General features: G+C 64.5%; 43 protein-coding genes and 2 pseudogenes (1 of these 45 cut by a window edge). 18 read left to right on the top strand and 27 right to left on the bottom strand.

Going from position 1 to position 57,671, the window contains the following annotated elements; genetic code table 11:
- Nucleotides 1–123 precede the first annotated feature (123 nt).
- Together MNAB215_RS18290 and MNAB215_RS30280 are read left to right on the top strand one after the other, a co-directional pair.
- A complete protein-coding gene (locus MNAB215_RS18290) occupies nt 124–1,278 on the top strand; it encodes a BTAD domain-containing putative transcriptional regulator (protein ID WP_077080074.1) in 1,155 nt (384 codons plus the stop codon).
- A 167-nt stretch (nt 1,279–1,445) separates the two neighbouring features.
- A pseudogene (locus tag MNAB215_RS30280) lies at nt 1,446–3,349 on the top strand (serine/threonine-protein kinase PknH/PknJ).
- A gap of 53 nt (nt 3,350–3,402) precedes the next feature.
- On the opposite strand, the gene MNAB215_RS18280 reads toward MNAB215_RS30280, so the two are convergent.
- Both MNAB215_RS18280 and MNAB215_RS18275 read right to left on the bottom strand, forming a co-directional pair.
- On the bottom strand, nt 3,403–3,981 hold the full coding sequence (locus MNAB215_RS18280) for a hypothetical protein (protein ID WP_077080073.1): 579 nt from the start codon (nt 3,979–3,981) through the stop codon (nt 3,403–3,405).
- A gap of 246 nt (nt 3,982–4,227) precedes the next feature.
- Nucleotides 4,228–5,358, bottom strand: coding sequence for an adenylate/guanylate cyclase domain-containing protein (locus MNAB215_RS18275; RefSeq protein WP_245830349.1), 1,131 nt, complete (start codon nt 5,356–5,358; stop codon nt 4,228–4,230).
- Between the two features lie 40 nt (nt 5,359–5,398).
- Between MNAB215_RS18275 and MNAB215_RS18270 the strand changes: the two genes are divergently transcribed.
- Nucleotides 5,399–5,893, top strand: a complete 495-nt coding sequence (locus MNAB215_RS18270; protein WP_077080072.1) for a DNA-deoxyinosine glycosylase — start codon at nt 5,399–5,401, stop codon at nt 5,891–5,893.
- On the opposite strand, the gene MNAB215_RS18265 is transcribed toward MNAB215_RS18270, so the two are convergent.
- Nucleotides 5,888–7,276 carry an amidase gene (locus MNAB215_RS18265; RefSeq protein ID WP_077080071.1) on the bottom strand — a complete coding sequence of 463 codons (1,389 nt, stop codon included), beginning with the start codon at nt 7,274–7,276 and terminating at the stop codon, nt 5,888–5,890. The genes MNAB215_RS18270 and MNAB215_RS18265 overlap by 6 nt on opposite strands.
- A 59-nt stretch (nt 7,277–7,335) precedes the next feature.
- Here MNAB215_RS18265 and MNAB215_RS18260 point away from each other — a divergent pair, with 59 nt between their 5' ends.
- The 3 genes from MNAB215_RS18260 to MNAB215_RS18250 all read left to right on the top strand — a co-directional run bounded on the left by MNAB215_RS18260 (nt 7,336) and on the right by MNAB215_RS18250 (nt 12,253).
- On the top strand, nt 7,336–7,764 hold the full coding sequence (locus MNAB215_RS18260; protein ID WP_077080070.1) for an HIT family protein: 429 nt from the start codon (nt 7,336–7,338) through the stop codon (nt 7,762–7,764).
- 10 nt (nt 7,765–7,774) lie between these two features.
- Complete coding sequence (locus tag MNAB215_RS18255) at nt 7,775–8,221, top strand: nitroreductase family deazaflavin-dependent oxidoreductase (protein ID WP_077080069.1); 447 nt, start codon at nt 7,775–7,777, stop codon at nt 8,219–8,221.
- A 111-nt stretch (nt 8,222–8,332) separates the two neighbouring features.
- Nucleotides 8,333–12,253: a bifunctional diguanylate cyclase/phosphodiesterase gene (locus tag MNAB215_RS18250; protein ID WP_077080068.1), complete on the top strand. Its 3,921-nt coding sequence runs from the start codon at nt 8,333–8,335 to the stop codon at nt 12,251–12,253.
- A gap of 26 nt (nt 12,254–12,279) precedes the next feature.
- Here the strand turns inward: MNAB215_RS18250 and MNAB215_RS18245 are convergent, their stop codons facing one another.
- Genes MNAB215_RS18245 through MNAB215_RS18235 form a run of 3 tightly spaced genes read right to left on the bottom strand, consistent with a single transcriptional unit; the run spans nt 12,280 to nt 15,326 of the window.
- The gene (locus MNAB215_RS18245) at nt 12,280–13,323 is read right to left on the bottom strand and encodes an LLM class flavin-dependent oxidoreductase (RefSeq protein ID WP_077080067.1); all 1,044 of its coding nucleotides are present in this window, start codon (nt 13,321–13,323) and stop codon (nt 12,280–12,282) included.
- Between the two features lie 45 nt (nt 13,324–13,368).
- Nucleotides 13,369–14,502 (bottom strand): FAD-binding protein, encoded by a 1,134-nt coding sequence (locus tag MNAB215_RS18240; RefSeq protein ID WP_077080066.1) that lies wholly within the window; start codon nt 14,500–14,502, stop codon nt 13,369–13,371.
- Nucleotides 14,499–15,326, bottom strand: a complete 828-nt coding sequence (locus MNAB215_RS18235) for a uracil-DNA glycosylase (RefSeq protein ID WP_077080065.1) — start codon at nt 15,324–15,326, stop codon at nt 14,499–14,501. The genes MNAB215_RS18240 and MNAB215_RS18235 overlap by 4 nt, the downstream gene beginning before the upstream one ends.
- A 72-nt stretch (nt 15,327–15,398) precedes the next feature.
- Here MNAB215_RS18235 and tap point away from each other — a divergent pair.
- Both tap and MNAB215_RS18225 read left to right on the top strand, forming a co-directional pair.
- A pseudogene (tap, locus tag MNAB215_RS18230) lies at nt 15,399–16,639 on the top strand (multidrug efflux MFS transporter Tap).
- Between the two features lie 68 nt (nt 16,640–16,707).
- Nucleotides 16,708–18,027 carry an FAD-binding oxidoreductase gene (locus MNAB215_RS18225; protein WP_108637785.1) on the top strand — a complete coding sequence of 440 codons (1,320 nt, stop codon included), beginning with the start codon at nt 16,708–16,710 and terminating at the stop codon, nt 18,025–18,027.
- On the opposite strand, the gene MNAB215_RS18220 is transcribed toward MNAB215_RS18225, so the two are convergent.
- A complete protein-coding gene (locus MNAB215_RS18220; protein WP_425436544.1) occupies nt 18,024–19,511 on the bottom strand; it encodes an adenylate/guanylate cyclase domain-containing protein in 1,488 nt (495 codons plus the stop codon). The genes MNAB215_RS18225 and MNAB215_RS18220 overlap by 4 nt on opposite strands.
- Before the next feature lie 886 nt (nt 19,512–20,397).
- On the opposite strand from MNAB215_RS18220, the gene MNAB215_RS18215 reads away from it, so the two are divergent.
- Nucleotides 20,398–21,207, top strand: a complete 810-nt coding sequence (locus tag MNAB215_RS18215) for a FadR/GntR family transcriptional regulator (protein WP_077082126.1) — start codon at nt 20,398–20,400, stop codon at nt 21,205–21,207.
- A 185-nt stretch (nt 21,208–21,392) separates the two neighbouring features.
- Complete coding sequence (locus MNAB215_RS18210; protein ID WP_077080064.1) at nt 21,393–21,935, top strand: Rv2253/PknI dimerization domain-containing protein; 543 nt, start codon at nt 21,393–21,395, stop codon at nt 21,933–21,935.
- Between the two features lie 42 nt (nt 21,936–21,977).
- Here MNAB215_RS18210 and MNAB215_RS18205 read toward each other — a convergent pair whose 3' ends face one another.
- Genes MNAB215_RS18205 through MNAB215_RS18180 form a run of 6 tightly spaced genes read right to left on the bottom strand, consistent with a single transcriptional unit; the run spans nt 21,978 to nt 29,664 of the window.
- A complete protein-coding gene (locus tag MNAB215_RS18205; protein WP_077080063.1) occupies nt 21,978–23,588 on the bottom strand; it encodes an MCE family protein in 1,611 nt (536 codons plus the stop codon).
- On the bottom strand, nt 23,589–24,869 hold the full coding sequence (locus tag MNAB215_RS18200; RefSeq protein ID WP_083746332.1) for an MCE family protein: 1,281 nt from the start codon (nt 24,867–24,869) through the stop codon (nt 23,589–23,591). It abuts the gene before it with no gap.
- 47 nt (nt 24,870–24,916) lie between these two features.
- Nucleotides 24,917–26,338 carry an MCE family protein gene (locus tag MNAB215_RS18195; RefSeq protein WP_077080062.1) on the bottom strand — a complete coding sequence of 474 codons (1,422 nt, stop codon included), beginning with the start codon at nt 26,336–26,338 and terminating at the stop codon, nt 24,917–24,919.
- The gene (locus MNAB215_RS18190) at nt 26,335–27,417 is read right to left on the bottom strand and encodes an MCE family protein (RefSeq protein WP_077080061.1); all 1,083 of its coding nucleotides are present in this window, start codon (nt 27,415–27,417) and stop codon (nt 26,335–26,337) included. Before MNAB215_RS18190 ends, MNAB215_RS18195 begins: the two co-directional genes overlap by 4 nt.
- Nucleotides 27,410–28,450, bottom strand: a complete 1,041-nt coding sequence (locus tag MNAB215_RS18185; protein ID WP_077080060.1) for an MCE family protein — start codon at nt 28,448–28,450, stop codon at nt 27,410–27,412. The genes MNAB215_RS18190 and MNAB215_RS18185 overlap by 8 nt, the downstream gene beginning before the upstream one ends.
- The gene (locus MNAB215_RS18180; RefSeq protein ID WP_083746169.1) at nt 28,447–29,664 is read right to left on the bottom strand and encodes an MCE family protein; all 1,218 of its coding nucleotides are present in this window, start codon (nt 29,662–29,664) and stop codon (nt 28,447–28,449) included. The genes MNAB215_RS18185 and MNAB215_RS18180 overlap by 4 nt, the downstream gene beginning before the upstream one ends.
- Nucleotides 29,665–30,353: 689 nt before the next feature.
- Between MNAB215_RS18180 and MNAB215_RS18175 the strand changes: the two genes are divergently transcribed.
- The 3 genes from MNAB215_RS18175 (at nt 30,354) to MNAB215_RS18165 (ending at nt 33,352) form a co-directional block, all read left to right on the top strand.
- The gene (locus tag MNAB215_RS18175) at nt 30,354–31,097 is read left to right on the top strand and encodes a TetR/AcrR family transcriptional regulator (RefSeq protein ID WP_342743230.1); all 744 of its coding nucleotides are present in this window, start codon (nt 30,354–30,356) and stop codon (nt 31,095–31,097) included.
- Between the two features lie 299 nt (nt 31,098–31,396).
- Nucleotides 31,397–32,032, top strand: a complete 636-nt coding sequence (locus MNAB215_RS18170; RefSeq protein WP_077080058.1) for a TetR/AcrR family transcriptional regulator — start codon at nt 31,397–31,399, stop codon at nt 32,030–32,032.
- 90 nt (nt 32,033–32,122) lie between these two features.
- Nucleotides 32,123–33,352 (top strand): amidohydrolase family protein, encoded by a 1,230-nt coding sequence (locus MNAB215_RS18165; RefSeq protein ID WP_077080057.1) that lies wholly within the window; start codon nt 32,123–32,125, stop codon nt 33,350–33,352.
- A gap of 52 nt (nt 33,353–33,404) precedes the next feature.
- Here the strand turns inward: MNAB215_RS18165 and MNAB215_RS18160 are convergent, their stop codons facing one another.
- The 5 genes from MNAB215_RS18160 to MNAB215_RS18140 form a co-directional block, all read right to left on the bottom strand.
- Nucleotides 33,405–33,860 (bottom strand): VOC family protein, encoded by a 456-nt coding sequence (locus tag MNAB215_RS18160; protein WP_077080056.1) that lies wholly within the window; start codon nt 33,858–33,860, stop codon nt 33,405–33,407.
- A 2-nt stretch (nt 33,861–33,862) separates the two neighbouring features.
- The gene (locus tag MNAB215_RS18155) at nt 33,863–34,981 is read right to left on the bottom strand and encodes a M24 family metallopeptidase (protein WP_077080055.1); all 1,119 of its coding nucleotides are present in this window, start codon (nt 34,979–34,981) and stop codon (nt 33,863–33,865) included.
- Between the two features lie 38 nt (nt 34,982–35,019).
- Nucleotides 35,020–36,177: a M24 family metallopeptidase gene (locus tag MNAB215_RS18150; RefSeq protein ID WP_083746166.1), complete on the bottom strand. Its 1,158-nt coding sequence runs from the start codon at nt 36,175–36,177 to the stop codon at nt 35,020–35,022.
- A 128-nt stretch (nt 36,178–36,305) separates the two neighbouring features.
- The gene (locus MNAB215_RS18145) at nt 36,306–38,360 is read right to left on the bottom strand and encodes a hydantoinase/oxoprolinase family protein (protein WP_077080053.1); all 2,055 of its coding nucleotides are present in this window, start codon (nt 38,358–38,360) and stop codon (nt 36,306–36,308) included.
- Nucleotides 38,357–40,108: a hydantoinase B/oxoprolinase family protein gene (locus MNAB215_RS18140; protein ID WP_077080052.1), complete on the bottom strand. Its 1,752-nt coding sequence runs from the start codon at nt 40,106–40,108 to the stop codon at nt 38,357–38,359. The genes MNAB215_RS18145 and MNAB215_RS18140 overlap by 4 nt, the downstream gene beginning before the upstream one ends.
- Nucleotides 40,109–40,668: 560 nt before the next feature.
- Between MNAB215_RS18140 and MNAB215_RS18135 the strand changes: the two genes are divergently transcribed.
- Both MNAB215_RS18135 and MNAB215_RS18130 read left to right on the top strand, forming a co-directional pair.
- Nucleotides 40,669–41,385 (top strand): SDR family oxidoreductase, encoded by a 717-nt coding sequence (locus MNAB215_RS18135; protein WP_077080051.1) that lies wholly within the window; start codon nt 40,669–40,671, stop codon nt 41,383–41,385.
- A gap of 84 nt (nt 41,386–41,469) precedes the next feature.
- Entirely contained in the window at nt 41,470–42,027 is a 558-nt protein-coding gene (locus MNAB215_RS18130; RefSeq protein WP_077080050.1) for a TetR/AcrR family transcriptional regulator, read from the top strand.
- A gap of 152 nt (nt 42,028–42,179) precedes the next feature.
- On the opposite strand, the gene MNAB215_RS18125 is transcribed toward MNAB215_RS18130, so the two are convergent.
- The 8 genes from MNAB215_RS18125 to MNAB215_RS18090 form a co-directional block, all read right to left on the bottom strand.
- Nucleotides 42,180–42,962 (bottom strand): enoyl-CoA hydratase/isomerase family protein, encoded by a 783-nt coding sequence (locus MNAB215_RS18125; RefSeq protein WP_077080049.1) that lies wholly within the window; start codon nt 42,960–42,962, stop codon nt 42,180–42,182.
- 111 nt (nt 42,963–43,073) lie between these two features.
- Nucleotides 43,074–44,543 (bottom strand): thiolase C-terminal domain-containing protein, encoded by a 1,470-nt coding sequence (locus MNAB215_RS18120; protein ID WP_077082123.1) that lies wholly within the window; start codon nt 44,541–44,543, stop codon nt 43,074–43,076.
- Nucleotides 44,543–45,364 carry an enoyl-CoA hydratase-related protein gene (locus MNAB215_RS18115; protein ID WP_077080048.1) on the bottom strand — a complete coding sequence of 274 codons (822 nt, stop codon included), beginning with the start codon at nt 45,362–45,364 and terminating at the stop codon, nt 44,543–44,545. Before MNAB215_RS18115 ends, MNAB215_RS18120 begins: the two co-directional genes overlap by 1 nt.
- Before the next feature lie 43 nt (nt 45,365–45,407).
- Nucleotides 45,408–47,126 (bottom strand): AMP-binding protein, encoded by a 1,719-nt coding sequence (locus MNAB215_RS18110; RefSeq protein WP_083746165.1) that lies wholly within the window; start codon nt 47,124–47,126, stop codon nt 45,408–45,410.
- On the bottom strand, nt 47,123–48,634 hold the full coding sequence (locus tag MNAB215_RS18105) for a class I adenylate-forming enzyme family protein (protein WP_077082121.1): 1,512 nt from the start codon (nt 48,632–48,634) through the stop codon (nt 47,123–47,125). Before MNAB215_RS18105 ends, MNAB215_RS18110 begins: the two co-directional genes overlap by 4 nt.
- Nucleotides 48,635–48,682: 48 nt before the next feature.
- On the bottom strand, nt 48,683–50,848 hold the full coding sequence (locus tag MNAB215_RS18100; RefSeq protein ID WP_077080047.1) for an acyl-CoA dehydrogenase family protein: 2,166 nt from the start codon (nt 50,846–50,848) through the stop codon (nt 48,683–48,685).
- Nucleotides 50,849–50,864: 16 nt separating this feature from the next.
- Nucleotides 50,865–52,394 (bottom strand): aldehyde dehydrogenase, encoded by a 1,530-nt coding sequence (locus MNAB215_RS18095; protein ID WP_077082120.1) that lies wholly within the window; start codon nt 52,392–52,394, stop codon nt 50,865–50,867.
- Nucleotides 52,394–53,386: a Rieske 2Fe-2S domain-containing protein gene (locus tag MNAB215_RS18090; protein ID WP_077080046.1), complete on the bottom strand. Its 993-nt coding sequence runs from the start codon at nt 53,384–53,386 to the stop codon at nt 52,394–52,396. Before MNAB215_RS18090 ends, MNAB215_RS18095 begins: the two co-directional genes overlap by 1 nt.
- 327 nt (nt 53,387–53,713) lie before the next feature.
- Between MNAB215_RS18090 and MNAB215_RS18085 the strand changes: the two genes are divergently transcribed.
- The 3 genes from MNAB215_RS18085 to MNAB215_RS18075 all read left to right on the top strand — a co-directional run bounded on the left by MNAB215_RS18085 (nt 53,714) and on the right by MNAB215_RS18075 (nt 57,074).
- Complete coding sequence (locus tag MNAB215_RS18085) at nt 53,714–55,006, top strand: amidohydrolase family protein (RefSeq protein WP_077080045.1); 1,293 nt, start codon at nt 53,714–53,716, stop codon at nt 55,004–55,006.
- A 243-nt stretch (nt 55,007–55,249) separates the two neighbouring features.
- The gene (locus tag MNAB215_RS18080) at nt 55,250–55,978 is read left to right on the top strand and encodes a TetR family transcriptional regulator (protein WP_077080044.1); all 729 of its coding nucleotides are present in this window, start codon (nt 55,250–55,252) and stop codon (nt 55,976–55,978) included.
- Between the two features lie 46 nt (nt 55,979–56,024).
- Nucleotides 56,025–57,074 (top strand): NAD(P)H-dependent amine dehydrogenase family protein, encoded by a 1,050-nt coding sequence (locus MNAB215_RS18075; protein WP_077080043.1) that lies wholly within the window; start codon nt 56,025–56,027, stop codon nt 57,072–57,074.
- 211 nt (nt 57,075–57,285) lie between these two features.
- On the opposite strand, the gene MNAB215_RS18070 is transcribed toward MNAB215_RS18075, so the two are convergent.
- Nucleotides 57,286–57,671, bottom strand: the 3' end of a protein-coding gene (locus tag MNAB215_RS18070; protein WP_083746331.1) for an SAM-dependent methyltransferase. It continues 562 nt past the right edge of the window; 386 of the gene's 948 nt are visible here — the last part of the coding sequence; its start codon lies beyond the right edge, outside the window — the gene reads right to left on this strand; the stop codon is at nt 57,286–57,288.

Below are 57,671 nucleotides of genomic sequence, written 5' to 3'. Positions count from 1 at the left end.
CAGGTTTGCATCGAATCCGCCGGATTCGTACCACAATGACAACCGGCGACAATGACAACCGGCGACACCCGAAATTGGCAGAGCAGGGGCCGTCGGCAGATCCGGAAGGGGTGATAAGCGGCCATGGCAGACAAACGTCTCGAACTCGGTCTGCTCGGACCGTTGGAGATGAGTGTCGACGACACCCTGGTGCCGTTGGGCACCCCCAAACAACGGGCGGTGCTGGCCATGCTGCTGATGAACCGCAACAGTCCGGTCGGCGTCGACAGGCTCATCACCGCCGTCTGGGAAGGCTGGCCGCCGTCAGGGGCCAGGGCGAGCATTCACTCCTACGTGTCGAACCTGCGCAAGCTCCTCAGTGGCGCGGGCATCGATCCACGAACCGTGTTAGTCGCGGCGCCCCCGGGCTACCGGCTCAACCTCGCCGAAAATGCTTGCGATCTAGGGCGTTTCATCGCCGAGAAGACCGCGGGCGTGCACATGGCCGCTTCCGGCCGGTTCGAGGACGCCAGCAGGCACCTGTCGGCCGCGCTGGCCCAGTGGCGCGGGCCGGTGCTGGAGGACTTGCGTGACTTCGCGTTCGTCGACACCTTCGCCACGTCGCTTGTCGAGGACAAAATCGTCGTGCACACGGCCAAGGCAGAAGCCGAAATCGCTTGCGGGCGTGCGTCGGGCGTCATCACCGAACTTGAATCCCTGACCGTCGAGCACCCTTATCGCGAACCGTTGTGGGCGCAGTTGATCACGGCGTATTACCTCGCCGACCGTCAGTCCGACGCGTTGGCCGCCTACCGTCGCGTGAAGACAACGCTCGCCGATGATCTCGGCATCGACCCCGGCCCGACCCTGCGCTCGCTCAACGAGCGGATCCTTCGCCAGGAACCGCTCGACGCGCAGACATCGGCCAAGACCACTGCGGCTCATTCCATGACCGTGCTGGACCAGCGCAGCAAGATCACCGACCGGTCGGCGGTGGCATATCTGCAGGAAGCGTCGGGTCGCCGCTACCCGCTGGAAGCGACGGCCACCCGCATCGGGCGGCTCAGCGACAACGACATCGTGCTCGATAGCGCCAATGTCAGCCGCCATCACGCCGTCATCATCGACACCGGCACCAACTACATCATCAACGACCTGCGGTCGTCGAATGGCGTGCACGTGCGCAAGGAGCGGATCCGCTCGGCGGCCACGCTGAACGACGGCGACGGAATCCGGATTTGCGACCATGAGTTCACTTTCCGGATCGTCGCCGACGAGAACGCGCCAACGGTGCACTAGGCGGTCGCCACTCGCCCCTACCGCACGCGGCACATGTTTGCCGTTATCGTGTGGGCACGCCGGTGGGCACATAGCGTCAAGAATGCTCACCATGGGTCTCAGCCACGAGGTCTGGCTGGAAAATGTTGATATGGTCGGCGGGTCTCGGGTTGGTTTGGAGGATCGGCATGAGCGATGAGCAAGCCTCACGCACGGGGTCGATGTTTGGCCCCTACCACCTGAAACGGCTACTGGGCCGCGGCGGGATGGGTGAGGTCTACGAGGCCGAGCACACCGTCAAAGAGTGGACGGTCGCGGTCAAGCTCATGTCGGACCAGTTCAGCCAGGACCCGGTGTTTCGCGAGCGGATGAAGCGTGAAGCGCGCATCGCGGGCGGTTTGCAGGAACCCCATGTGGTGCCCATCCACGAGTACGGCGAAATCGACGGCAAGATGTTCATGGAGATGCGCCTCGTCGAGGGCACCGACTTGGAGAGCTTGCTCAAAAGGTTCGGCCCGCTGACTCCGCCACGCGCAGTCGCCATCATCAGCCAGATCGCCTCGGCTCTCGACGCCGCCCACGCCGCCGGGGTGATGCACCGCGACGTCAAGCCGCCCAACATTCTGGTCACCCGAGACGATTTCGCCTATCTGGTCGACTTCGGTATCGCCAGTGCCACCACCGACGAGAAACTCACCCAACTGGGAACCGCGGTCGGCACCTGGAAATACATGGCCCCGGAGCGATTCACCGGCGAAGAAGTGACCTACCGCGCCGACATCTACGCGCTGGCCTGCGTGCTGTACGAATGTTTGACCGGTTCACCGCCGTATCGCGCCGACAGCGCCGGCGTATTGGTCAGCGCGCACATGACGGGACCGATCCCGCAGCCCAGCACGACGCGCTCGGGCGTTCCCAAAGCCTTCGACTCGGTGATTGCGCGTGGCATGGCCAAAAAGCCCGGCGACCGCTTTGCCAGTGCGGGGGATCTGGCCGTCGCCGCGCACGAAGCGCTCAGCGACCCCGACCAAGACCACGCCGACAACATCCTGCGCCGCAGCCAGGAAGCGACCACGCTGGGGACGGCGGAGATCCCGCCCGGGGCCACGGTCGTCTTTTTGTGCGGGGCGCCGGCCCCCACGCAGATCTCACCTCTCCCCTTCTCCGCCGGCGCCGGATGTGTATAAGAGGCAGAAGCGGGCCGACGCCGTATCCGCCCACCGGCCCTACGCCTGCGCCCGCGCAGCCCGGCCAGCCATGGGCACCCGCCAGCGGGCCGGTCCCGACGCCGCAATACCAGGCCGGTGGCAGCAACTGGGGCGGACCACCGAGTGGGCCTGTGCCACAACAGTTTTCCGGGGCCGTGCCGTGGAATCAGGGTCCCCCGGCCAAGCGTAAACGCAACCCGTGGCCGATCATCGCGGCCGTGGGTATCGTGTTCGTTCTCGTCGTCGGCGTCGCGGGCCTCTGGTTTGCCACCCGGCCCGCTCCAGCACCGCCTCCGGCCAACCCGGTACCGCCGGATCGCCTGAGCGCCCTGCTGCTCAATGGGCCGGATATCAACTCCGTCATGGGTTCTACGACCATGGAGGCGGGCAAACCGATCCTGTCGATGGACGACTCCCCGGTGACGCTCTCCGTGCCGGGCTGCCAGGGGGCCCTCTATACCAGCCAGGACCCGGTGTATTCGGGCAGCGGCTACACGGGGGTGAGCGGACTGGTGTCCTCGGAGCCGGGTGACAACTACGACCATTGGGTCAACCAGGCCGTGGTGCTCTTCCCGTCGGCCGATAAAGCCAAATCGTTCCTGCAATCATCGGCCGACAAGTGGAAGAACTGCGCCGGCAAGACGGTGACGGTCACCAACAAAAGCAAGAACAAGACCTACCGGTGGACATTTGCCCAAGTCAACGGGGCTCCGCCGAAGATCACCGTGTTGGACACCCAGGAGGGCGCCGACGGCTGGGAGTGCCAGCGTGCGATGGGCGTGGCCAACAATGTGGTGGTCGACATCAACGCGTGCGGCTATCACATCACCAACCAGGCCGACGACATCACCGACAAGATCATCGCCAAGATCGACGCCGAGTAGCCGACCCTGCTACACCGCCGTGGTCGATGCCCAAGTGGCACAGCATTATTGGATTACTGCGGTAGATCCGGCCCTTGCGCCCGCAGGTCGTCGACCGCCGACATCGCGTCGCGCAGCTTGGCCAGCCATTCCTCGGTGTGCTCACCGACCAGCTTGACCGACCACGCGAGGGCGTCGGCGCGCGACCGGGCCACGCCGGCGTCGACCAGCGTGTCGAGCACCTGGCGCTCGGGTTGCTTCAACCGGGTCATCACAGGTACCGCGATGTGCGTGAACAGGATTCGTTCGGCGCCGTCCTTGGCGCCGATCTCCACGCCCCAGGAAACCTTGCGGCCGTAGCGATCTTCGGCTTCGTCGGCGATATGCATTCGCTCCGAACGGGTTTCCTCGCGAAAGCGTGAGACCCTGCCCGCCGCACGGGCTTCGCTCTCGTCTTGTCCGGTGGCATGTGGTTCGGCGAGCTTGCCAATGACCGTGATCTCTTCGCGGTCGACGATGACCGTGGGATCGCCGTCGAACCAGGCTTCGGGCAGGCGTCCGGCAAACCATTCCGCGGCGCCGCTGGCGTCGGGTTGGGCGGCTTGCTGCCAGCCGCCGGGGCGGCCACGCCGGTTGGTGTGATGCGTTTTCATGATTACATGATTACACCGTTACAGCTGTAATGGAACTGCGTTCGCCCCCGGCGAACGCCCCTTGGAAGTCGCGAGGGTTAACGCGGGACGGAAAAACATTGATATGCGCTGCTCGGAGTTGTATTTTGGGTAACGAAGCAGGCCCGGAAGCGACCAATTCAAAGCGCCGGAAAAGGGGCAGCAAGCCGGCCGCGGACGACACGCGCAAGACGGAGTCGACGCCCCCCAGCGTCGCCCGGGCCTGCCCTAACGTGTTGTGGGGTCATTGCCTCGGCGGACCCGAAAAAGTTTGACTTCGCTCTTGATGCCTTTGAGGCGTCGGGCACTGGCGAAAGATACCTGGAATGCGCCGGTATCGCCGATGGCCTCCCAGACCGAGTCGGCGACCAGCACGGTGCCGGGGCGCGCCACAGCGGTGACCCGGCTTGCCACGTTGACCGGGCTGCCGAACCAGTCACCGGCCCGGCTCACCGCCATCCCGGACGCGACTCCCCCGCGCAACCGGGGAAAGTCGTTGTCGCTGTCCACGATTTCGACCAGCTTGAGCACGACATCCAGCAGGGACGCCGGATCGGGACTGACGAACATCACCGCGTCGCCGATCGTCTTGATGAACCGCACCGGGGGTCGGGTCACGTCGCGGGCAAGATCAGCCAGCCGGTTGGCGAGTTGCCCGAGCTCCTCGGCCGACACCACTTCGCCGAGCCTGGTGAAGCCCACCAGGTCGGCGAAGGCGACCGTCACCTCGCGCGCTCCCGGGAGCGGTTTGCCGGCGGCGCGCTCGCCGGCGTTGACCGCTTCGGTCTCCATCATGTGCCGCAGCTGCATGAACAGCATGTCCTGGATCATCGGCCCCAGCATTGGTGCGATCTGGCCGACCAGCGCCTTCGATCCTTTCGCGATGTCGATTTCGCTGGCCCCCGGACGAATGATCGCCGACAGGGCGGTATAGCGCATGACCTCGGCCGCGCGCGACAAACCCTCGGCCAGCACCCGGACGACGAGTACCACCTGATCGGGGTTGAGCCCCAGCTCGACGAACCGCTGGGCGTGGGCCGCAGCCTCACCGTCGGCACGCATATGCACTGCCGCATCGGGGTCGTCGACCCTGACCAGACCGATGGCGCGCTGAACACGCTGGAGCAGCATCAGCTCGATGCCGTAGGTCTCACTGATCTCCCGAGTCGACACGTAGGTGCCGTCGTGGCCGATGAGGTGGCGGCTGGCCAGCAGCAGCGGCGGGTTGGTCGCCCGGATCTCGTCCGCGGTAATGCCCTGCTCGAGCAGCCACTGGACGAGTTCGGCCCGTTCCGTGCGTGCGGCGCCGTCAAGTCCGTCGAGGAGATCGTCGATGTCCTGACCGACGCCGTCGTCCACCTGGCCAACGTACAACGCCGACCCGCAATGATGTGAAGTGATGAGCGCAACGCTTCTGCACGGCTTCCCGCCGGCGGTCGACCACCGGGCCACGGTGTTGATCCTGGGCTCGTTTCCCAGCGTCCAATCGCTGGCCAATCACCAGTACTACGGCAACCCGCGAAATGCGTTCTGGCCGATCACCGGCGAGCTTTTTGGATTCGACGCGGATGCGCCGTACGACGTGCGGCTGCGCGCGTTGCAATCCCATGGTGTCGCGCTGTGGGATGTGCTGCACAAGTGCCGGCGCATCGGCAGTGCGGACTCGGCGATCGATCCGAAAAGCCTGGTGGCCAACGACTTCGGTGAGCTATTCGCGAGCTATCCGGCGATCGCGCGGGTGTACTTCAACGGGGCCAAAGCCTGCGAGCTCTACCGCAGGCTGGTCGAACAGCGCGACACCGACCGCATCGACTTCCAACGGCTGCCGTCCACCAGCCCGGCCCACGCCGTGCGGCCGGGCGCGAAGCTGGCCGCATGGCGGGCGATTTCATGACACCGGCGGTCGCCGCTGCCCCCACGGCCGTGCCCGTTCGATCTGCGCGCCCAGCGACAGCAGCGTCGCTTCGCCGTAGGGCCGACCGACCAGCTGCACCGACATCGGCAGCCGGTCGCCGTCGAGGTCCCACGGCACGACGGCGGCGGGCTGGCCGGTCAGATTCCAGACCGGGAAGTACGGAACCTGCTGGGAGACAGCCAACAACGTGGACACCGCACCGCGGCGCCGGTAGGCGCCGATGCGCGACGGGCCCGCGGCGGTGCCCGGTGTGATGACCACGTCGACGTCGTCGAAGATCGCCTGGATTCGGGCGCTGACGCGCTCTTCTGCGCTCCGCACCGTGTCCATGCTGCGGTCCGAGAAGAACGAACCCATCCGCGCCATGCCGCGGGTGCGCGATTCGAGACGTTCAGGATGCGCCTGCGCGTCCGCGTCATCACTGATGCCGCGCAGATAGCGGGGCAGGAAGTTCGCGAACAGCGAGGCCCGCGGATAGTCCGGGTCGGCGGTGATGACCTCATGGCCCAGGTCGCGAAGCAGCGCGCCGGCCTGGTGGACGGCCGTCAACTCTTCGCGCCCGACCCGGACGGGAATCGATGGGATCTTGGTGCTCAAGGCAATTCGCAACTTGCCTGGGTTGCTCGTCGCGGCGGCGACGAACTCGCCTTCGGGTCCGGGCACCGTCGACGTCGCGTCCAGGAACACCGCCGCGTCCAGCACCGACCGCGCGATGGGCCCATTGACGGACAGCCCGTACCACGCTTGGTCGTGCGGTTCCAGGGAGACGCGGTCGCGTTGCGGCTTGACGCCGAACAACCCACACCAGCTAGCGGGAATCCGAATCGAGCCGCCGCCGTCGGATCCCAGCGCCAGCGGAGCCAGCCCGGCCGCGACCGCAGCGGCACTGCCCCCACTGCTGCCTCCAGGAGTCCGGTTGGGATTCCACGGATTGCGGGTCGCCCCGAAGGTCAGGGACTCGGTGAACGGAAAGATCATCAGTTCCGGCACATTGGTTTTGCCGATGATGATTGCGCCCGCGGCGCGCAGCCGGCGCACGGCTTCCGCGTCCGAGGTCACGGCCGGGCGATGGCCGCCGCTGCCGCACGCCGTCACTTCGCCGGCGACGTCGACATCGTCTTTGATCGCGATCGGCACGCCGAGCAGCGGCAGCCGCTCGCCGGCATCGAGGCGGTCCTGGGCCGCATAGGCCTCGTCGCGCGCGCTGTCGGTCAGCACCACGCGGTAGCAGCGCAGCTGGGGATCCAGGCGCGCAATCCGTTCCAGGTAAACCTCGAGCAGCTGCGGTGCGGTCAGTTCGCCGTCCGCGAGCAGTCGTGCCTGTGCGGCCGCGCCGGCAAAGGCCAGTTCGCGAGCATCCACTGCGGCAGCGTATCCCCCTGATCACCGCAAGCCCGTGGGCGGCCCAGTACCGTGACGGCATGTCCTGCGTTTTCTGTGCGATTGTCGCCGGGGAGGCCCCGGCTATCCGGATCTACGAAGACGACGACTACCTGGCGATCCTCGACATCCGCCCGTTCACCCGCGGCCACACCCTGGTGGTCCCCAAGCGACACAGCGTCGATCTCACCGACACCCCGCCCGAGACGTTGGCCGGCATGATCACGATCGGTCAGCGGATCGCGCGGGCGGCGCGGGCGACGGAGTTGGCCGACGCGACGAACATCGGGATCAACGACGGCCGGGCCGCCTTTCAGTCGGTGTTCCACATTCACCTGCACGTACTGCCACGCCGCAACGGCGACAAGCTGTCGGTCGCCAAGGGCATGGTGCTGCGCCGGGATCCGGACCGGGAGGCCACCGGGCAGATCCTGCGCGACGCGCTGGCCCGCATCGACGCCAGTCCGTAATACTGGGCTGATGGCCTTTCCATCCTGGGTGGAGCAAGATCTCCTGCCGCGCGTGTTGCGCATACACGATGTCGTTTATCGCAAGACGAACGGCTGGATCGGGCATCGGCTGCTGTTGATTCCCAGCCTGCTGCTGCACACCGTCGGCGCCAAGACCGGTGCGGCCCGGACCGCCGCGCTGACCTACGCGCGCGACGGCGAAAACTACCTCGTCGTGGCTTCGAAGGGCGGCGATCCGCGGGCACCCGGCTGGTATCACAACCTGCGGAAGAACCCGAACGTCGAAATCAACGTCGGGCCAAGGCGTTTGAGCGTGATAGCCCGCCCGGTACTCCCCGAGGATCCGGACTACGCGCGGCTGTGGAAGATCGTCAATGACAACAACAGCAATCGGTACTACGCCTATCAGACCAAGACGTCGCGGCCAATCCCGGTCGTGGTCCTGACGCCGACGTAAAACTTCGACGAGCTTAAAAAAAGCTGCAGCTGACACATTCCGGCGGTTTATTCTGCCCTAACGCGATGAAGCTTTCGCCCGTTCATCGCTGGCGCAGACGGGGTGACGGCTATGAATCGCTGGACGGGAAATCCGTGGCAGCGGTTCGGGCTGGCCACACGCATCGGTTGGTCCATCGTCGTGGGCTACACGATCGCGGCGTCGCTGATCGCAGCCTCGTCACTGTTGGGATGGACGGGCGCCTACGCGACCCGGCCGATCGACGAATTCGTCACGCTGGTGTGCGTCCTGTTCGCGGGGGCATGCGCGGCCTACGCGGCCCGCTCCGCGGCCGGGCGCCGCAGACTCGGCTGGCTGGCGATGGTGGTCGCCGCGGCGGGCTGGGCGATCGGTGAGTTCATCTGGGCGGTCTACGACGTGCGTCCGGACCTCGATCACGCCACCCACCCGGCCGCGGCCGAGATCGTCCTCCTCGCATGGCCGATCGGCGCCATGGCGTCTCTGGTGTTGTTGTCGAATCTGAATCGGCACAGCCAACGACGACTGGCGCTGGACGGCCTGATCCTGGCCACCTCACTGTTCGTCGTCTCCTGGGTATTCGTCCTGGACGAACAGCTGCATAAGGGCACCGGCTCACAGCTCGCGACCCTCGCGGAGGTCTTCAACGATGTCGTCCTGTTGACGACGGCGATCCTGATGCTGTCGCGCGGCCAACCCGGTGAACGGCCCAGCCGCAGCCTGGTGGCGTGCGGAACCGCGACGATCAGCGTTGCCGACATCGCAACGGTGTTCGATACCGGAATAGGCAGCTACCACGTCAGCGACCTCGGCGACCTGGGCCGAGTGGCCGGATTGGGACTGATCGCGCTGGCGGCCCTGTCGAGCGTCAACGAGTCCCCCACGGCGTCCGGACGGAGCGCGGTGTTGTCGCGGGCCCTGCTCTCGCTGCCGTATGTGCCGCTGCTGCTGGCCGCCGCGGTCGGCCTGGGGCACGCGGTCGGCCTGATGGCGCACGGGCCGATGCTTTTCGCGCTGGCGATCCTCGTCGCCGCGGTGCTCGCCCGGCAGTTCGTCGTCCTCATCGAAAACCAGAAGCTGTTGACCGAAGTCGCGCGGGAAGCGTTTCGGGACAGCTTGACAGGTCTACCCAATCGCGCACATTTCCTTCATCGATTAGAAGAAGCGGTGGCCCGAAAAGGTTCCGACACCAATCCGATCGCGGTGCTCTGCCTCGACCTCGACAACTTCAAATCGGTCAACGACGCGCTGGGCCACCCCGCGGGGGACGAGCTCCTGGTCTGCGTCGCGGGCCGTCTCAGCGCCGCGGTGGGCGAAATGGGCGTTGTCGCGCGCCTCGGCGGTGACGAATTCGCGGTTCTCGTCGAGGGCCCCGTCGCTCAAACGCAGGCGACGGCGCGTCGCGTCCTCGCGGCGTTCCGGCCACAGATCGTGATCGAAAACGTTCCGGTGGCGGTCCAACCGAGCATCGGCTTCACCGTCGCGACCGCCGAATCCGACTGCTCCGTGGACCAGCTACTCCGTCATGCCGACCTGGCCATGTATGCGGCCAAACGCGCGGGCGGCCAATGCATCCGAAGCTTTGTCGACGACGCGTCCTTCCCTCATACCCTGACGCAGTCGGCCGGCGAGGTGTCGGCCTTGGACGATTGGGCAGCGCCCCCAATCGTCCCAGCGACGACAGCGGTGGCGCCACCGCCGATCGCCCAACCCGCGACGCCGGCGGAAGGTCAACCGCGGACCGCCGATGATGGCGTTCGGTGGTCCCCGCTTCCTGTCCGAATTATCCTATGGCTGTTGATCATTGGCGTGTTCGCCTTTGCCGTGACGAGTTTCGTCGATCCACAGGAAAGCCACACCGCGCTGTTCGCCAGGTCTTTGTACTCGGTGCTGAACCTGATGGCAGCCGGTCTGATCGCGCTGCGCGCCTGGCTCCTCGCGGCCGACCGGTTGGCCTGGGCTCTGATCGCGATCGGCATGACGTGCTCGGCGATCGGCGACGTGGTCTACGGCCTGTGGGTGCCGGACGGTCAGTCCCCGTCGGTGGCTGATCCGGAGTACCTGGCGTTCTATCCGTTTGTCTATCTTGGTCTGTTGCTGCTGCTTCGGGCCCGCCTGAAGTGGGTGCCGATTCCGGTGCGGCTCGACCCACTGGTCTGCGGGTTGGCGATCGCCGCGCTGGCGGTGGCGTTGCGTGCAGGTCCGTTCCGCGCGGCCGCGGCTCGGGCACCGGACACGGTTCTCGTCGGCCTGATCTATCCGTGGGGCGATCTAGTTCTGTTGGCCCTGGCCGCCAGCATCTTGCCAATCCTGGGCTGGCGCAGTGGATTCCGCTGGGTCCTGCTCTTCGTGGGGTTGGTCGGCTTTGCGGTTGCCGACACCGCGTATCTCTTCGAGACCTCTGCGGGTTCATACCGGATCGGCAGCACGCTTGACGCCCTCTGGCCGGCTTCGTCCCTGCTGGTCGCGATGGCCAGCTGCTACCCCCGGTTGTCGGTGCCGCCGCCGAGACGCGGACCCGGTTCCTACGCCGTGCCAGTGGCGTGGGCGGCGGTGGCGCTCCTGGTTGCGGTCTGGGATCAAAATTCGCGTCTGGCAAACCTTTTGGGCGGCCTGAGCCTGATCACTGTCGCCGTGCGATTTTCGCTGACGTTCCGGGACGTCCGCATGGAGGCCGATAGCCACCTGCACGCCATGACCGACGAACTGACCACGCTGCCCAATCGGCGGTCGCTGGCGACGGCTTTGACCGCGTTGTCCGGCTCCGGGCCGGCTAGTCCCGGCGTGGCGATCAAGATGTCGTCGCGCAAGGCACTTCTCTTGGTCAGTGTTGCCGCGGTTGACGAGATCAACGACACACTCGGTGGCCATCTCGGCGATGAGTTGTTGCGTCACATCGCGAATCGACTTGCGCGCACCGTGCGCCGCGGGGATCTGCTCGCGCGCGTCAGCGCCGACGAATTCGCCATCCTGCTGGCCGAGCGATCCGACCTCATCGGTGCGCGCACCCAGGCGGGCCGCGTGCTCGAGGCTCTGGCCGACCCCTTCGAGCTGGATCCGGTCACCGCGCGAGTCGACGCCCGGGTCGCCATTGCGCTGTATCCCGACCATTGCGACCATCCGCAGGATCTGCTGGGTCGCGCCGAAACCGCCATCGGACACGCCAAGTCCGCCGTCAGCAAGGTCGCGGTCTACGAGTCGGCATTCGAGGCGTATCGCGAGAACGACCCGGGCCTGCTCGCGGAGTTGCGCACCGCGCTGTTCAACGGCGACCAGCCGGCGCTGCACTACCAGCCCAAAATCGACGGGATCGACGGGAGCGTGCACAGTGTCGAGGCACTGCTGCGTTGGCGACACCCGCGTCGCGGCTTGCTGCAACCCGAGGAATTCCTGCCCGCCGCAGAGCGCGCCGGGCTGATGCGCAAGCTGTCCGATCGCACCCTCAAGCTCGCCCTCCAGCAGATCCGGCTGTGGCGCGACCGGGGCATCGTCTCGTCCGTCGCGGTGAACCTCTCCACGACGAACCTGCTCGACCTCGAACTTGTCGGCACGATCGAACAACTGCTGCTGGCTGAAGGATTGCCCGCCGACGCGCTCATCGTCGAGATCACCGAAAGCGCGCTCGTCGACTCGGCGCGGTCCCGCAATACCGTCGCCGAGCTGCGGCGCATCGGCGTTCGCGTCTCGATCGACGACTACGGCACCGGCTGGTCGTCGCTGGCCCGCCTGCAGGATGTCTCGGTCGACGAGCTGAAACTCGACAGGGTTTTCGTGGCACGGCTGGCGTACGACGCTCGATCGGTCGCCATTGTGCGGTCCACGGTGGCGCTGGCGGACAGCCTCGGAGCGGACCTCGTCGCCGAGGGAGTCGAAGACGAGGTCACCTTGAGCGCGTTGCACCGGTTCGGCTGCACGATCACTCAGGGCTACGTGCATACCCCACCGCTGTCACCGGACGATCTCGAGCAATGGGTCAGCGAGCATGTGGCCCAACCCAATCCGGCCCACCCATAGCAGGCGGGAGTGGCCGAGGCGAACGGCTAGAACAATTCCTTGGCCAGCAGTTCCAGGGTCGCTACCCGGGCCGGCGCGGTAGCGGGGTCGGTGCCGCGGTGAGCCGATGCCACCGGATGCACCATGACCTCGTCGACGTCGAAACGGTCTGCGAGAGCGCGTAATTGGTCGGCGGCCTCGGTCGGCGTGCCCAGCACGGCGCGCCGCAGGCCGCTGTCCACGATGTGCTGCTGCTGTTCGGTCAGCGGCGCGACGCGAGCCTCTTCGACCAGAGGCACCGGCCCCAGTGGCTGGCCGGTGCGTAGGCGGGCCATCATCTGCAGATTGGGCAACATCAATGCCGTTGCCTCGTCACGTGTTTCGGCCACCGCGGCATTCACCGTCAGAAACGTCACGGGCTCGGCCGCGGCGGCACTGGGCTTGAATTGGGAGCGGTAAACCTCGAGTGCGGATTCGGTGCCCTCACCGGAGAAATGGTGAGCGAACACGTAGGGCAAACCCTTGGCGGCGGCCAGACGCGCCGAGTACATCGACGAGCCCAGCAACCACACGCGCGGTTCGCTGGCGGCGGCCGGGGTGGCCTTGAGACGGTAGTCGCCGGAGCGCAGCGGGACGACAACGCCGCGGGCACTCATCAGCGCCACCACGTCGTCGAGGTATTCCGGGAAGTTCTCGATGTCGCGATCTTGCTCAGCCGGTGAGCGGCCGCCCCGCAACGCGTAGGAGGTCACCGGGTCGGAGCCGGGTGCACGACCGATGCCCAGGTCTATCCGGCCGGGCGCGGCGGCCTCGAGCAGGGCGAACTGCTCGGCGACCGCCAGGGGCGCGTGATTGGGCAACATCACCCCGCCGGACCCGAGCCGCAGCTGCGAAGTCTGCGCCGCTAGGTAGGCGATCAGCACCGGCGGGCTGGTCGCGCCCACGGACGGCATGTTGTGGTGTTCGGCGACCCAGTAGCGAGTGAAGCCCAGCCGGTCGGCGGCCTGCGCCAGCTGCACGGTGGCGGCCAGCGCGTCGCCGGTCGACTGATCGGTGCGCACCGGGACGAGATCGAGGACGGAAAGACGCACGAAGAGCTCAACGCGCCCGGTGGCGTGAACGTTCCCTGTCGGTGGTCAATACTTCAGCAGCGTGATGGAGTGCACGATGGCATCGAACTGCTCCTGCGATATCGGCGCACCGCCGGCAATGTTGTCGGTGGCCAGAAACTGAGTGCGTTGGACGTAGGCGTGAAAGCGCTTGAAGTAATTGATAAAACCACGGCCATGGTCAACGTAGCCGTCAAAGCCGGTGGCCATTTTGAGCTCGCCGGCAAGGATGTAGGCACCCAGCAGGGCGACGCTGGTGCCCTGCCCGGACAACGGCGAGCAGCAGTACGCTGCATCCCCGACCAGCGCCACCCTGCCGATTGACCAGTGATCGAGCACGATCTGCGACATTTCGTCGAAGTAGAAATCCGGTGCGGTCCGCATGTACTTCAGTAGCTGCGGGCGCACCCAGCCCTCGCCGTCCATCCGTCGTTCCACCTCGGCGAACTGAGCTTCGGTGTCGCGGTAGTCGAGGTGCAGCTCGGCGTCCATGAAGCCCAGCATCGCCCGGGCTTCGCTGTTGTCGCGCGCGCTGTACACCCCGGCCATCGTGGAGTCGCCGTAGTGCCAGGTCTGCCAGTAGTCCAAGTCCAAGAAGTTAGGGACGGTGAAGATTGCGGCGTGCGTGCCCAGCCGCTTGATGAAGCGGTCCTCCGGCCCGAAGACCAGCTTGCGCACATTGGAATGCAGACCGTCGGCACCGATCACCAGATCGTAAGTGCGGGCGGATCCTGACTCGAATTTCACATCAACCGCCGGGCCCCGGTTGTCCAACGAGGCGATGCTGTCGCCGAAGAGATATTCGGTCCTCGGCAGCGTCGACTCGTAGAGCAGCTCGACCAAGTCGTCGCGCAGCAACTCGATGTCGGGGTTGTCGATGGGTCCGCCGGTCGGGGTCGATTCGGTGTCGCGCGAGAGCTCGTTGCCGTCGCGGTCGACGACGGAAGACCCGCGGATGTTCGTCTTGCGCTCCGCGGCGGCCTGCAGCAGTCCCATGGCTTCCAGCACCGCCAGTGCCGGACCCCGCACGTCGATCGCCTGCCCGCCGGGCCGCAGCCCGGGGTGACTTTCCACCACGGTGACCAAATACCCATGCTGCCCAAGCCAATACGCCAACGCCGTGCCGGCGACACTAGCGCCGGAAACCAAAACCTCAGTCACCGAATCCCTGCCTGCTTCCTGGCGAGCCGGAATACGTCGTCAAGCATCGCCGGAGTCAATTTACCGGTAAACATATTTTGCTGGCTCGGGTGGTAGCAGCCGAGCAGGCGCACACCCGAGGGTAGCTCGGCCACGGCCCCGTGACCGAAACGCGGTTTGGGGGTGCCGATGGCGCCCGGCAAGCGCAGCGCGATCTGCCAGGCGAACCCGCCCAGCGCCACCATGACCCGGACATGGTCGGACACCAGCCGCCATTCCGCGTCCAGCCACGGCGAGCAGGTGATCCGCTCGGCGGGCGTCGGCGAGTTGCCCGGGGGCGCGCACCGCACCGGGGCGACAATCCGAATCTTGTTGGCCCGCAATCCGTCCGCGGCGTCCACGCTGGTCGGCTGGTTCACCAGCCCGGCCCGGTACAGCGCCGCGTACAACTGGTCTCCGGACCGGTCACCGGTGAACATCCGTCCGGTCCGATTGGCGCCGTTGGCGGCCGGGGCCAGGCCGACGATCACCAGGCGCGGCTGCTCGGATCCCCAGCCCGGCACCGGCCGGCCCCAATACGGCTGCTCGGCAAAAGATCGGCGTTTGACCTTCGCCACCTCCTCGCGCCAGCTGACCAGCCGCGGGCAGGCCCGGCACACGCTGACCTGCGCGTTGAGGTCGGCAAGGGACGTGGCGCTGCTCGCCAACGCCGAAACCTGCGCGGCATCGGCGGCCACCGCAGTCTGCGGGGTGGCCGGATCGCCCGGCCACCCGGTGCCGGGTTCGACAGGGGAATTGAACAACTGACCGGTATTCGGATGGGCGAGCACATGAACATCCTGCATTCTTCGGTGTCGTGATGACGAAATTCGGTAGCTGCGACGCCGCTTTGACGTTAAATTCAGCCGCGATATGCGATGAAAAGCAACGGCCCGGCCTTCCTCATCTTGTTCGCCACGCTGATGGCGACCGCGGGTACCGGCATCTCGATTGTCGCCTTCCCGTGGCTGGCGTTGCAGCACCGTGACAGTGCGAGCGACGCGGCGGTGGTGGCCGCCGCGATGACGCTGCCCTTGGTGCTGTCCACGCTGGTCGCCGGCACCGCGGTCGATTTCTTCGGGCGCCGACAGGTGTCGCTGGTCTCCGATTCGCTGTCCGGCGCGGCGGTCGCCGCCGTCCCGCTGACCGCGTTGTTGTTCGGCAGCGGCGCAACCAACCTGGTCATGCTAGCCGTGCTGGCCTTCTTCTCGGCCGCCTTCGACCCGGCCGGGACAACCGCGCGCCAGTCGATGCTGCCGGAGGCGGCCGCCCGCGCCGGCTGGTCGCTGGACCGCACCAACAGCGTCTACGAGGCGATCCTGAACCTGGCCTACATCGTGGGCCCGGGCATCGGCGGTTTGATGATCGCCACGGTTGGCGGAATCGACACGATGTGGATCACGGCGGCCCTATTCGCATTGTCCTTCCTCGCAATTGGAGCGCTGCGACTGGAAGGGATAGGCAAGCCGCACCACACGACCCGGCCCGACGGATTGGTGTCCGGCGTGGCCGAAGGGGTGCGGTTCGTCTGGAACCTGCGGGTGCTCCGGACGCTCGGGTTGATCGACTTGGTCGTCACCGCTTTGTACTTGCCGATGGAAAGCGTGCTGTTTCCCAAATACTTCAGTGAGCATCACCAACCCACGCAGTTGGGCTGGGCGCTGATGGCACTCGGGGTAGGCGGCGTGGCAGGCGCCCTCGGCTATGCCGCGCTCTCCAATACCTGCGGCGCCGCACAGCCGTGCTGACCGCAACGCTGACGTTCGGTGTGGCCGCGATCGGCATCGCGTTCCTGCCGCCGTTGCCGCTGATCCTGGTGCTGTGCGGGGTGACCGGCTTGGTCTACGGGCCGATTCAGCCGATCTACAACTACGTGATGCAGACCCGGGCTCCGCAGCAGCTACGCGGTCGAGTCGTCGGGGTGATGACGGGGCTCACTTTCTCGGCGGGCCCATTGGGCTTGCTCGTCGCCGGCCCGCTGGCCGACGCCGCTGGGCTGAAGGTCACTTTCCTGACGCTGGCGGTGCCCATCGTGCTGGTCGGACTGGTGGCTTGCGGGCTGCCGTCGCTGCGCGAACTGGACCGCGCGCCGGAGTTTGCCGGTGACCAGGAGCCGTAGGATTGGGCCGTGAGCGCGCCGTGACAGCAGCAGCGTTGGCGGACCTCATCGCCGATCTGCCCGACGGCATGGTGGTCACCGATCCGGCGGTAACCGAGGGGTACCGCCAGGACCGCGCCCTGGATCCCGCCGCAGGTAAACCGCTGGCCGTGGTGCGCCCCCGATGCACCGAAGAGGTGCAGACCGTCCTGCGCTGGGCCAGCGCCCACCGGGTGCCGGTGGTGACGCGCGGCGCCGGCAGCGGCCTGTCGGGCGGGGCGACGGCACTGGATGACGGGATCGTGTTGTCGACGGAGAAGATGCGCGACATCAGCGTCGACCCGATCACCCGGACCGCGGTATGTCAGCCGGGGCTGTTCAACGCCGAGGTGAAGAAGGCCGTCGCCGAGCATGGCTTGTGGTATCCACCCGACCCGTCGTCGTTCGAGATCTGCAGCATCGGCGGGAACATCGCCACCAACGCGGGCGGCCTGTGCTGCGTGAAGTACGGCGTCACCACCGACTATGTGCTGGGCATGCGGGTCGTGCTGGCCGACGGCACCGCGGTCCGGCTCGGCGGTCCCCGCCTCAAGGACGTCGCCGGCCTGAGCCTGACGAAGCTTTTCGTCGGTAGCGAGGGCACGCTCGGCGTCATCACGGAAGTGACGCTGCGGCTACTGCCCGCGCAGAACTCGTCGAGCGTGGTGGTGGCCACCTTCGGCACGGTCGAGGCGGCGGTCGACGCGGTGCTCGGGGTCGCCGCGCGGCTACGGCCCGCGATGCTGGAGTTCATGGATTCGGTGGCGATCAACGCCGTCGAGGACACCTTGCGGATGGACTTGGACCGTGGGGCGGCGGCCATGCTGGTGGCTGGCTCCGACGAACGCGGGCAGGGCGGATCCCAGGACGCCGAATTGATGGCTTCGGTGTTCGCCGACAACGACGCCATCGACGTGTTCTCCACCAGCGATCCCGACGAGGGTGAGGCGTTCGTCGCCGCCCGCCGGTTCTGCATTCCGGCGGTCGAGGCGAAGGGCTCGCTGCTGCTCGAGGACGTCGGGGTGCCGCTGCCGGCGCTGGGCAAGCTGGTCACCGGGATTGCGCGCATCGCCGACGAGCGTGACCTGATCATCTCGGTGATCGCGCATGCCGGCGACGGCAACACGCATCCGCTCATCGTGTACGACCCCGCCGACGCCGCGATGACGGAGCGGGCGCATCTGGCGTTCGGCGAGATCATGGACCTGGCCATCGGCTTGGGCGGCACGATCACCGGGGAGCACGGTGTCGGTCGGTTGAAGCGACCGTGGCTGGACAGCTACCTCGGGCCCGAGGTGATGGAGTTGAACCAGCGCATCAAGCAGGCACTCGACCCGCTGGGCATCCTCAATCCCGGCGCGGCGATTTAGTTTTGCCTTCTGGCGTCGGATCCCGCGTCGCGAAGCGAGTAGTACGTCACGTTTCGTGGTTCGAAGACCTGCGTGGCAGTGGGCCGCCCGCGCAAGTGTAGTGGGCCGCGATGTTGCCAGCGTTGTGCTTCGTCTAGTCCCGCTGCCGCGATCACAGCGCCCGACGCCATGATTCGGGTAGGGCAGTTCTTGGCCTGGTCGGCCAGGCGTGCGGCCTCGTTGACGGGATCACCGATAACGGTGTATTCGTAACGGTTTTCGGCGCCGATATTGCCGGCGAATACCGGTCCGGCTGATACACCAACGCCGAAGTCGACATCGGCCAATTGCGGCAACTCGTGTCCTAGTGCGCGTGCGGTGCGCAAAGCCGCATCCGCCCACCCGTCGGTGTGGAGTGGTACGCCGAAGACGGCCAGCACCGCATCGCCTTCGAACTTGTTGATAAGACCTCCGCATCGGTCAACTTCTGCGACGACGATTCGGAAAAACTCGTTGAGCAGCCCGGCGACTTCCGCAGGTGGGCGACTAGCTGCCAGCTGAGTAGAGCCGGCGAGATCGACGAACAGCACTGCGACATCACGAACTTCGCCGTCAGCGGTTGCGGTCCCGGCCAAAGCCCGCCGTGCGACATCGACACCGACGTGGCGGCCGAACAAATCGCGCAGTAGTTCCCTTTCGGCCAGTCCAGCCACCATCCGATTGAATCCGCGTTGCAGATGCCCGATGTCAGAGGACTCGTAAACGTCGACGAAGCGGTCGGTATCGCCGCACCCGACCGCGGCCATCGCATCCACCACTTCGCGCACCGGCTCGGATATCGACCTCGATACGACACTGATCGCCCGTAATCCGAGCAGTAAAGCCACCATTGACAACACGAGCGCCGGCATCTCGACGGATAACGCCTTTTCGATGACCCAACCGTTGACGTGCAACAGGATCAGAAGGGCGATCGCGCCGCAGGGCATCGCGCTGCACAACAGCCAAGTGATCAGCAGTCTGGCTCGTACGCCCGGTAAACGCGGCCCGGTATCGGAGGACTGCATCGCCATAGCGATCACCGGCCGCAGGGTGCGAAACGTGATCAGGTAGCCCATACAGGTTGCCGCTGCGCCCCCAAACAGCGCCGACAAACCGATCAGCAACAGGGCATCGGGACCGGCTGCGTGATTAACCGCCAGGAACACCGCACCACCCAAAGCCCAACTCGCCAACTCGATCATTGACTGCCGTTCGACGATTAGGGTCGGCACGCGACTCTGGCGCTCATCGGGCTCCTGCCCAGTGACATACCAGCGCACCGCCGGCGCGACATAAACTGCGGCCCCCACTGACGCCATCACCGATCCCAGCACCACCAAACCCACAACGGTGAATAGGTTTTTCAGCGATAGCAGTGCGTGGATCCCGCTGCCTGTTCCTCGGGCCAGCGACAACACGACCAGCACCACCTCGGCTGCAGCCAGGGTGTGCGCAAGCGTCAGTCCGGCCGCATAGCGGGCCAAAAGCGTTGGGGCGCTGGACGTGCTGTTCAGCCTCCCTTGCTCGATCCCCCGTGCGTGACGGCGTCGCATGTTCAGCTCACAGCCGGGTGAGGCACCGGTGCGGCGAGGAGTTCAGTAATGACCTCGTCAGGACTAATGGCCGCATCTGTCGCCTCAAGCTTGTGATCGGTGTGTTCGATGGTGGTCGTCCGGGCCTCCTTCTATCGTCAAAACCGGGTTGTCCGACTCGTTCAGGCCGATGGGCAGGCGCGATCGTCGAACCGCTACGGAGTTCCTATGTGGTTGCCCGAATGCCGATTTGGATGGCGGGCAGAGGGGGATCGACCCGATCGCGGCCTGACTTTCCTGAGCGCTTGAGTGTGCGTGGCATGCCGCCTTAAAGTTGAGAGCACTATTCTCTGTATCTTTATAGTCTTACGAAGATAACAGGGAAAGCGTCCAAACCGTTCCCAGTCAGGAGCAGGAGTGAGTCCTGTCCAGCCCGAGCGGTTGCCTGCTGGTGACGGGTAGTTTCCTGTGGACCGGGGGTCATCCTGTCGGCCGCCGCCTCATTTGCCAAGTCCACGTCCGCCGATCGGCCGCCCCGTGATGCACGGTTACAGCGGCCTGGACCAGAAGCGGGCTATTGCAAGGGTTTACGCCAATGCTGCGCCGCACCTGCTTGTGTAGGCCAGATCCTCGCGGCACCCAACGTATTGTGCCCTGCCGGCCGCTGACGTCGATCGCGATGAACGTACGCCAAACTGGCCGCCCCGTCCCGAAACCAAGCAGTGTGCCCTCTATTACTGCTAAAATTACAAAGTCAACACGGGTGATCGCGGAGCGCAGCGCCGCGGCGCTTATTACGGCCGCTGGGGGAAACTCTATGACCGCCATCGGAATTGGCGCCGAGGCGCGGCGTCGGCTAACTGCACGGCGAACCGCGGAAATCATCGCCGAGGAGCTGCGGCGCCAAATTCTCGACGGGGAGCTAGTCGACGGCGACCTTCTTCCCCGCCAGGAAGTTCTGGTCAAGCGCTTCAAGGTAAGCCTGGTATCGCTGCGCGAGGCCCTGCGGATTTTAGAGACCGAAGGCCTCGTATCGGTGCAGCGCGGTAACCGCGGCGGCGCGGTTGTCCATGCGCCCGCCAAAGCCTCCGCGGCGTACATGCTCGGGCTGGTATTGCAAAGCAACTCGGTTCGGCTAACTGATCTGGGAGAGGCAATGCGAGCATTGGAGCCCGTCTGTGCCTTCATGGCCGCTCAAAGACCCGACCGAACTACTAGTCTGGTACCGGAATTGGTCAGACTCAATGACGAGGCGTCGGCACACCTCGACGACACAGCTCGCTTCGCGGAGATCGGGCGACGCTTTCACCAAGTACTCGTTCACGGCTGTGGCAATCACACGTTGGGCGCAGTAATGGGCAGTCTAGAGGCCCTCTGGGCTGGTCATGAGCGTCAACCGGCAGAACAGACCGCCGCCGCTGGTGACTTTCTCGACCTCGCCGGGCGGCAGGCCGCACTGAGTGGCCACATCGAGCTCACGCGGGCCGTTGAGGCCGGCGATGGCGAAAAGGCCAGGCGATTGGCGTCGGGCCACGCCTGTGACGCTCAGACTTACCTGGATGCCGGAGATCGCGATCAACGCATTCAAGCATTGCAGCCGCGGATACTGTCCCGGTACACGTTGTAACGATTGCCTTTTCGCGAATTCCACACGGCGGGCCGGCGCAGCGTAGTCGGCGATCTACGGACCTCCGGGTAGGTCGTACGCCCACTCCTTTATTAGTGAATTCTGTCAACTGAAAGCATCGCCCAGCCGGCAGCAACGGTGTTAATGTTTGGCTGTAACGCGCCAAGGAGTATGCGATGTGTGCAATGAAGCGTTTCGGTACCTTCCCAATAGCCGTGCCTGCGCGCAGGCTCGCACACGGAACACTGTTGAGCGCCATTATGATTGGCGGCTCGGTCGTCGTGCCGTCAGCCCAGGCAGCTACTGACATCGCTCTCAGTGGCCGCTACAACGCCACCTCGCTCGGCAACTGGGCCAAGACGAACGACGCCTATCACGATGAGGCGACGGTGCGGAGCGTATGGACGATCAATTCGTCGTGCCTCGACGCCCAGGAATGCCGAGGTACGGTGACCAGCGACCAGGGTTGGAGCGCACCGTTGGCCTCACACGACGGTCAACAATGGATCGTGAAACACGATGTCCCCAACTGGGAAACCTGTCCCGACGGGTCCCCGAATACCGGACAGCAGGTCTTCACCTTCGTTCCCGTTGATAATAACGGCAACTTCCAGGCCGGATCCTCGACGCTGGCGGGCAGGGATAAAACCGTCGGCCCGAGTGGCGCATGCCGGGTGAACAAATGGCTCGCGATCGAGATGCCCTTCCGGTTGGACAAGATCAGCTGACCACGCGCGACACGAAACTTCAGGACATTCGGTACGTTTGGTCTAGGGGCGAATCATCTCCTGCCAAGTTTTCGCTGGCTTAACAAGATCCAATTGCTGATACGTTTGGCCGTCCCGAGCCACATAGCGCCCCGTACGAGGGTCGTAGTGTGCAAGGGCCAATGAAGGACCGCCGGTCGTTCTCCTAGATCCATTGCTGCCGAATGAACTTGGGGCTGCATGGGGCTCGCCGCCCGACGGACCCGGTTGCCCGGGCGACGGAATATCAATGGGCGCAATGGGTTCAACGCCTTGCGGCACCGGCGGCATGACGTTGGTATTGGAAGGAGCTCCGGCTGGCGGCGGCATCGGTGTTCCCTCGACCGGGCCGAAGATCCTGTCTCTGGACCAATTGACCCGGTCGTCCGGCGGGATGCCCTGCGCAATCAAATTCGGATCGAGCGGATAGGTGCCAAACGTGTGCTGCCTGATCGCTAACGGTTCGAACGGTTTATCGCTTTCGCAGATTTCGACTGTCGGCGCCCGCTTGCCCGGCTGGCCCATGCACGGGTAGTTGCGGGCGCCGCGGACCGCGATCGGCGAATCTTGCGGCAGTTTGCAGTACAGCCCGTCGGGGGTGTCGACAGTGGCTGTGTCGGCCGGGGAACGCCATTGGCTGGGCGGTAGGTAACCGACGGTGCATCCCGGCGGATCGTCAACCACAAAAGCGAAATCTCCCTGCGCATACCCGGTCGGATTCTTGGTGCCGATAAACGACTGAATGGCGGCACTGAACGGCGGTAGCAGCACCAGCACCTGCTCGATCGAGGCGTGGTAGGTAACACCGATTTGGCCGAGTGTTGTCAGGTTGGCCAGCAGCACAGGCAGCGTCAGTTTGAGTTGGTCAAGGAGCCGAGACGTTTCGTTGAACGCTCCAGGCCCCTTGTGCAGCAGACTGCGAAGCTGCGAGTCATCTTGCACCAGTTGCCCGGTGAATCCGCCAAGACTGCGCGCCCAGAGCCGGATCGAGTCGGTGGTCTGCGCTTGCGAATCCAGCACCGGCCCAGTGTCTTCGGTCAGGGTTCGCGCGCGGTCAGCGACACCGTTGAGATCACCAGAGAGTTTTGCCGAAGAGTCGAACAGCGAACCGAAATCGTAACCGGCGCCATCAAATGCCTTATACGACTCATCGAGCAATGCACTGAACTTGCCCGTGGGAATGCTGCTGATCAAGTTAGCGGTCTGGTCGAGCACGGGACCGATTGGTTGCGGAATCGTGGTGTCGCCCATGGCGATAACTGAGCCATCGTGCAAGTAGGGTGGCGAATCGCTGCGGGGTCGCAAATCCACATACTGCTCACCTACCGCGGACAGGCTGCGTACTTCCGCTTTCAGATCCGCCGGGACTTTCGGTGAAGCATCAAGGCGCATCGTGGCTTTCGCGCCATGGCGGGTCAGCTCGATCTCCGTCACCTTGCCGATTTGCATCCCGCGATAGGTCACATTGCTGAAGCGGTACAAACCGCCGGTAGCCGGCAATTCTAGTGTGACCGTCATCTTGCCGATACCCAGCAAGGTCGGTACCTGAAGGTAGTTCACGGCCATCACCAGCAAGCCGACAATCCCGAAGATCGTGAAGATCACGAGTTGGATACGTACTAAGCGAGTCAGCATCTACGGCCCCGCTTCCGGCGGCTGGCTTATGACCGGTGTCGCGCCCGGAATCGGGGAACTCGCATCAAGCCCGGGTGCTACCGCCGGCTGCGGTGCAGGCGCGGGCGGCGGTCCCGGTGCATATGCTGGCGGCCCCTGATCGCCTCCCGGCGCAGACGAGGGTGGTGGTGCGGGAAGTGGAAGTCCCTGATTTGGCACGGGCGCCAGCCCTTGGCCGACGGGTGGCGCCACCCCCGTGCCGCCCTCTGGATATTGATACTGCAAATACGCCGGGTCTCCGGGAGCCGGCACAAGGTCGGCGCCCAATCGTCCCCAATGGGTACCGAGCAGTAGTCCCTTGCGCAGTCGCGCGTTCGTCAAGTCAAAGGTGAAGAAGCCGTTGAGGAAGTCGCCCCTAACAGCTCGGTTGATGACGTTTTGCGTCAGCGGGTAGGTCGGCGCGTAGGCAAGTGCGTCATCGATTTCGGGTCCGACATCGGCCAGCGCGCCGATGGTGGGCTCGAGATTCTTCAGGTTCTTGACCAGATCATCTCCGGCGTCGTTGACCAACTTGGTGGCGGTGTCACTAAACGTCCGGAGTTTGTCGAGCGCGGTGACGATACGTGGCCGCTCGCTAAGAAGCACGTCGAGTGCCGGCGGTATTTTGTTGAGCGCCTCGGTGATAACGTCGCGCTGCCCAGCCAGCGTGCCGGCAAGCCTATTTAAGGCCTGGACCGACCTCACCAGGTTGTCGCGTTGCAGGTCGATCGTGTTGACGAATCTATCCAGGCGCTCGAGCAAGTCGCGGACCTCACCCGCGTGCCCGGACAACGAGGCGTTGAAATTGTGGATGATGTCACCGATTTGGGTGAAACCGCCCGAGTTGATCATGACCGACAGTGACGACAGCGTCTGCTCCGTCGATGGAAATGCCGACGATTTGCTCAGCGGTATGGTGGCACCCGCCGGCAGTCTTCCACTGGCCGTCTGACCGGGCGGCACACTGAGTTCCAGATGCATCGAGCCCAGCAGGCTCGTCTGGCCCACGGTGGCCACCACATTCGCTGGCACCACGACAGCGGGCTTCAACGAGACGTCAACATAGGCATGCCAGTTGTGCACCGCCATTTTGCTGATGCTGCCAACAACGACATCATTGATCATTACCGGTGAATTCGATTCCAGTGTACCGACATTCGCAATGTCGACATGGTAAGTATGGGCGTTTGGCCCGCGCCCCACCGTGCCGGGCAGCGGCAGTGAGTTCAACCCGTTGAACGCACATCCGGTCGCGGCCAGCATGACAGCCGAACACAGCACGAACACCCGCCGGGCCAGCACGTTCGCGGTCACGGTTGGTCCCCTTCCGCCGGAAGCAGACTCGGGATGCGCGCCGGTGCCGGCGGCGGGGACATTCCAGGAGTCGTCGGCGCCGGAGGCTCGGGCATCGCCGCTCCGGGTATCCGCCCCGGTGGTGGTGGGGGGGACGCGGGCGCCACATCGCCGGGCAGCCCGGTGTAAGCGGACACCGCCGGCGGCAACTCGGGCGGGCCGGGCTTGGGACCCTCACCGCCGGGTGCCAGACGCGGCTCGCTGTAAACGATGTTTTGCTTGTCCGCCGACGGCTGCAGGAACGGGTTGAGCGGAATGGGCAGATAGTTGAAGTTGAAGTAGAAGAACGGGTTGAACACCCGCAAGGCCGGGCCGGCATACAGGGCGCACAGCTTGCCCGATTCGACCGCGGTGACGTTTTCGACGGCCCCCAGTTGTGCGCAGAGGGCATTAACGGGATTGGCGAGGTTGGAGACGGAGAACGCGCCGCGGATGGTTCCCGTGTCGGGCTGATAGTCGTTGTAGGCGTTGGCCAGTGCGTTGGGCGTCACATGCAGAACGTTCTTCAGCGCCGTTTGGTTTTTGACCAGGATCTGGGTGAGGTCGGCCAATCGAGCAATCTGTTCGGAGGTCTGGTCACGGCTTCCCGCGATGAACCGCTGCACCTCAACGACCGCTTGCGACAGATTCGTCAACGCCGCGTCCAAATCGGATTTGTTCTCATCGAGCACGCTGCTCAGCGTGGCAAGCCGGTTGTTGAACAACACCAATTGTTCGCTGCTGTCCCGAAGTACCGATATGAAAGTCTGCAGATTTTTGATGATGTCGACGATGTTGCCGCTGCCATCGGCCAAGACCCGTCCAACTCCGGACAGCTGAGCCAGCGTCTGCCGCAGTTTGTCTCCGTTACCGCCCAGGGCGTCGGCGGCGCTGTCGATGAATCGTGCTACTGACGGTGTTGAGACTTTACTGTTGGGTCCCAATTCCGTTGCCAGCCGCATCAATTGGGTTTTGACCTCGTCCCATTCGATGGGGACGGCCGTTCGTTCCAGCGGTATCACTGCGCCGTCGCGCATGGTGGGGCCGCTCGATCGGTAGGCCGGGGTGAGTTGGACATAGCGGGCAGCCACCAGGTTTTGGGCGACGATCACCGCTTTTGCGTCCGCCGGAATCGACACGCCATGATCGACGCGCAGGGTCATCTGGGTCCGCGTGCCTTCGGCGTGGATCGCGGAGATGGTGCCGACCTTGACACCCGAGACCTGTACGTCGTCACCGGGATAGATCGCGGTGGCGGTGGGAAAGTACGCCGTGACTGTGGTCGGCCTGAAGAACGTATTACTGATCGCCACCGCCGTGCCGGACACGACGAGCCCCGCCAGGACGACTGCCAGCCCGGCCTTGAGCTTGTGCGGCGGAATCCTCTCGAGCACCGTCATCGCGAACCACCCGGAATGCCGTTGAACGGGAACGGGAACAGCGCCCGCGGCCCCGCATTATCCGGCGGCGAACCCGGCGCTCCGTTGGCCCGGAAGCCGAAGTAGTAGTCCCAGAAAGGCTGGAATAGCTGCGATACCAAGAAGTTCGGGACGTACGCGGTGTAGTAATACCCCTGGGCGACTGTTTCGCCCGTGGTGATCTCGTACTTGGCCAGACCCGGCAGCGCTTTACTGATATTGTCCCGGTTTTTCTCCAGCATCGCCGTCACCGAATTAAGCCGCTGCAGTGTTGGTGCGAGCTTGCTTTCGTTGTCATGCACCAGTCCTTCGAGCTGCTTGGCCACCGCTGAAGTGTTGGCCAGCAGATCGGCAATTTCTTGCCGTCGCTGCGCTAGTACCGACAGAAGATCGTTGGCGTTGAGGATGAGCGTGTTTACCTGGTCGCTGCGCTGCGAAAGGATCTTGGTGATATCGGCCGCACCCTTGAACAGTTCACCCAACGATTTGTTCCGGCTGTTGAGGGCTTGTGATAACCGAGTCACCCCGTCAAAGGTCGGACCCAATTGCGGTGCGATCTGGTCCAGCGTCTCCGACAGCGTGTCGAGCGAGTGGTTCAGCGAGTCGGTATTCGTTTCGGCCACATCGGTCGTGAGGTCGGTGAGGGCCTCACTCAGCGAGTATGGCGAGGACGTGCGCGACAGCGGTATGACATCTAGCGGGCGCATCGTGTTGTTGCCCGTTGATTGCAGGGCGAGCACCCGCTTGCCCAGCAGCGAACCGGTTCTGATGTGTGCAGTGGTGTACGAACCGAGCTGAACCGTGCCCTTGAGGTTAAACGTCACCAGCGCATCGCCGTTGTCCAGCTTCACATCCGCAACGGCGCCGACCTTGGTTCCCGAAATCAAAACGTCGTTGCCCGCGACCAAGCCGCCCGCTTCAGCGAAGCGAGCCTGGTAACGGACCATGGTCGCCCGCTGGACGAACTGGTCGGGGGACAAACCGACGGCAATGACGAGGATGATCAGAACCACGCCAATGAATCCGGCTTTGATGAGGCGGGCACCCCGGTATTTATTCATTGGGTTCCTTGGGCTCTGCGCACCTTCCGCCTTGTTGCTTGAAAATGGGCACGACGACAGTCCGGTACTGCAGGTCCGAGACGCGCAGGCTCATCTCGCAGAGGTAATACGGGATCCAGCTGCCATAGGCACCGAGCCGCACCAGTTTTCGATAGTTTTCGGGCAGCTTGCCCAGCGACGTGTCGATCTTTTGCTTGCCATCGTCGAGCGCCGGAGCCAACCGGTTCAGCTGGTCCACTGTTCCCGCCAGCGGCCGCCGCGACCTGTTCAACAGGTCGGCAATTGAGGCGGTTCCGCTGTCCAGCGAGTCGATCGCGGCGCCGATCATGCGGCGGTCATCGGAAAACGCCGTGACCAGTTTCTGCACACGATCTAGCGCGCCGGAGAACTTGTCACCGTCTTTGTCCAGAGTGGCGAGCACCGTGTTCAAGTTGTCGATCAGTTGCTGCACGGTCTGGTTGTTGTCAGCCAAGGTATTTGAGAACGACGACGTTTTTGCCAGCAACGACTGCAGGGTGCCGCCCTTGCCCTGGAAGGCTTGCACCAACGACGCGGTCAGCTCATTGACATCTCGCGGGTTAAGGCCGGTGATAACGGGTTTCAGACCACCAAGCAGCAGGTCGAGATCGAGCGCAGGCGAAGTCCGGTCGATCGAAATCTGCGCGCCAGCCGCCAGCACCTTGGTGGATCCCGGCCCGTCGACGAGCTCAAGATAGCGATCCCCGACCAAGTTGAGGTAGCGAACGACGGCGCGCGTGCCAGTAGTCAGGACGACGCTGTTGTCGGCGTTGAAGTTCACCAGCACTGTCTTGTCCGGCTGCAGCGAGACGCTTTTGACCGTGCCCACCTGGACGCCGGCGACTCGGACCGTCTGGCCCTCTTTCAGCTGCGACGCATCGGTGAACAGCGCTGAATACCCTGTCGTCGAACCGGTTCGGTACTGACCGAAGATGAACAGCAACGACACCGTAGCAACCACCATCACCAGCCCGAAGATGCCGAACTTGATGATCACCCCCCGCGAATTGCTCATCCGGGTTGCCCGATCTGCATGGAGTTGCGCGGCGGCCCCGCGATCGGCCCGTACAACATCTGTTTGAGTGCATCGGAATTGATCAGCACGTGCGGGTTTCCATACGCCCACGGGTTGGCGCCGACATCGGTGACGATGAAGGGCGGGGCCACGTTAAAGGGCACGGTCGGAAGGGTTTCGCAGTGCGGGCCGCCGGTCGCTGCCACCTTAGGCAAGTTGGTTGGGTACCGGTAGCGGTCGGCACCCAGTTCAAGACTAGGCAGATCGGTGATACCCGGGTCGGGCAGCGGTGTAGCGTGCAGGTTCACCAGGGCCGAGCTAAGACCGCACCACAGCGCCTGGTGGTATTCGTTGGTCAGGTCGGTGGTCGGAGTCAGCAGATGCACGACCTTGCTCAGCGCGTCCCGGTTGCCGCCCACCACGTCGTTGCCCATGTCGGCCAAACCGATCGTGCTGATTAAGAACGCTTCCAAATTATGCTGCTCGTCTACGATCGTCTTGCTGATCTTGACCGAATTGTCCACTGTCGCAATAAGGTCCGGTGCCGCGTCCGCGTAGGCATTGCTCACCTCGGGTAGCGTCTCGAGGTCGTGACTCAGCGCGGGAAGGCTAGGCTCCTGCTTGGCCAGAAACGCATCCAGGTTGGACAACATCTCACCGATCTTGTGGCCGCGGCCACCGACTGCCGACCCTACCGCGCTTAAGGTTTCGTTGAGTTTGATGGGATCAATCGACGACAGCACCGACGTCAATTCCTGGAATACCGTGTTGATCTCCACGGTGACGCTTTTGTTCTGTAGAACGGCGTTCGCCTGCAACGGCTGCGGCGAAGGATCGGCCGGCGGCACAAGCTCAACGGACTTGGCGCCGAACACTGTCGTGGATGCGATGTCGACGAGCACGTTTGACGGGATGAGATGCATCTGTGACGGCTGCATAGCGAGGTTCAGGACGGCGTCACCGTCAGGCCCCGACTGGATCGAGGTGACCTTGCCCACGACCACTCCGCGCATCTTCACTTTTGCGTCTGGGTCCATCACCAACCCCGCACGCGGTGAAACCACCGTAACCGGCACACTTTCGGTGAAGTCGCCACGAAACAGGCCCACCGCGACAGCGATGACAGCGGCACTCACAACAACGGTCGCCAACCCCGCCAAGGGGCGCACATAGGATGGCGGGCCAGCCTGCCGGTCAGGTGAACTATCGTCCATGCGTCTTCGCTAACGCTGCCCCGGACGATGCCCACCATCGCGTCCGGCGCCCCACGCGCAGCGCCGGGTGCTGATCCCGGTAGGCCGTACGACGTGTACGTGACGCATTCCATCTCCGGTGTTGATCCTGTTGTGGCTCAGCGGGTCTGGCGCGAGAACCGCGGCCACGCTATGTCGCTCAGTCAACTAGCACCATGCTTTCGCTACTTTGGCCTGCTCCCCGGATTGCGCTGGCAGACACGGTTACCTTGTGAAGCCGTAAAAGAAGCGACGCCCGTGTTCTTGCATCGATCCACGACCGCCCGCCCTCCACAGGAACATCGCGCATACGGTGAAAACGCCATTTACGTTAGGTGTACCGAACTGTAGGCACCGGTGATGCGCCTGTCAACGGCGGGCATGCGTTGCGGCGAGCACTGCAGGCGAGCAACCGTGGGATACCAGGCCCGGGTGATCATCCAATCTATGCAGCTAGCGTTGTCGAAATCTGATTATCTGCGGTTCCGGGCCAAAACGATGCCGCCGTCCGCTTGACGGGACCTCGATTAAAACAATGGGGGGTGCGGGACGTGATACATGACAGGAGTAAATGAAAACATCGTTCACGCCTTGAATCGTGCATCCGTTGGTCGAAAGACTTCTACACACATCACCGAGGACCACGCCGCGGTACCGTAGGTTTTTCTTGGGTGGCCGCAGGACACTCAGGACTTGACCAAACGAGGGCATACACAGTGAATTCCGTTCCCGCGATCAGGCGCAGAAAATTCGAGCCGGACCCTGGAGAACGTTCGGCGATCTTGTCGCAAGCGTCGAAAATCGTGAGCGAGGGCGGACTCGGCTCCTTGACAGTGGCTCACGTCCTGAGCCGCACACAACTGGGCACCCGGGCGTTCTACCGCCATTTCGACTCGAAGGACGCGCTGGTGTCGGCGATGTTCCTGGAGATGGCGCGCATCGAGACCCGCCGGCTACGCAGAAGGATGGCCACGGCGCGCGATCCCATTGGCGCGGTTGCCGCCTGGATCGACGGACGCCTAGACCTCGCGTTTAACGGTCAGATCCGATCGGATCTGCGCAAGATGTCGCTGGAAGCGAACTCGCAAATGTTCGCCGCACCCGAACTGGTGAGTCCTGCCTACGCCGAGATGTTAGCCCCGCTCGTCGAGAGCCTCAGGCGTGGACGAGAACTCGGAGTTTTCACTATCACGAAACCAGGAAGCGCAGCGCTGGCCATACAAGGTGCTGTCTGGGCCACCATCGAGCGCCAGTGGGCAAGAGGCGACCATGACATCGGCGAGACGCGGGAACTGGTGCAGGACTTCTGCCTGCGCGGGCTCGGTGTCGCGCCGAAAGCAATTGCCGCCGCGCTGAAATATTCATCGCCCGAAAGTCGGGAGCGTCATCTTGAGAAGCCAAACGGGTCGCCATAAGCAGGATGCGCTAGATAGGGCGCGAGGCAAGGCAGGAACCCTTCCGAAGTTCTTCCTTCGGCGCCCTACGCCATGTCACCGCCTGTGTGCGATGAGGCCCGGGGAGTTCACGAGATGACATCTCGTCGTCATCGCGCCCAATCGATCTCGAGTTCGTCCAATTCGATAACCGAATTCCAACCAAACAGCGACGGTATCTATTCCGACCAGAGCTGCGATGCTGATGCGCTGAGCGCGCCAGGTGGATAGGTGCGGTAACGTCATTCTCGCACCGCCAACACCGGCGAGGAGGGTGAGCGATGGCGAAATCCAACAGATGGCCGCAGACCGCCGCTCGCCCGGATACCGAGGAGCGTGTCAGTCGTTTCATCGAATCCGCTCTGGCCATCCTTGGGGAGACCGGCCGCACCGACTTCACCGTGCTTGAGGTCGCCGAACGGTCCAAAACCTCGCTGCGGTCTTTCTACCAGCACTTTTCATCAAAAGATGAATTACTGTTGGCTCTGATCGACAAGATCATGGCGGAGTCGGCCCGGCGCTGGCGCGAGGACACCGACGGCCTGGAGAGTCAGGTCGCCTTGCAAAGGCTGATTGAGCGGATCACCGCACCGGCTTCATCGTCGAAGCAAGACAGCATCAACCGGGGTCTGACCTGCTACAACGACCACCTCGCGGAGTCGCGACCCAACGAGTACGCCCGGGTCCTTTCTCCCCTGCACGTCCTGATTCAGGACATCTTGAAACGCGGTATCGCCGAGGGTGCCTACCAGCACGGACTCGAGGTCGAAACCCGCTCCGCGCTGATCATGCAGTCGGTTCTTGGCGCCACGCGGCTGCGCTCGCTCGGGGTCGAACTCAATGGACACCCCATCGACGGCCGGCACATCTATGAGTTCTGCGTGTATGGCGTCCTCGCCCCAGGCCGACCCAACTGACCAACCTCGTCGGCTCGTGGCGTTGTGTCACCGCTAAAGATGGTAACGTCATTACCACTTCGCGCAAACAAACACGCATAGGAGGCAACCATGCCATCACGCGAGCTTTCCTTCCCGGTGTTCGATGCCGACAACCACTTCTACGAACCCAAGGAAGCACTGACCCAATTTCTGCCGGAAAGCCGTAAGGGCGTCATCGATTACATCGACATTCATGGCCGTACCAAGATCATGGTTCGCAACGTGATCAGCGACTACATTCCCAACCCGACGTTCGAAGTGGTTGCGCGGCCAGGCGCTCAGGAGGAATACTTCCGGCACGGCAGCGGCGGCAAGAGCTTTCGCGAGGTGATGGGCAAGCCGATGAAGGCGATCCCGGCATTCCGCAATCCCGCGGCACGCCTTGAGGTTCTCGACGGGCTCGGCCTGGACTACACGCTGATGTTCCCGACACTGGCCTCACTCGTCGAGGAACGCTTGAAGGACGACCCGGACCTGATCCTGGACATCATCCACGGGCTGAACCAGTGGATGTATGAGACCTGGCAGTTCAACTACGAGGACCGCATCTTCTCCACGCCGGTCATCAACTTGGCCAACATCGATCGCGCCCTCGAAGAACTCGACTGGTGCCTCGAGAGGGGCGCCAAGACCGTCCTGGTCCGGCCCGCGCCGGTGCCCGGATATCGTGGCAGCCGCTCGCTTGGCCTGCCGGAGTTCGATCCGTTCTGGGATGCGTGCGTCAAGGCCGGCATCCCGGTGTCGATGCACGCCTCGGACAGCGGCTACGCCGAATACCTCAACGACTGGGAGCCCGGCGACGAGTTCAAGCCGTTCAAGCCAACCGCCTTCCGGATGGTCGCGATGGGCAAGCGGCCGATCGAGGACACCATGGCCGCACTGGTTTGCCATGGTGCACTGACCCGCAACCCCGATCTGCGCGTCTTGTCGGTCGAGAACGGCGCGTCGTGGGTGCCCTACCTGTTCTACCAGTTCAAAGACGTCCACTCGAAGATGCCGCACGAGTTCCCCGAGGATCCGATCGAGGCATTCAAACGCTGTGTGTACGTCGCGCCCTTCTGGGAAGACGACTTCAAAAAGATGGCCGATCTGTGCGGCATCGACCGCATCATGTTCGGCTCGGACTGGCCGCATCCGGAGGGCCTCTCCGACCCGATCAACCTGGTCGATGACCTCGAGGGGCACGGCCTCGACAAGGAGGGCGTCCGGAAAGTCATGGGCGGCAACATGATCGACCTCTTCAAGGTCCCCAACAAGATCGTCCACAAGCCCGACGTACCTGCGCTCGTCCTGACCTGATCACATCCCGACCGTGGTGAGCGTGCCGGGCGCCCCGCACGCTCACCCAGGTTCAGGCGGGCCGCGGCGGTAAGACCGCCAACCACCCGTCGGCGAGCAATTCGAGCAGTTGGCCGTCGGGATCACGAACCATCGCCGAACGCGCGGTGGCGGTTTCGGCCACGACCGATCCGCCGTATTCGACCACCTGGTCGAGTACGGCGGCCAGATCTGACACCGACAGCGAAATGTGCGTCAAGCCAATCTCATCCATCACACGGTCCCCACCGGAGTGCGGTCGGCGCTTCGAATAGTCGAGCAACTCGAGGACCAGACCGTCGCGGAGGAGATAGGTTGCGTGCAGTCCGATCGGCGAGTCCATCTGCAGCAACCGGTCAGTGCCCTCGTCGGGTGGATCGATTTCCCACCAGAACTGGAATCCGAACAGGCCCTCGTAGAATCGACGCGACCTCGCACGGTCGGCAACACAAAGACCGACGTGGTTGAAAACCGTTCGATGACTGGTCATTACTACCTTCCGAAACGAGTCAGCACCGACGGTCCGTCACCATCGATGTGCACGGTCACGCGTTGGAGGAAGCCACCGGTGCCAACTTCGGTGACCCACGACTGTACGCAGAGCACCATGTCCTGCAGGATCACTGCATCGGCCCCGCGGCCGAACCCGATGACCGGTGGTTCCGCGCCCAGGCCCAGTCCGTGGGCCAGCGCCACCTCGGGTTCCGAATTGCCGGCCTGCCGCCACGCGCGATACAAGTCAGCACCGGTGTTGCCGGGTCCGCAGACCGACAGCAGCGCCTCAAGAGACCGTGCGCAGCGGTCGGCCAGTCCCGCCGCACCCGGCGGTTCAGGACGCCCGGCGATCCGGGTGCACGCCAGGCCCGCCTCGTATCCGGCATACAACGCACCGGGGGCCAGCACGACCAGTTCACCATCGCCGATCGGCCGGTCGGTGGCCAGGTGACGAAACCGCACCGGCCCCTGGGTGGGCGTGGCGAAGCAGACCGCTTCCGAGGGTGGATTCGGCGCGCCGAGAACGGCAACCCGCTCGTGGTAGACACCGAGCAGGTCACGCTCGGCCACTCCGGGCAGCAGCGCATCCTCCATTGTTGTCAGCGCGGACTCGGCCAGTGCCGCAGCGACATTCACGCAGGTGATCTCGTCGGGGGTCTTGACCTGGCGGGCGGCCTGCATCACGGGGGCGGCGTCGACAATCTCGGCGGTGGTGACGTGGTCGGCGATGAGCGCGGCGAACATTGGTGTCAGTCCGTCGGTGCCGACGCGTGCCGCAGCGCGCAGGCCAGGTATTTCGCCAAGCTCGCTCGCCAGATTAACCGGGTTCCACACCAGTCCGTACAGATCCTCGCGACCGATTTCCGGCGGTACACCTTCATCCCAGGTGGAGAGCAAATGCACTTTGCCGGTTTGGGCGACGACCACTGCGGCGGGGGCGAAGGCCAACACGCCGGCGCGTCCGAGTTGGCGAGCGCCCGACACGTACCGCACGTTGCCGACCCCCCCGAGGAGCAGGGCATCAAGGCCGTGACGTGCCATTCCGTCGAACACCTTGGCGCGGCGCTGCGCGCGTAGCCCGGTGAAGTCGGTGCGCGAGCCGTCCTCCAAAGCCATTGTGCCAACGCGTAGGCCGCGGTCGCGCGCCGCCGGGCTCATATCGGAAACCCGAACGGTTCGTACGTAGAGCCACTCAACTTCACCCATCCCGAATCAGTCACTGCGACAATGTCTTCTGACCGGTAGCCGGCGGCTCCCTCATCCCAGATCACCGGTTCGAACACCAGCACCATCCCGGGTTGCATGATCAGTGCGTCGTCGAATTTATCGCCGAAATCGGTTCCAATGAAGGGCATCTCAGCACTCTCCGTGCCCACGCCATGGGCGAGATAGAAGTGTGTGATCCAGGGCCGTATCCCATTGTTGGCGGCGGTGGCAGCGGTACCGAGCTCGAGCGCAGACACGCCGGGGGCAAGGATATCCAGCGCCGCATCGACGACGCCGCGCCAACGCCGAAACTGGGCCTCCTGGCGGGGATTTGGAGCCGAACCGACCACCCAGGTCCGCCCATAATCGGAGGCATACCCCTGCCACATGATGCCGGCATCGACCCACAAGACGTCGCCGTGACGTAAGAAGCGGTCGGTGGTCACTGTCGGGTAGGCGAGGTCACCGTGTATCGTCCACGGGCCTTCGGCCCTGGTCGGGGCCATCACTTGCCAGATCGGGTCGATCCCGCCGGCGGTGGCGCCGAGTTCGAACACCCGGCGCAGAAATACTGCGCTCAGGTCGGTCTGGCGGACGCCGGGCCGCAGCGACCGCAGCGCATCGACCATAGCCAATTCGTTGAGGCGCTGCGCGGTCCGGATACAGGCCAGCTCATCAGGGGTTTTGATGATCTTGGCCGCGCCCAGCACGTCTCCGGCGTCCACCCAATCGAAGTCGGGGAGCCCACGCAACATGGCGTGAGTTTGATCGTCGACACCCAACCGGGCTTTCGGACCGAAGTGTGCGTTTAGTGCCGCAGCGAATACGTCGAATCCGTCGTCGAGGTCGGGGAACAGTGCGCCGTGCAGATGGTCGTCGGCCAGGTCGGGTGGGGCACCGTCGACATATGGCGTGTACAGATGGGGTGCGGGATCTCCCCGGCCGACGATCGCGACCGCGCGAAACAGTGCCGCGCGATCGCCATCGGCCGCCGGTGCGGTTGCTCCGGTGGCATAACTGACCGCACTGGACGCCAGCAAGACCAGCCCGTCGATCTCCTGTTTGTGAAGTTCGTGCTGTAACCGGTCATAGCGGTCGCGACGCATACGGGCGAGATCGGGCCGCGCCGGTATCGGCAGACCCCCGATGGTCGCTCCTGCCGACCAGTCCTCAGTCGTCACGCTCGTCCCGTCCGCTGCGCTGCCTCGACGGCGGCCATCCACCCATTCATCTCTCAGTCGAGCTCGATCAATAGATCTCCGTCGGGGGTGGCCTTCGCGTGTTCAGCAGGGCCGAGGATCACGGTGGTAAACGGGCTGACGATGGCCGCGGGACCGGAGACCGTCACACCGGGCCGGACCGCGTCGATGTCGTAGACCGCCGCGTCGTGCCAAGCGTCGCCGACCCACATCGTGCGCTGTCCAGTGGGTTTGATCGACTGCACCTCGGTGAGGGGGGTCTGCGCCAACGGCTCTACTTCACCGATTGCGGTGAGGCGAACACCACGGACCACGGGCTCCTGCGCCCGTGCCTCGATCAGGCGTGCCTCTGCGTTAATCCGATGGAACTCGCCGACGGCGGTTTCGACGTCGGTCGGGTCGTCCACCGCGATCGCGGTGTCGAACGTCTGGCCCGGATACACCAACAGAAGTGACCACTCCAACCGGACCCGCTCCGTCGGCACGCCGGCCACACTGAGCTCGTCGCGTGCCGCACTTTCCAGCTCGGCGGCCAGGTTCGCCAGATGATCTCGATCGACCTCGGCGCACGGCGCGATGTAGCCACGCGAATCGTCGACGATGTGGTTGGCGCTGAGCAGGCCGAGCGCTGACAACCCTGCTGCCGCACGGGGAATCATTACTCGACGCATACCCAGTGCCCGCGCCTGCGTCGTCGCGTGCACACCTCCCATCCCGCCGAAGGCGACGAGCGAAAGCTTGCGCGGATCGGCGCCGGCCAGGGAGAGCACACGGCGCACAGCGTCGGTCATGTTCGCATCGACTAAACGCAAGATCGACGCCGCCGTCTCCTCTAGGCCGAGACCCACCAACCGGCCTAACGACGCCACCGCGGTTCGTGCACCATCAACGTCAAGGGTCGTGCGGCCATTGTTGAATCCGGCGGCATCGAGTCGGCCGAGTACCAAATCGGCGTCAGTGACCGTCGGCTCGGTCCCGCCGCGCCCGTAACAGACTGGCCCAGGCTGACTTTGCGCCGACTGTGGACCGACGTGAAGAACGCCGCCTTCTTCCCAAGCAATCGAGCCGCCCCCAGCACCGACCGAAGGGATGTCGATCATCGGGAGACCGATGCAATATCGGTGAAACCAGTTCCAGTCCATCTTGATCTCGGGCTTTCCCGACCTGATCAGACAAACGTCATAGCTGGTGCCGCCCATGTCGACGCTGACGACATCACCGATACCCGCGCGGTCCGCGGCGCGAGCCGCCGCAGACACCCCGCCGGTGGGGCCCGATCCGATTGTGGCAACGGCACGCTTCGCCGCTGCTTCGGCGGTGGCGATGCCGCCGGCCGAGGTCGCCACCAGGACTCGATGACGGTAGCCGTTGTCGGCGAGTCTGGCGGTGAGCCGGCCGAGATACGATGCGATCGGCGGCCCGACATAGGCATTCACCAACGTTGTCGAGGTGCGTTCGAACTCGGGCGGTTTGGGCATGATCTCATGCGACACCGAGATCATCTCCACGTCGGGAAACTCGTCGAGAACGATATCCCTGGCCCGCAACTCGTGCACCGGGTTGATGTAGGAATGCAAGAAGCAGATGGCGATCGAGGTCACCCCGAACGCTCGCAGACGCGCCGCCGCCTTGCGGACTTGCTCGTCGTCAAGCGGCGTGTCGATCTCGCCTTCGGCGGTCAACCGTTCGTCGACCTCGAGACGAACCCGTCGCCTAGCGATGGGCTCCGGTGCGGGCAGCGTCGGGTCCCAGATGTCCTCTTTGTAGCAGCGACGGAACTCGATCTCGTCTCTGAAACCTCGGGTGACGATCAAACCCGTTGGTGCACCGTTCATCTGGATCATCGCGTTGTCTGCGGTGGTAGTGCCGTGCACGATCGTTCGGGTGCGCGACAGCAGTTCGCCAACCCCGATGCCTTCTGCCTCGGCGAGCTTTTCGATGCCGGTAAGGACGCCTTCACTCTGGTCGTGCGGGGTGGTCGGGACCTTGTCCATCAACAATGTCCCGTCAGCGCGACGCAATATGCAGTCCGTGAAGGTCCCGCCGACGTCGACGCCGATGCGGTATCCGGCACCCTCGGTGGTGGTCATGAGTTGCGCTGCTTGCGTTCGAGCTCGGTGGCTTCGTGGTCAACGGCCAGCGTCATTTCCTCGAGCGAACCAGTGATCACGACCGCGTAATCGCGGAACGCCCCTTCGACCGAAACATATTCGTCCCAGACGTCGTCCAGCACAGCCTGCGGATCACGCAATAGCGGTTCGCCCCAGCCGCCTCCCCCGCCGAAGTCGTAGACGACCTTCTCGCCGGCCTCGAGCGGGTAGCCGGACACCGCCGGGTCGACCAGTTCTGTGCCGACCATGACACGGTCGGGCGAGCCGTTGCACCCCCCCGCAATTCCCGGATGGGTGTGTCTCTGGTTCACCACGTACTGATTGACTTTGGTCTGTGTGCGTACCTCCTTGACGAAGTGGCTGCCACAACCGCCCCTCCACTGGCCGGCGCCTCCCGAGTCGGTGCGGTAGTTGCGTCCGCGAAGGATGTGTGGGAACAGTTGCTCATTGATCTCGGCGCTGGCCTTGATCAGGTTGCCGTTGGCCGCGGACAATGCACCCCACCCGTCGGTGCCCTTGGCGGCGCTCACCCAGCCCGCGCTGACCTCGCCGCCGTGGTCGAAGAACGACTTGCCGGTCCGTGGATCGACATCCCCCCACATCTGGCGTGGGCTACCGAACTTGTAGGCCTGCGGGCAACAGCGATCGGGAATGATCTTGCTCATCGCGATGGCGATCGCGTCGCCGACCTCGACACCTGGATGATGCGTGCCACTTGAAACCGGCTTGCCCTCAGGGGGATTCAGGCAACAACCCTTAGGCACCCGCAGGTCGATGCAGTTGAAGAAGCCCTCGTTCTTCGGGATCGACGGGTCGACCAGGGTAGCCAGTTGAGCGATTACGTTGCCGCGGGTGTTGCCGAAGGTCGACCAAGCGTTGATGTCTTGTCTGGTGTCAGAGCCTTCGAAATCGATGATCAACCGGTCGCCCTCGACGGTGATAGCAACGTGCACATGGATGTCGCGGTTGCCCGCGGGATCGGAGTCGCAATACACATCGGCTTCGTACGTGCCGTTCGGCCAGCCGCTGATCTCGTTGGAAAACCGCCGGGTCGCGTCGTCGATCGACCAGCGCATCGCGCCCTCGACAGTGTCGGGCCCGTACTCACTAATAACGTCGGTGAGTCGGCGCGCGCCGAGTTGGGCGGCGCCCACCTGGGAGCGCAAATCTCCGATGAAACCAGGCAACCGGTTGTTTGCCCTCATCGTCAGCACGACGTCGCGGCGCTCACGGCCGGCCTCGACGATCTTCAGTAACGGATACCGCACCCCCTCGCTCCAGATGTCCTTGGCGAACACGTTGTAGCCGCCCGCCATGGCACCCCCCGTGTCGCCATGATGGCACTGGATGGAAGCGAACAACATCACGTTGCCCGCCTCATCGAACACCGGCGAGAACACGTTGACATCAGGAAGATGGCCGCCACCGTTATACGGGTCGTTGGCGATAATCACGTCGCCCGGATACAACTCCCCGGCGAAGAACTCGGCGGCGAACCGCACCGGCAGGGTCGAAGACAACATGAACTGCGGGATGCCCACCGACAATGCCGCCAGTTTGCCGTCGGCATCCAGGATGGTGGCGTTGCGTTCGTTGGATTGGTTGAGGATCGGCGTGGTCGCGGTACGCGACACATAGGTCGCCATCTCAAAGCAGATGGTCTCCATCGCCGAGCGGATCACGCTCGCGGTGACGACATCCACAGTGCCGGAATCGATTTCGGTCATACGCACCCTTCCTGTGCACGGACTGTCCTGATGGACAATGACTGGGTCATCAGATGCCGCACCCGCCCGATGGCAAGTAGGCGCCCATGTCCTTGTCGGCGGCCCTGCCGCTGATGCGTGACAACGCCACCCGTGCGCCCCCGGATCGCGCCTCGACCACCACCACCGAAGCCCTGCCGACCTGACAGCGGGCCCTCGGTGGCACCACGACGGTGCGCGACCTCGAACCCACCCTTCGGATGGGCGGCGACGGGGAAGCCTGATAGCGCTTCGCTCATGACACCAACTTCTGACGGCTTCCAAAACTGCTATTTATACAAACATAATAAATATACGCTCAGCGTCCACACGTGTCCCGATCGTGAACGCCGAACATGATGCTAAACGGTAACTGTTATCGTTGACTCAACGGTAGTGCCGGGCGACATCTTCCACACCCAGGTCGACGTCCTGAACGGCGATTCGAAGTAGCACAGCGTCGGCGCGGGCCTACGGCCCGCAATCTCTGAAGGCGCGGCATCGGCCGCAGCACCAGACACATCGACACGAAAGGACCAGGCGTGCGAAACGCGATCATCACCGGCGGCAGCGGCGGCATCGGCAAAGCGTGCGGTCGCGAGCTTGCTGAGCGTGGCTACGAGGTCGTGCTGTGCGCACGTGGCGAGGCGGCACTGAGCGCCGCCGCCGCCGAAATCGGCGCACGATACGTCGTCGCGGACGCTGCCGACCCGGCAAGCTTTGCCGCGGTCACAGCGGGCTTAGACCGGGTCGACCTGATCGTGCACGCCGCCGGTGTGCTCGGCGGGACGTACGCGCGCAAGCAATCCTTCTCCCAATGGCGCACGACGATGGCAGCCAACCTCGACTCGTGTTTCGTCCTCACCCAGGCCGCACTGCCCCTGATGAGGCCCGGATCGCGTTTTGTGTTCATCTCGTCATCAGCCGCGCACGAACCGATGCCGGCGCGCACCGCGTATTCCGCCTCGAAGGCCGGCATGAATGCGTTCGCCAGGGCGTTGGCCCTCGAGGTGGACCGAGACGGCATCGCAGTACACGTCGTGACGCCGGGGCCAGTGGAAACCGAAATGCTCCAAGATGTTCCGTTCGAGATGTACGCCCTAGGCGTGGCCGATGTGGCGAACGCGGTGGCGTGGCTTGACACCGTCGACCCATCTGTGGACCTACCCGAGATTCGGCTCAATGCCGTCACCCGGGGACCTTGGGCCAGACCGCCCGTCGTGCCTTTCGAAGTTCAACGGCGCGCCGCATCGAGCTGACCGAACCAGCCCTGTTTTTTCACGCCGCCCCCGCCGGCGGCCGGGGGAATCTATGGATGTAAAGGGGGCCGAGGGAGGTAGCCGGTGCCCATTGAGGCGGATTCGTCACTGCGCAGACGAATCCTCGACGCAACATTCACCGTCCTTGCGCGCGGTGGGCGACGCCGGCTGCGGCTATCGGATGTCGCTGCAGAAGCGCAGGTCTCACGCCCAACGCTCTACCGCCACTTCGGCTCGAAGGAAGGCCTCCTCGAGGCCTTCGGCCTGTACGAACAGGACAACTTCGACGCCGGGATCGCCGCGGCGATCGCCGGACTGAGTGGGCCCGATGGCCTCGACGCCGCGCTGGCGTTCATCGTCGAATTCCAGCCGTCGTCCTCGCTTCATTTATTCGCCGAGATCGAACCCGACCATGTACTTCATCAGATGAAACGTGCACTGCCCACAATGCATCGATCGATCGCCAAGATCATCCGGGATGAGCACAGCGACATCGCTGCTGCCGCCCTAGTCCGCATCGCTGTCAGTCACTACATGCTCGGAAGCGGGGACCCAGACCAGTTTCTGGCGGAACTGCGTCACGCAGCGGGCCTCGAGCCCCGTCGGAGTCGGCTCCCCCGTCGAAATGCGGCGGCCAGCTAGATAGTCCAACCACATCGGCATTTCCTTCCAAACGACGTCAAACTCTCAGGATGCAGAAAGGGGCCCAACCCGCCGAGAGTTGCTTCTGCTCAGACGATCGCTCGTGCTCGGGTTTACGGGACAGCCGGCACTATGCTCCACGACTGCCGGCGTCATGAGCGGCTCAACTTCTGCTGAAACGCGCTGATCTTCCCGCGGTGCTCGTCGCTCTGCATTGTGACCCGCTCGGCCGCGAACCCAGCCTGCAACGGTCCGCCGAGCACCTGAGACAGGTACATATTGACGAGCCGCTTGGTTCCCCGAAGTGCCTCGGTGGGCTGGGCGGCGAGGCGTTCGGCGAGCCGGTGCGCCTGCGCGATCAGGTCATCGGGTGCGACGGTGCGGCTAGCCAGCCCGAGATCGACCGCAGTGGCCGCTGGGATGCGGTCGCCGGTGTACAGGTATTCGCGCGACCGCAGGATCGGGCACAGCAGTGGCCACAACGCGGCACCGCCGTCTCCGGCGACCAGCCCGACGCTGACGTGCGGGTCGGCGAGGTAGGCCGTCTCGGCGATCAACACAATGTCGCAAAGCAGCGCAATGCTGCAGCCCAGCCCGACGGCGGGGCCGTTGACCGCGGCGATCACCGGCAGCGGAAAGCGCAGCATTTCCTCGACGATCTGCGCGCCTTCGCGCAAGCTTTCGTCCCTGGCGACCGGGTCGTCGAGAAACGTTGTGATCCAACCGATGTCGCCGCCAGCACAGAAAGCCCGGCCAGCGCCAGTGAGAATGACCACCTTGGCGTCGGTGTCGGCGGAGAGCTGCCGCCAGACGTTGGCCAGGGCCCAATGCAGGTTGGCATTCGTGCAATTGAGCTCTGCGGCGCGGTTGAGCGTTACCGTGCGGACCGCACCGTCGACGTCAACGGTCAGCTCGTCAGGAAGGTCGTATTTCATGTCGTCTCCTCAGTCCGTGGCTGAATCGCGTGGGTAAGTTGGTCCACCGCCTCAAGGACGCTCACTTGCTCGTTGAACCGCCGCGCGATCTGGGTAGCCGTCCGCGCACCCTCACCAGCGCGCTTCGTTGCGGGTCCCGTCGGTGCTCACCATGACGGTGGCGCCGACGAGTTCGCGGGACTCGGCATCGGCGAGCAATTCGGGTTCGTGCACGCGAGCGAGCGCACGACCGGCCGCGGTATCGAGGACAACCAGCCCGCTTTGGGGCGAGCCATCCCTACCGTGTGCGACCGTATAGGCCAGCACCTCGCCCGGCCCCGTCCACGTCGTCAGGAGCGGTTTGCGCAGCTGCGCGGCGTCGACCTCGGCCTGCAGCGCCGCAGGGTCCGGCGGCTCTGTCGGTCCCGGCGCCGAGGACCAGACCGCAGCGACGTGCTTGGCCAGGTGCATACCGACGCCGGTGATCAGCGCATGTCCGGATCGCTGCCGCAATCGGTCGAAAGCGCTTGCGATGGCGTGCAATTGGTAGGCACTGCCAGGCCCGCCCGCGTACGGGAGGCCGCCCGTCACGGTCAGGCCGCGCGGATCGTCGAGGGCGAGACCGAGTGCATCAGCGCCTAGCCGCAGCGACGACGGGAAGCAGGAGTACAGGTCGAAGACGTCGATATCGTCCAACCCGACGCCCGCCATGCTCAGGGCATGCCTGCCGGTGACCGCCATCGCCGCCGATCGGGACATGTCCGCCCGCTCAGCGATGCTCTCGGGATCCTCCGCGTAGGCCCAGCCGGTCAGGTAGAGGCGCTGGTCTTCGCTGACTCCCAGCTCGTCAGCCTTCTCGCCGGTGGCCAGCAGAAGCGCGGCAGACATATCGACGTCCATCACCGCGACCTCGTGTTTGGTGTACGGCCACCCGACGTAACGATTGTCCGATGTGGGTGTCCCGACGGTTGCGGCATCCAGGGCGACAGGTCGCCAAGCGTGCGGATTGTCGGCCGCGACCCGGCTCATCGCCGCCATCATGGTGGCCGCTTCGGCGGCATCCTGAGTCAGCGATGCGCCCAGTCGTGCCCGGCGGGCGGTGTCCCAGAGCGGAAACGTCTCCCACGCCTGCAGTACCTGGTGGGCCATTTCGGCGGGGTGCGGCGGCGTCCACGGGAACGGTGACGACTGGCGGTAGCTCCACGGCAGCCGCTCCCCACTCTTCTTGGCCGTACGCAGCGTCGCGAGCGCCTCGCCGCCGACGATCAGTGCCAGATCCAGCTCGCCACGTAGCATCGCCTCGGCGGTCTGGTTGACCAGCAACTGCGGGGTGGTGCCGCCGATCCCGGAGTAAACCCGGTGCCGCGGCGACGCGCCCAGTGCGGTCGCGAGCCGGCCTACCGGATCGTCGTAGGGCCACGTCTGGCAGTACACCACCTGAAGGGAATCGATATGCGCCAGAACATCATTGGTGCCCGCCTCAGCCGCGGCTTCCCCTGCCCGCGCCGCCCAGCTGTCCAATGGTTCGGGTGCGCCGCCACCGCGTACCGTGTGCTGCGCTGCGCCGATCAGACACAGCCGGCCTGAGGAGCTCCTGGCCATCAACGCCCAGACCACTGCGGTTGCCGTTTCTCGGCGAACGCCCGCGGCCCCTCCTTCGCGTCTTCTGTCGCAAAGATCTCCTGGGAAATCCTCGCCTCGATCTTGTACGCCTCACGAATGTCGACCTTCAGACCTTCCAACGCGCTGCGCTTAGTAGCCTGGACCGCCAAAGGGGCGTTTTTGATAATGCGCGCGGCGTACTCGAAAGCCTTGTCCAGCAGGGCATCCTCTGACACCACCGCATTGAGCAGACCCATCTCATAGACGCGCTGCGCATCGAAACGGTCGGCGCACAGCAGCACCTCCATCGCCTGGGCGTACGGAATCTGACGCGGTAACCGCACCGTGGTCCCGCCACCCGCGAACAGGCCGCGGGCTGGCTCCAGCACACCGAAGGTGGCGTGCTCACTGGCTACTCGAATGTCCACGCCGCCGAGCATCTCCATGCCGCCCGCCACGCACGGCCCATTGATCGCGGCGATGATCGGCTTGTAGATCTTGCTGCCGCGCAGCACGGCGTCGTAGCCGTCCGACAGTGAGTAGCCATTGACCGAATCGACCTCACCCGCCTTAATCTGCTTTGCCAGCGCCGTGATCTCGGGGACGTAGGTCTTCAGGTCCGCGCCCGACATGAAGGCACGTCCGACGCCGGTGAAGATCGCCACCCACGCGTCATCGTCGGCCGCGAAGCGCTTCCACGCCTCGGCCAGCTGGTGGAAGTGCTCAAGATCGCATGCGTTCTTGGCTTCTGGCCGATCGAGGGTGATAAGTACGACGTGTTCGGCGCCCTCGCGCGCACCGAGTTGGTAGTGGACGGGCACAGGATCTCCTCTACGACGTGACGAACGGGTGCACCCCGCCGGTCTAGGTGGAACTGGGCTGAGGGTAAAACTCGATGCGGTCGTGCGCCACGAACTCCTCGTGCAGCCCCGCACGGTCCGGCGCAGTGAGCAGTCGGTACCCGTCCGCGCGCGGCGGGCGCCACCAGATTTCGTCCTGGCACAGCCAGGCTTCGCGTCGCAACGGCTTCTTATCGATCTTGCCGTTGCCCACCACCGGCAGCTGTGGGCTGATCCGCACGAAACGGGGTGCCCACTTGGTGCCCAGATCGGCTTGCCGGGAAAGGAATTCGGCGAACTCAGCAGGGTCGAAGCTGTGGCCGGGAGCCAGCTCGATAGCGGCTAGCACCTGATCGCCGGCCAGCGGATCCGGCACACCGACTACGGCGACCCCTGTGACACTGTGGTAGCGCGCGATGATCCGCTCGATCGGGGCGGCGGTGAAATTCTCCGAATCGACCCGCAGCCAGTCACCGACGCGGCCGGCAAACCAGTAAACGCCGTCTGCGTCGCGGTAGGCGAGATCCCCCGAGAAGAACGATCCATCGCGTAGTCGGTCGGCCTCAGCTTCGGGGTTCCCCCAATAGCCTTCGAACGCACCCGCCGCGTTGCGCCGAACCAGTTCTCCGATCGCACGCTCGGCGTTGGTCAACCGTCCGCCGGCGTCGAATTGCGCCGCTTCGCATTCCACCCCGGCCTCGTCGAGGACGACGATGTCGGCTCCAGCAGGGGCAACCCCCAGCGAGCCCGGCTTACCCGAGGGCAGCAGGACGATACCGCCCTCGCTCGACCCGTACCCGCTCACCACGACCGCCCCGAAACGCTCGGTGAAGGCCACAGTGTCTCGGGGCGATGCCTCTGGTGCGAGCACGACGCGCAGCCGATGGTCGCGGTCGTGTTCGCTCGGCGGGGTCGACAGCACATAGCTGAGCGCCCGGCCGACCGTCGTGGTGAACGTCACCCCGTAGCGCCGAACGTCCTCAAGCCAGGCTGTCGCCGAAAACTTTTCGCGCAGAACAAGTGTCGCGCCCGCACCCAGCGCCGGGAACAGCGTCGCGCTCAGCGCGTTACCGTGGGTCAGCGGCATCGGGCAGTACAGCACGTCGTTGCGGCCGACCCCGGTTGCCGCATCCCTGGCGAAGCGAGCCTGGCTGCGCACTGCGGCCTTAGGCGCCGACGTCGAACCGGAAGTGAACAGCAAAAACATCCGCGACGATGGTGCCGGATCGTCGGCGGGCAGGGCGGCACCAAGGTGGCTGGACCATGGTTGGTCCTCGACGCGGATGACATTGGGGTACAGATCGGCGTACATGGCGTCCGCCAGAACGAATTGGCATTCCGTATGCGCGATATCTCGCGCCAACTCAGCGCCGCGCCGGGCCGGATTCACCCCAACGACGCATGCGCCGGCCAGCGCGGCGCCGAAGGTCTGGAACACGAATTCGGGCACGTTGGGCAGCAATACCCCGATATGAGGCGGTCGCGACGGATCAAGCGTCGCACGCAACCACGCCGCACGCACGGCCGCCTCAGCGACGATCTGCCGCCACGTCCAGGAACGTTCACCATAGAGCAGACCCACATTGTCGTCCTCAGCACGCGCCCGAATCAGGGCGGCAACCGTCAAATCCGACGGTGGTGCAATGGAGTTGGGTTGTGGCGTCACGACAGCAGGGCCGTTTTCCAGCCCTTTCGGGCCGGGCACCCCCCGGTCGCCGACCAATTCGCGCGAGCCCGAGGTCATCCGCCGCGCACCTCGATCATCGCCGAGCGATTGACTTTCGTTGCGGCGCTGCGGGGGATCTCGTCGACGAACTCGACGGTCTTCGGCACCTTGTATGCAGCCAGCCGACCCTTGGCATACGCGATGATCTCGTGTGCGCTCGGGGGCTGGGCCACGTCGCGGGGCTCGATAACGGCGTGCACCCGCCGCCCCCACTCGGGATCGCGCAGCCCGATCACCACGACATCGGCGACTTCCGGATGATCGGTAAGGGCGCTTTCCACCTCGGCCGGAAACACATTCGCGCCACCGGTGATGATCATGTCGGTTCGGCGGTCGGCGATATAGAGATACCCGTCCGCGTCGAGATAGCCGACATCGCCTGCTGTTCGGAAGCCATCCTCGGTCGCGGGCAGCAGGGCGGCGCCGCCCAGGTACTCGTAGAGTCCACTCATGGGCGCCTTGAGGTAGATATCGCCCATCTCGCCCACCGGCGCAAGTGAACCGTCGGGGCGCTGGATGCGGATCTCGGTGTCGCGGAAGCCGCGTCCGACGCTGCCGGGATGGGCGAGCCATTCGTCGCCGCGCAAGGCCGCCAGCCCGAGGTTCTCGGTCATCCCGTAAGCCATCACCACTTGTTCTGGGCTGAGCAGTTCGAACCAGCGGCGCAGCAAGGTGGGGGGCATCAACGCGGCACCTTGCACCATCCAGACCACACTTGACAGGTCGCGGTCATCGATATCGGGCATGTCGGCGAGGCGCGCCAGCATGGTGGGAGTGGCGGTGAAGTTGGTGACCCGATACTTCTCGATAGCGTCGAGCGCACCTGCGGCACTGAACTTTTCGAGTATCACCAACCGATCACCACTGAGCAGATAGGTCAGCGTGATGAATCCGTTGGTGTGATAGAGCGGGCCGGGAACCAAAATCGTCTGGGGTCGCTCAACACTGGTCCAGTGCTCCAGGAAGGGCACCCCCTGCTGGCCGGTCCAGATCGCCGGCTGCAGGGTGACGATGACTTTAGGCAGGCCGGTCGAACCGCTGCTGCAGATGCCGTTGATCGACGGTGACACCGCCGGCGAAACCGGCTCACCGGACTGGTTCTGGGCCGACACCGCCATCGTTGCACGAGTGCGCGCGTCCAGAGTCACCGCGGGCCTGATGATCTCTAGCAGTCTGTTGCGTTCCCATTCGGGCAAGTCCCAGCGCATCGGGACCGGCACGGCCCCGGCCTTCCAGCATCCGAGACTGGCCAGCACCAGGTCAACAGAGTTCGGTATGGCAAGCACGATGTAGGAGCCGACGCGCGCGCCGGCATCGACGAGGGCCCGCCCCCACTGGTTGGCCCGGCGATCGAGCTCGCTCAATGTCAGGTCCGCGGCAGTACCATCGATCCCTACGACCGTCAGCCCGATCCCGTCGGGGTCGGCCAGGGCGCGGTCATAGAGTCGTTGACCAAACGAGATTCCACTCTGCGCGATGGCCGAATGAGCCTCCGCTTCAACGGCATTAACGTTAGAGAGACCCATCAAGCTCCATTCGATCGTCATGTCGGTCCGTCACCAGCCGTTCGGCGGTTACTTGGCCAGCGGATCGCGCGGCAGGCCCAGCAGCCGCTCAGCGATGGTGTTGCGCATGATCTCCGATGTGCCGCCCGCGATGGTCAGGCAACGCGAGTACAGGTAGGCCCCCGTGAGTTCCGGGGCCGCGCCAACCACTGCGGCTGTCCCGGACAGTTCCATGCCGAGCTCGGTCTGATGTTGCGCACTCTCGGCGGTGAGCAACTTGGCGACGTTGGCCTCCGGTCCGGGCGCCGCCCCCAGGATGGCGCGGCTGGCCCGCCTGAGGTTAAGCAGCCGCAGCGTATGCGATTCGGCGATCACCTCGCCGGTTCGGCCTACCAGCGCCGCGGCGGTCTCGGCGGGCGCGCTGTCGAGCAGCTTCACCACGTCGTCAGGGCTCAGGCCGGGAATGCCGGCACCGCCTGCGATCGAGACCCGCTCGTTGCCCAGGGTGGCACGTGCTACCGCCCAGCCCCGGCCCTCCTCGCCGACCACATCTGCGTCCGGCACGAAGACGTCGTCGAAGAAGACCTCGTTGAACAGCGCGTCGCCGGTGAGCTCGCGCAGCGGCCGAACACTCACCCCCGGGCGGGACAAATCGATCGCCATCATCGTGACCCCGGCATGCTTGGGGGCATCGGGGTCGGTACGCACCGTGGCCAGGCCCCACTGGCATTCCTGGGCCAGGCTGGTCCACACCTTTTGGCCGGTGACCTTCCAGCCGCCCTCCACGCGGCGGGCCGACGTGCGCACCGCCGCGGCATCCGACCCGGCCGAAGGCTCGGAAAACAGTTGGCACCAATGAGTTTGGCCGCGCAGCACCGGCTCCACCCAGCGCGCCCGCTGTTCGTCGGAGCCCGCTTCAGAGATGGTGAGCATCACCCAGCCCGTGATCCCCATTGTCGGCAGCTCGACGCCCTTGAACTCTTCTTCGATCACCAGCTGCTCGACAGCTCCGGCCTCTCGGCCCCAGGGCTTACGCCAATGTGGGACCAGGTAGCCGGAATCGACGAGGTAATCCCGCCGTCGCTCCGCGGGCAGCGACTGCAGGGCCGCGACCGCCGTCCGCGCCGCCAGCCGGTAGCTGTCGGCCTCGGCCGGAAGGGTGAACGAAGCGCCGTGGGCCAAGCCGGCCCGTTGGGCCGCCACGACGTCGTGCCGGGGATCGGCGCCATCAGCGGCCAACGCGGCCAACGTGCGGGCCCGCCGCAGGTACAGGTGGGCGTCGTGCTCCCAGGTGTAACCGATCCCACCGTGCAGCTGAATGTTGGTCTGCGCGGTGAACACCTGCGCGCGGATGGCATGCGCGGAGGCCACCGCCCCGGCGAACCACACGCTGTCCAGGTCACCCGAGCGTGCGGCATCCCAAGTGGCCGCGGTGGCCTTCTCGGCATCAATGAGCATGTTGGCGGCGTGGTGCTTAACCGCCTGAAAGGTGCCGATCGCGCGACCGAATTGTTCGCGCACCGTGACGTAATCGCGCGCCATCTCCACACACGCCCAGGCCGAGCCCACGGCCTCAGCGGCGGCCAGAATGCGAAACGCAGTGCGGGCCTGGCGCCCGGCCCCCCGCAACACCCGCTCCGGCTCGACGACAACCCCGTGCAGCACGATCGCACCGAGCGTGCGGGTGCTGTCCAATCCCGCCAATGCGGTCACGTTCACCCCTTCGGCGGCGGCGTCGACCACGACGACGTCCTCCCCCGCCAACAACACCAGCACGTTGGCCTCGGGCGCGCCCAGGACGGCCTGGCACCGGCCACTGGCCACAAGATCGGAGTCGACGGCGACGCCGCCCGAAAGGCCGAGTGCTCCTACCGCGCTGCCGTCGGCTAGACGTGGAAGCAGTTGCGCGCGCACTGAATCCGAAGCGCAACGATCGATCACCAAGGATGCCGCCACCGTCGGCAGGAACGGCCCCGGGCAGAGCTGATGACCGTGGGCCTCCAGGACGATCGCCAACTCGGCCACGCCGAAGCCAGAACCGCCATGCTCCTCCCCGATCGCCAGCCCGTGCCAACCTAATTCGGCGGCAGCTCTCCAGATCTCAGCGCCGGATGGGGCGCCGCCGTTGAGCGTATCCCGTGCGGCCGCAAGGCTTTTGACACGGTAGAGGGCGCCGAACGCTGACGCGGCGAGATCACGGTGCTCCTCGGTGATGGCCAGCCTGGAGTTGCTCACGGGGGGTCCTTGTCAGTTAGGGGAGGCGCGCCTGCGACGCGTCCAGACACCGGTCTTCCTGCAAAGCAGGCAATTTGCTGGCGCTGACGATGGTTTGGAGCTCGACATACTCGTTCTGCCCCTCTTCGGCGAACTCCCGTCCGATTCCGGACTGCTTCATCCCGCCGAACGGACTCTTGATGTCGAGCATGTACATGTTGATGCCATACGTCCCAGTCTGGACACCCGCAGCGATTTCCAGGCCATGCGCGGCATTACGAGTGAAGACCGATCCGGCGAGCCCGTACTCGCTGTCGTTGGCAATCCGCACCGCGTCGGCCTCGTCGCAGTACTTGATCACGGTCAGCACCGGCCCGAAGATCTCCTCGCGCGCGATGCGCATGTCATTGGAGGCATTCGCGAAAAGTGTTGGGCGGACGAACCAGCCGCAGTCGGTTGGACTGTCCGCTCCGCCCAGAATCAGTCGCGCACCCTCCTCGACACCGCTGCGGATATAGCCCTGCACCCGCCGCTGCTGCCGTTGCGTGACAAGCGGTCCGATGTCGGTCGTCTCGTCGGCCGGATCACCGACCACCAGGCCTGACATCATCTCGGACAGCGCGTCGACCACATCGTCGTGGCGCTTTTCGCTGACCAGGATCCGAGTCTGCGCAACGCACGCCTGACCGTTGTTCATCAGGCTGGCCATTTTCAGCGCGGCGACGGTCCGGGCGATATCGGCGTCGTCGAGGATGATGGCCGCCGATTTACCACCGAGTTCGAGGCTGACCCTCTTGAGTTGCTCACCGCAGATCCCCGCGATGCGCCGACCGACAGCCGACGAGCCCGTGAAGGCCACCTTGTCGACGCCGGGGTGGCGCACTAGCGCCTCGCCGACATCACCGCCACCCGGTAGCACCGACACCACGCCCTCAGGTAACCCGGCTTCTTCGATCATTTCAGCGAGCCACAGGGAGTCCAACGGGGTTTCGGGCGCGGGTTTGACGATCACCGAACACCCCGCGATCAGCGCAGGAACGAGCTTGGGGATGAGCAGGCACTGAGGCACGTTCCACGGCACGATCGCGGCCACGACACCGATCGGCGCCCTGCGCAGATGGACCTCACCGAGCCACCCCTGGCGACGCTCCTGCCACGGGAACCCCCGCCCCACCTCGAGCGCGAACTGCATCATCGACAGCGGCCCCGTCGCCTGGCCGAGTCTGGAAAAGCTCCTCGGCGAACCCATCTCGGCGGTGATGAGGTCGGCCATGGCGTCGACATGGCAGCCATACACGGCGGCCAGCTTGTCGATCTTCGCCATCCGCTCCAGCGGCGACATCTTCGGCCACGGGCCACGGTCGAACGCCCGGCGCGCAGCGGCGACCGCGTCGTCGACGTCGGCCACCGACGCGCTCGGCGCCTCAGCAATGGGTTCCTCGGTGTAGGGCGATATCACCGAAATACGTTCCGCGGCTGATGAAACCGCCCAACGGCCGCCGATGAACAGCTTGTCATACGACGGAATCCCCAATGCGGCATCTTTCGCTGGGCCGGGCGCGGGCATCATTGGGACGCCAACGTCGACTCCTTTGAAGAGTCTTGCTCGTATGACTGATGGGCCCAGGTGCGGAATTCGGTAATGGCCGACTCCCCCCGGGCCAACTGTGGCCGGTCGCGGAAGACCTTGTTCTCCCAGATGGGGATGTCCTGCTCGATCTGTTTGCAGAAATCGCGGACGAAGCCCAGCCCCATCCGGGTCATCTCGCCGGTCTCGGGCTCGGTGAGCACGAAGAATGTGTAGCGCGCATCGACGTACTCACCGTCGATCGGCGTGACGGTGAGCACGGTGCATGACCGCCCGAGTCCGTGATGGCGTACGACGTCGATCCCCATCCCGAACAACTGCGACTCCACCGACCCACTCACTGGTCCACGCGGGGTCTCGAAGCTCACCTCTGCGACCGCCCGAAACTCTGCGGGCCCACCGGTTTCCAGATCGAGGTTGCCGAACGCCGAGACGCCGTGCACGGTGACGAAATGGGCAATGTCGACGGTGTTTTCGAACACCTCCTGGGGATGGGACCGAAACTTCCACCGGGCCGTCTCGGGTGCGTGGAACACAAACGCGGTGTCTTCACTCTCCGGGATCTTCGGCAGTTCCCATTCCGGGGCGGTGCCGCTCGATGAGTGCCAAACGAAAATCATGCCGGCCCGCTCGACCGTCGGCCACGACCGCAGCCGCGCCACCCGGTTGACAGTCTTGGCGTACGGAATGTCGACATTGCGGCCCTCGCCGTCGAATTTCCAGCCGTGGAAGGGACACACCACGCAGTCCTGCGAGACGGTCCCCCCTACGGCGATGTCCGCACCGAGGTGCGGACAGTACGCGTCGAGTACCTGGGCTGCCCCTGACTCTCCGCGGTAGCAAACCAGCCGAGTGCCGAAGTAATGCAGTGGGAGGACCCCACCGTTGTCGACCTCACGGCTATAGGCGACCTGAAACCAGCCCTTGGGATAGTCCGTGAACGGGAATCGCGATTCGGCCCGGCCGGGCACCTGTCACCACCTTGTTACGACGCCAACATTACTATTGATACTAACATAGTGAGAACAGCCACCTGAGCTGCGTTCAGACCTGCGAAGCGGCCTTCCGCAACTGCCCGAAAGACTTTGCCGCCCAACATCTTTAGGCGACCCAGCCAGCTCGAGAGCACCGGGATTGCCCACCGGCTGGATCGCCGAATTTCTCACGGAACTCGCCGGCGGTGGGGTCGACCGAAACTGTTATGGTGATCATTACGGTAACACGATACCGTATGCGATCTCGCGACATCCGGTCGAGGGGATCCGCCCCATCCCACTCCCGGGGAAAGGTTTTGACCGATGAAAGTAAGCGATATGGTGCTGGTCAGCGTCGACGACCACGTTGTGGAGCCGCCGGACCTCTTCAAGGGACGGCTGCCCTCCAAATATGTGGACCTCGCTCCTCAGTTCGTCACCAACCCGGATGGCACCGACGTCTGGAAATACAACGGTGAGACGGTCAGCAATGTGGCGCTCAACGCCGTCGCGGGCCGGCCCAAAGAGGAGTACGGGATCGAACCGACGTCGTTCACCCAGCTCCGCAAGGGCACCTACGATCACAACGAACGCGTCAAGGACATGAGTGCCAACGGCGTCCTGGGATCGCTGTGCTTCCCGTCCTTCCCGCAGTTCTGCGGGCAGCTGTTCGCGCGCACCGAGGACAAAGACGTCGCGCTGGCGATGGTCCAGGCCTATAACGACTGGCATATCGATGAGTGGTGCGGCAGCCACCCTGGTCGCTTCATCCCCTGCGCGATCCCCGCCATCTGGAATCCAGAGGTGATGGCCGCCGAGATCCGACGCGTGGCCAAGAAGGGCTGTCATTCCCTGACTTTCAGCGAGAACCCATCAAAGTTGGGCTGGCCTTCCATCCACGCCGAGCACTGGGACCCGGTCTGGAAAGCATGCAGCGAGGAATCGGTCGTGGTCTGCATGCACATCGGTTCGTCGTCTCAGCTGACCATCACCTCACCCGATGCACCGATGGACGTGATGATCACGCTGCAGCCGATGAATATCGTGCAGGCCGCCGCGGACTTGGTGTGGTCGAACGTGCTGCGCAAGTACCCAGACCTTAAGGTCGCCCTGTCCGAGGGCGGCATCGGCTGGATTCCTTACTTCCTGGAACGCATCGACTACAACTACGACCGGCACCACTTCTGGACCGGGCAAGACTTCGGCGACAAGTTGCCCAGCGAGGTGTTCAATGAGCACGTGCTCACCTGCTTCATCGACGATAAGTTCGGGCTGGCCAGCCGCGAGTACCTGAACATGGACATGGTGACCTGGGAATGCGACTACCCGCATTCGGACTCGAACTGGCCGGAGTCGCCCGAGATCTTCGCACAGTCGGTCCGCACGCTCAGCGATGAGGAGATCGACAAGATCACCCATCTGAACGCGATGCGCCACTACCACTTCGACCCGTTCACCGCGCTGGGCGGCCGGGAAAACTGCACGGTGGGCGCCCTGCGTGCGCAGGTGGAGGGCCATGACGTCGCGATCCGGTCCCAGCGTCGTGACGGCGACGACGGTTCGCACGCCACCAAGGCCGCTGACCTGATCAAGATGGCAATGGCGCATTCCGACTAGCCACAGTGCGCGGACCATCTACGGTGAGCACAACCGTGACATAGCCGGTTGTGGTTGGCGCCCAAAGATGGCGCGTGTCGTGGAGATCGACACGGCAAGAGCGCGCCCGGACCCTGGTGGGGTTCAGTTACCGTGCAGGATACCGAATCGAGTACGGTATCGTTTCCTTCGAGCGACCGTCGGAAAGAGTCAGCCGAACGCGCCATGCCTCGGCACCGATGGATAGCAGCTGAGGAGCGAAGAATGGCCGATTCTGGCGCTGTCGCGGCATCGGGCCGGCGGAACGCCAAGCTCAAGCGGCGCCCGCGCGGGTCGCTCGACGTCGAAGACATCATCACCGGCGCTTTCGAGTTGGCCGAGGACGTGTCCATTAGCGGGCTGAGTATGCCCGTCGTCGCCAGGCACCTCGGAGTGCCGCTGACCAGCATCTATTGGCACTTCCGCAAAAAGGAAGACTTGCTGGACGCGATGACGGATCGCGCAATCAAGGAATACCATTTCACGACGCCATTCGAAGGGGGCGGAGCCTGGCAGCAGGCGCTGCGGACCCACTTTCGAAACATGCGGCGCGTCTTTCAAGAAAACCCGGTGCTCTGCGAACTGGTCTTAATGCGCTCTGGCGAACTGAGTCCAGAGGCAACCCACGCCTCCGTCGACAACCTGGAGAAAGTGATCAAGACGATGGTGGATGACGCAGGATTCAAGCCCGACGACGCATTGACGGTCTATCTCGCCCTGTCCGGCCACACTCAAGGTACCGCGATCATCGAACGCCTCAACGCCAGCCAGCAGCGGCCCGGCCGTCGGCGCGTTACCGGAGTGACCACGGCGCACCCGTTGCTCAACAAACTAGAGACCAAGGGGCACACCATCGTCGACGTCGAGTTCGAGTTCACCCTCGACGCGATCATCAAGCGTGCCGAGGATCTACTCGCTTCGCCCGGGGGGCGCAACAGGCGTGGGACGAACTAGGGCCTGCTGCTGATGAAGCGCACGCTCGTCATCCTGGGCGCATGAGATGGCGCGTTTGCGCGTCGTGCAATGGACCACCGGCATCGTCGGCGCCTCTGCGCTTCGCGCGATCCTAGACGACGACCGGCTCGAACTCGTCGGGGTCTTCGCCCACGGGGCAGAGAAAGTCGGCCGGGATGCGGGCAATCTGGCCGGGCGGCACGACACCGGGATACTGGCCACCGACGATGTCGACACGCTTCTCGCGCTAAGGCCCGACTGCGTGGTGTACATGCCACACTGGCCCGAGGTCGATCTTCTCGAACGCATACTCCGTGCAGGCATCAACGTGATCACCACGGCTCGCCTCGTGAGCGGCGAGCATTATCCGGCTGACGCGGGTGCGCGCCTGCGGGCCGCAGCGGCGGCCGGTGGCGTCACCCTCGTCGGGACAGGGATGAACCCGATGTACGTTCCCACCCTTGCGCTCGCGTCCACCGCGATGTGCCGTGAGGTCCAGTCCATTCGCGTCACCGAGTCGCTCGACTGCGTCGGGTACGCGAGTGCGGCGATGTGGAAGGGCTACGGGTTCGGCGGTCCCCCAGACACCGAAAGGCTTCGCGAGATCCTTTGGGCCGCTGAGCCTGACTACCGCGAGGCGCTCGACCAACTGGCCTCTGGGATCGGGCTGCGGATCGATGATTACGACCTCGCCGTGGAGTGCGCAGTCGCTACAGACGACCGCGATCTGGGGTTCATGCGCATCGACGCCGGCACGGTCTGTGGTGTCGACGCGACGTGGACCGGCGCCAGCGACGGCTCCGACATCGCGCAAATGCAGACGGTCTGGACACTTGGCGGTATCTTCGGAGCGCGACAAGAACCCGAATGGAAACTGCTTCACGGGTACAGGATTGACGTGCAGGGCGAGCCCAACGTGACGCTCAAACTCGCGTTTCGCCCCGACGACTATACGAACTTCGACATCGGTACGACGACGGCGATGCCCGCAATCAACGCCGTGACGGCGGTCGTCGCGGCACGCAGCGGGGTGCTGTCCATCGCCGAGCTCCCGATCGTCACCGCGCAAGGGAAAGTGCGGAAGTCGATCGCGTAAACGCGACTTCCTGAAATGAGCTGCAGCGGGCGGTATCTCAGACGAGTCGGGAACCGCCATGGACGTTCACGATTGTGCCGGCGGTGAAGTAATCCGACGGTCCGAACTGGTTCTGCCAGTGGCTAGTTCACGGATTCAGGTCCCGATCGCTGTGCGCGCCTGCGACGCCGGGCATACCAGGCACCGCACAACGCGGTACACAACAGAGTTATCACCATTCACCTGATTCGCAGCCGCCGGCGCCCGGCTTAATCGCGGCAATGAAGTTGGCGAACATCGGCGCTTGGCCTCGTAGCACGGAACGAGCGGGTCGCCCCAACCGCTCGGCCTCCTCACGGCTGTCCAGACACGTGGTGCGCCAGCTGTGCGAGCGGAACCAATCGGCGCAGTTTGAGTTGGCATCGTCGTGCCAGACGTCGCCTGGATCCAGACCGCCGTCGTCTCCCCAACGGTCGTCGCCGGCGTCCATGGCGCGTTGTTGCTCGACGGCCTGTTGGAAGCCGACCGCACCGACGAAGTCTTCGGCGGCGAGCCGACTCGCCGGTGCACTAAGCCCGTCGAGTCGGGCGAACATATCGTGCTGCGCTCGGGCCGACA

Source organism: Mycobacterium numidiamassiliense, from assembly GCF_900157365.1.
Taxonomy (GTDB): Bacteria; Actinomycetota; Actinomycetes; order Mycobacteriales; family Mycobacteriaceae; genus Mycobacterium; species Mycobacterium numidiamassiliense.
The sequence above is the reverse complement of the archived record's forward strand: the minus strand, read 5'-3'. Positions and strand labels throughout refer to the sequence as shown.

Excerpts from the sequence above, each read along its gene's own strand:
- MNAB215_RS18290 (WP_077080074.1), top strand. The coding sequence starts at position 124 with ATGGCAGACAAACGTCTCGAACTCGGTCTGCTCGGACCGTTGGAGATG.
- MNAB215_RS18280 (WP_077080073.1), bottom strand. The coding sequence starts at position 3,981 with ATGAAAACGCATCACACCAACCGGCGTGGCCGCCCCGGCGGCTGGCAG.
- MNAB215_RS18270 (WP_077080072.1), top strand. The coding sequence starts at position 5,399 with ATGAGCGCAACGCTTCTGCACGGCTTCCCGCCGGCGGTCGACCACCGG.
- MNAB215_RS18260 (WP_077080070.1), top strand. The coding sequence starts at position 7,336 with ATGTCCTGCGTTTTCTGTGCGATTGTCGCCGGGGAGGCCCCGGCTATC.
- MNAB215_RS18255 (WP_077080069.1), top strand. The coding sequence starts at position 7,775 with ATGGCCTTTCCATCCTGGGTGGAGCAAGATCTCCTGCCGCGCGTGTTG.
- MNAB215_RS18250 (WP_077080068.1), top strand. The coding sequence starts at position 8,333 with ATGAATCGCTGGACGGGAAATCCGTGGCAGCGGTTCGGGCTGGCCACA.
- MNAB215_RS18235 (WP_077080065.1), bottom strand. The coding sequence starts at position 15,326 with ATGCAGGATGTTCATGTGCTCGCCCATCCGAATACCGGTCAGTTGTTC.
- MNAB215_RS18225 (WP_108637785.1), top strand. The coding sequence starts at position 16,708 with ATGGTGGTCACCGATCCGGCGGTAACCGAGGGGTACCGCCAGGACCGC.
- MNAB215_RS18215 (WP_077082126.1), top strand. The coding sequence starts at position 20,398 with ATGACCGCCATCGGAATTGGCGCCGAGGCGCGGCGTCGGCTAACTGCA.
- MNAB215_RS18210 (WP_077080064.1), top strand. The coding sequence starts at position 21,393 with ATGAAGCGTTTCGGTACCTTCCCAATAGCCGTGCCTGCGCGCAGGCTC.
- MNAB215_RS18205 (WP_077080063.1), bottom strand. The coding sequence starts at position 23,588 with ATGCTGACTCGCTTAGTACGTATCCAACTCGTGATCTTCACGATCTTC.
- MNAB215_RS18200 (WP_083746332.1), bottom strand. The coding sequence starts at position 24,869 with ATGCTGGCCGCGACCGGATGTGCGTTCAACGGGTTGAACTCACTGCCG.
- MNAB215_RS18195 (WP_077080062.1), bottom strand. The coding sequence starts at position 26,338 with ATGACGGTGCTCGAGAGGATTCCGCCGCACAAGCTCAAGGCCGGGCTG.
- MNAB215_RS18190 (WP_077080061.1), bottom strand. The coding sequence starts at position 27,417 with ATGAATAAATACCGGGGTGCCCGCCTCATCAAAGCCGGATTCATTGGC.
- MNAB215_RS18185 (WP_077080060.1), bottom strand. The coding sequence starts at position 28,450 with ATGAGCAATTCGCGGGGGGTGATCATCAAGTTCGGCATCTTCGGGCTG.
- MNAB215_RS18180 (WP_083746169.1), bottom strand. The coding sequence starts at position 29,664 with ATGGACGATAGTTCACCTGACCGGCAGGCTGGCCCGCCATCCTATGTG.
- MNAB215_RS18170 (WP_077080058.1), top strand. The coding sequence starts at position 31,397 with ATGGCGAAATCCAACAGATGGCCGCAGACCGCCGCTCGCCCGGATACC.
- MNAB215_RS18165 (WP_077080057.1), top strand. The coding sequence starts at position 32,123 with ATGCCATCACGCGAGCTTTCCTTCCCGGTGTTCGATGCCGACAACCAC.
- MNAB215_RS18160 (WP_077080056.1), bottom strand. The coding sequence starts at position 33,860 with ATGACCAGTCATCGAACGGTTTTCAACCACGTCGGTCTTTGTGTTGCC.
- MNAB215_RS18155 (WP_077080055.1), bottom strand. The coding sequence starts at position 34,981 with ATGGCTTTGGAGGACGGCTCGCGCACCGACTTCACCGGGCTACGCGCG.
- MNAB215_RS18150 (WP_083746166.1), bottom strand. The coding sequence starts at position 36,177 with ATGCGTCGCGACCGCTATGACCGGTTACAGCACGAACTTCACAAACAG.
- MNAB215_RS18145 (WP_077080053.1), bottom strand. The coding sequence starts at position 38,360 with ATGACCACCACCGAGGGTGCCGGATACCGCATCGGCGTCGACGTCGGC.
- MNAB215_RS18140 (WP_077080052.1), bottom strand. The coding sequence starts at position 40,108 with ATGACCGAAATCGATTCCGGCACTGTGGATGTCGTCACCGCGAGCGTG.
- MNAB215_RS18125 (WP_077080049.1), bottom strand. The coding sequence starts at position 42,962 with ATGAAATACGACCTTCCTGACGAGCTGACCGTTGACGTCGACGGTGCG.
- MNAB215_RS18120 (WP_077082123.1), bottom strand. The coding sequence starts at position 44,543 with ATGGCCAGGAGCTCCTCAGGCCGGCTGTGTCTGATCGGCGCAGCGCAG.
- MNAB215_RS18110 (WP_083746165.1), bottom strand. The coding sequence starts at position 47,126 with ATGACCTCGGGCTCGCGCGAATTGGTCGGCGACCGGGGGGTGCCCGGC.
- MNAB215_RS18105 (WP_077082121.1), bottom strand. The coding sequence starts at position 48,634 with ATGGGTCTCTCTAACGTTAATGCCGTTGAAGCGGAGGCTCATTCGGCC.
- MNAB215_RS18095 (WP_077082120.1), bottom strand. The coding sequence starts at position 52,394 with ATGCCCGCGCCCGGCCCAGCGAAAGATGCCGCATTGGGGATTCCGTCG.
- MNAB215_RS18085 (WP_077080045.1), top strand. The coding sequence starts at position 53,714 with ATGAAAGTAAGCGATATGGTGCTGGTCAGCGTCGACGACCACGTTGTG.
- MNAB215_RS18080 (WP_077080044.1), top strand. The coding sequence starts at position 55,250 with ATGGCCGATTCTGGCGCTGTCGCGGCATCGGGCCGGCGGAACGCCAAG.
- MNAB215_RS18075 (WP_077080043.1), top strand. The coding sequence starts at position 56,025 with ATGGCGCGTTTGCGCGTCGTGCAATGGACCACCGGCATCGTCGGCGCC.